Source organism: Kitasatospora sp. NPDC051853 (assembly GCF_044452665.1).
Lineage (GTDB): Bacteria > Actinomycetota > Actinomycetes > Streptomycetales > Streptomycetaceae > Kitasatospora.
This window is the reverse complement of the sequence record NZ_JBITBY010000009.1, coordinates 259236-314589: the sequence shown is the minus strand read 5'-3', so window position 1 is coordinate 314589 and position 55354 is coordinate 259236. Positions and strand designations below refer to the sequence as shown.

The 55354-nt window shown below is 73.8% G+C and carries 55 protein-coding genes and 1 pseudogene (1 of these 56 running past the window's edge); 34 read left to right on the top strand and 22 right to left on the bottom strand.

All coding sequences use genetic code 11. The features are described from left to right. Positions 1 to 1081 carry the 5' portion of a PQQ-binding-like beta-propeller repeat protein gene (locus tag ACIA8O_RS26185; RefSeq protein WP_396296413.1) on the bottom strand. The gene continues 146 nt to the left of window position 1, outside the view, so the window shows 1081 of its 1227 coding nt (coding positions 1-1081); the start codon lies at positions 1079 to 1081; its stop codon lies off the left edge, out of view. Positions 1082 to 1213: 132 nt separating this feature from the next. Between ACIA8O_RS26185 and ACIA8O_RS26180 the strand changes: the two genes are divergently transcribed. From ACIA8O_RS26180 to ACIA8O_RS26160, 5 genes are all read left to right on the top strand, one after another. After that, positions 1214 to 1759 (top strand): RBBP9/YdeN family alpha/beta hydrolase, encoded by a 546-nt coding sequence (locus ACIA8O_RS26180; RefSeq protein WP_396296412.1) that lies wholly within the window; start codon positions 1214 to 1216, stop codon positions 1757 to 1759. 335 nt (positions 1760 to 2094) lie between these two features. After that, a complete protein-coding gene (locus ACIA8O_RS26175) occupies positions 2095 to 3735 on the top strand; it encodes a sigma-70 family RNA polymerase sigma factor (protein ID WP_396296411.1) in 1641 nt (546 codons plus the stop codon). 123 nt (positions 3736 to 3858) lie between these two features. Continuing rightward, the gene (locus tag ACIA8O_RS26170) at positions 3859 to 4347 is read left to right on the top strand and encodes a glutathione peroxidase (RefSeq protein WP_396296410.1); all 489 of its coding nucleotides are present in this window, start codon (positions 3859 to 3861) and stop codon (positions 4345 to 4347) included. 78 nt (positions 4348 to 4425) lie between these two features. Beyond that, positions 4426 to 4896: an NUDIX hydrolase gene (locus ACIA8O_RS26165; RefSeq protein ID WP_396296409.1), complete on the top strand. Its 471-nt coding sequence runs from the start codon at positions 4426 to 4428 to the stop codon at positions 4894 to 4896. Positions 4897 to 4951: 55 nt separating this feature from the next. After that, positions 4952 to 5299, top strand: coding sequence for a hypothetical protein (locus tag ACIA8O_RS26160; protein WP_396296408.1), 348 nt, complete (start codon positions 4952 to 4954; stop codon positions 5297 to 5299). A 176-nt stretch (positions 5300 to 5475) separates the two neighbouring features. Here the strand turns inward: ACIA8O_RS26160 and ACIA8O_RS26155 are convergent, their stop codons facing one another. After that, the gene (locus tag ACIA8O_RS26155; protein ID WP_396296407.1) at positions 5476 to 5709 is read right to left on the bottom strand and encodes a hypothetical protein; all 234 of its coding nucleotides are present in this window, start codon (positions 5707 to 5709) and stop codon (positions 5476 to 5478) included. A 149-nt stretch (positions 5710 to 5858) separates the two neighbouring features. Between ACIA8O_RS26155 and ACIA8O_RS26150 the strand changes: the two genes are divergently transcribed. Both ACIA8O_RS26150 and ACIA8O_RS26145 read left to right on the top strand, forming a co-directional pair. Beyond that, on the top strand, positions 5859 to 6422 hold the full coding sequence (locus ACIA8O_RS26150) for a hypothetical protein (RefSeq protein ID WP_396296406.1): 564 nt from the start codon (positions 5859 to 5861) through the stop codon (positions 6420 to 6422). 212 nt (positions 6423 to 6634) lie between these two features. After that, positions 6635 to 7534 carry an aminoglycoside phosphotransferase family protein gene (locus tag ACIA8O_RS26145; protein ID WP_396296405.1) on the top strand — a complete coding sequence of 300 codons (900 nt, stop codon included), beginning with the start codon at positions 6635 to 6637 and terminating at the stop codon, positions 7532 to 7534. Positions 7535 to 7839: 305 nt separating this feature from the next. Here the strand turns inward: ACIA8O_RS26145 and ACIA8O_RS26140 are convergent, their stop codons facing one another. After that, positions 7840 to 8352 carry an NUDIX hydrolase gene (locus ACIA8O_RS26140; RefSeq protein WP_396296404.1) on the bottom strand — a complete coding sequence of 171 codons (513 nt, stop codon included), beginning with the start codon at positions 8350 to 8352 and terminating at the stop codon, positions 7840 to 7842. A 294-nt stretch (positions 8353 to 8646) separates the two neighbouring features. Between ACIA8O_RS26140 and ACIA8O_RS26135 the strand changes: the two are divergent. Continuing rightward, positions 8647 to 8925, top strand: a pseudogene (locus ACIA8O_RS26135) (cytosine deaminase); the annotation flags it as partial. Between the two features lie 68 nt (positions 8926 to 8993). Here the strand turns inward: ACIA8O_RS26135 and ACIA8O_RS26130 are convergent. Further along, positions 8994 to 9857: a barstar family protein gene (locus tag ACIA8O_RS26130; protein WP_396296403.1), complete on the bottom strand. Its 864-nt coding sequence runs from the start codon at positions 9855 to 9857 to the stop codon at positions 8994 to 8996. A 179-nt stretch (positions 9858 to 10036) separates the two neighbouring features. Beyond that, positions 10037 to 10507 carry a hypothetical protein gene (locus tag ACIA8O_RS26125; RefSeq protein WP_396296402.1) on the bottom strand — a complete coding sequence of 157 codons (471 nt, stop codon included), beginning with the start codon at positions 10505 to 10507 and terminating at the stop codon, positions 10037 to 10039. A 110-nt stretch (positions 10508 to 10617) separates the two neighbouring features. On the opposite strand from ACIA8O_RS26125, the gene ACIA8O_RS26120 reads away from it, so the two are divergent. Further along, the gene (locus ACIA8O_RS26120) at positions 10618 to 11823 is read left to right on the top strand and encodes an amidohydrolase (RefSeq protein WP_396296401.1); all 1206 of its coding nucleotides are present in this window, start codon (positions 10618 to 10620) and stop codon (positions 11821 to 11823) included. Between the two features lie 28 nt (positions 11824 to 11851). On the opposite strand, the gene ACIA8O_RS26115 is transcribed toward ACIA8O_RS26120, so the two are convergent. The 4 genes from ACIA8O_RS26115 to ACIA8O_RS26100 all read right to left on the bottom strand — a co-directional run bounded on the left by ACIA8O_RS26115 (position 11852) and on the right by ACIA8O_RS26100 (position 18996). Then, entirely contained in the window at positions 11852 to 14209 is a 2358-nt protein-coding gene (locus ACIA8O_RS26115; RefSeq protein ID WP_396296400.1) for a lamin tail domain-containing protein, read from the bottom strand. Between the two features lie 173 nt (positions 14210 to 14382). After that, positions 14383 to 16386: an acyltransferase family protein gene (locus tag ACIA8O_RS26110; RefSeq protein WP_396296399.1), complete on the bottom strand. Its 2004-nt coding sequence runs from the start codon at positions 16384 to 16386 to the stop codon at positions 14383 to 14385. Between the two features lie 181 nt (positions 16387 to 16567). Next, positions 16568 to 18262, bottom strand: coding sequence for a glycosyltransferase family 2 protein (locus tag ACIA8O_RS26105; RefSeq protein ID WP_396296398.1), 1695 nt, complete (start codon positions 18260 to 18262; stop codon positions 16568 to 16570). Positions 18263 to 18459: 197 nt separating this feature from the next. After that, positions 18460 to 18996: a GNAT family N-acetyltransferase gene (locus ACIA8O_RS26100; RefSeq protein WP_396296397.1), complete on the bottom strand. Its 537-nt coding sequence runs from the start codon at positions 18994 to 18996 to the stop codon at positions 18460 to 18462. 201 nt (positions 18997 to 19197) lie between these two features. On the opposite strand from ACIA8O_RS26100, the gene ACIA8O_RS26095 reads away from it, so the two are divergent. The 9 genes from ACIA8O_RS26095 (at position 19198) to ACIA8O_RS26055 (ending at position 24263) form a co-directional block, all read left to right on the top strand. After that, positions 19198 to 20049: a lysozyme gene (locus ACIA8O_RS26095; protein WP_396296396.1), complete on the top strand. Its 852-nt coding sequence runs from the start codon at positions 19198 to 19200 to the stop codon at positions 20047 to 20049. Between the two features lie 283 nt (positions 20050 to 20332). Further along, positions 20333 to 20623 (top strand): hypothetical protein, encoded by a 291-nt coding sequence (locus ACIA8O_RS26090; RefSeq protein WP_396296395.1) that lies wholly within the window; start codon positions 20333 to 20335, stop codon positions 20621 to 20623. Beyond that, a complete protein-coding gene (locus ACIA8O_RS26085) occupies positions 20604 to 21122 on the top strand; it encodes a DUF6879 family protein (RefSeq protein WP_396296394.1) in 519 nt (172 codons plus the stop codon). The genes ACIA8O_RS26090 and ACIA8O_RS26085 overlap by 20 nt, the downstream gene beginning before the upstream one ends. Positions 21123 to 21134: 12 nt before the next feature. After that, on the top strand, positions 21135 to 21983 hold the full coding sequence (locus ACIA8O_RS26080) for a helix-turn-helix domain-containing protein (protein ID WP_396296393.1): 849 nt from the start codon (positions 21135 to 21137) through the stop codon (positions 21981 to 21983). Between the two features lie 107 nt (positions 21984 to 22090). Next, the gene (locus ACIA8O_RS26075) at positions 22091 to 22306 is read left to right on the top strand and encodes a hypothetical protein (protein ID WP_396296392.1); all 216 of its coding nucleotides are present in this window, start codon (positions 22091 to 22093) and stop codon (positions 22304 to 22306) included. Then, positions 22303 to 22497, top strand: a complete 195-nt coding sequence (locus ACIA8O_RS26070) for a hypothetical protein (protein WP_396296391.1) — start codon at positions 22303 to 22305, stop codon at positions 22495 to 22497. The genes ACIA8O_RS26075 and ACIA8O_RS26070 overlap by 4 nt, the downstream gene beginning before the upstream one ends. Next, a complete protein-coding gene (locus ACIA8O_RS26065) occupies positions 22494 to 22682 on the top strand; it encodes a hypothetical protein (RefSeq protein ID WP_396296390.1) in 189 nt (62 codons plus the stop codon). The genes ACIA8O_RS26070 and ACIA8O_RS26065 overlap by 4 nt, the downstream gene beginning before the upstream one ends. A 254-nt stretch (positions 22683 to 22936) precedes the next feature. After that, positions 22937 to 23404, top strand: coding sequence for a hypothetical protein (locus ACIA8O_RS26060; RefSeq protein ID WP_396296389.1), 468 nt, complete (start codon positions 22937 to 22939; stop codon positions 23402 to 23404). Positions 23405 to 23471: 67 nt separating this feature from the next. After that, positions 23472 to 24263 (top strand): hypothetical protein, encoded by a 792-nt coding sequence (locus ACIA8O_RS26055; protein ID WP_396296388.1) that lies wholly within the window; start codon positions 23472 to 23474, stop codon positions 24261 to 24263. Between the two features lie 165 nt (positions 24264 to 24428). Here the strand turns inward: ACIA8O_RS26055 and ACIA8O_RS26050 are convergent, their stop codons facing one another. Beyond that, positions 24429 to 24893, bottom strand: coding sequence for an SRPBCC family protein (locus tag ACIA8O_RS26050; protein WP_396296387.1), 465 nt, complete (start codon positions 24891 to 24893; stop codon positions 24429 to 24431). Positions 24894 to 25029: 136 nt separating this feature from the next. Between ACIA8O_RS26050 and ACIA8O_RS26045 the strand changes: the two genes are divergently transcribed. Then, positions 25030 to 25521, top strand: coding sequence for a MarR family winged helix-turn-helix transcriptional regulator (locus tag ACIA8O_RS26045; protein WP_396296386.1), 492 nt, complete (start codon positions 25030 to 25032; stop codon positions 25519 to 25521). 28 nt (positions 25522 to 25549) lie between these two features. Here ACIA8O_RS26045 and ACIA8O_RS26040 read toward each other — a convergent pair whose 3' ends face one another. Beyond that, positions 25550 to 26134, bottom strand: a complete 585-nt coding sequence (locus tag ACIA8O_RS26040; protein ID WP_396296385.1) for a TetR/AcrR family transcriptional regulator — start codon at positions 26132 to 26134, stop codon at positions 25550 to 25552. Between the two features lie 74 nt (positions 26135 to 26208). On the opposite strand from ACIA8O_RS26040, the gene ACIA8O_RS26035 reads away from it, so the two are divergent. Next, positions 26209 to 27435 carry an FAD-dependent monooxygenase gene (locus ACIA8O_RS26035; RefSeq protein ID WP_396296384.1) on the top strand — a complete coding sequence of 409 codons (1227 nt, stop codon included), beginning with the start codon at positions 26209 to 26211 and terminating at the stop codon, positions 27433 to 27435. Between the two features lie 66 nt (positions 27436 to 27501). Here the strand turns inward: ACIA8O_RS26035 and ACIA8O_RS26030 are convergent, their stop codons facing one another. Genes ACIA8O_RS26030 through ACIA8O_RS26020 form a run of 3 tightly spaced genes read right to left on the bottom strand, consistent with a single transcriptional unit; the run spans position 27502 to position 29398 of the window. After that, positions 27502 to 27876: a hypothetical protein gene (locus tag ACIA8O_RS26030; RefSeq protein ID WP_396296383.1), complete on the bottom strand. Its 375-nt coding sequence runs from the start codon at positions 27874 to 27876 to the stop codon at positions 27502 to 27504. Continuing rightward, positions 27876 to 29144, bottom strand: coding sequence for an amidase domain-containing protein (locus ACIA8O_RS26025; protein ID WP_396296382.1), 1269 nt, complete (start codon positions 29142 to 29144; stop codon positions 27876 to 27878). The genes ACIA8O_RS26030 and ACIA8O_RS26025 overlap by 1 nt, the downstream gene beginning before the upstream one ends. Continuing rightward, complete coding sequence (locus tag ACIA8O_RS26020) at positions 29141 to 29398, bottom strand: hypothetical protein (protein WP_396296381.1); 258 nt, start codon at positions 29396 to 29398, stop codon at positions 29141 to 29143. The genes ACIA8O_RS26025 and ACIA8O_RS26020 overlap by 4 nt, the downstream gene beginning before the upstream one ends. Before the next feature lie 316 nt (positions 29399 to 29714). On the opposite strand from ACIA8O_RS26020, the gene ACIA8O_RS26015 reads away from it, so the two are divergent. The 5 genes from ACIA8O_RS26015 to ACIA8O_RS25995 all read left to right on the top strand — a co-directional run bounded on the left by ACIA8O_RS26015 (position 29715) and on the right by ACIA8O_RS25995 (position 36456). Then, complete coding sequence (locus tag ACIA8O_RS26015) at positions 29715 to 30563, top strand: ABC transporter ATP-binding protein (protein WP_396296380.1); 849 nt, start codon at positions 29715 to 29717, stop codon at positions 30561 to 30563. Positions 30564 to 30652: 89 nt separating this feature from the next. Further along, entirely contained in the window at positions 30653 to 30808 is a 156-nt protein-coding gene (locus ACIA8O_RS26010; RefSeq protein WP_396296379.1) for a DUF6131 family protein, read from the top strand. Then, the gene (locus ACIA8O_RS26005; protein ID WP_396296378.1) at positions 30805 to 31599 is read left to right on the top strand and encodes a YhjD/YihY/BrkB family envelope integrity protein; all 795 of its coding nucleotides are present in this window, start codon (positions 30805 to 30807) and stop codon (positions 31597 to 31599) included. The genes ACIA8O_RS26010 and ACIA8O_RS26005 overlap by 4 nt, the downstream gene beginning before the upstream one ends. Before the next feature lie 4 nt (positions 31600 to 31603). Continuing rightward, the gene (locus ACIA8O_RS26000; RefSeq protein ID WP_396296377.1) at positions 31604 to 32338 is read left to right on the top strand and encodes a 5'-methylthioadenosine/S-adenosylhomocysteine nucleosidase; all 735 of its coding nucleotides are present in this window, start codon (positions 31604 to 31606) and stop codon (positions 32336 to 32338) included. A gap of 74 nt (positions 32339 to 32412) precedes the next feature. Further along, the gene (locus tag ACIA8O_RS25995; RefSeq protein WP_396296376.1) at positions 32413 to 36456 is read left to right on the top strand and encodes a hypothetical protein; all 4044 of its coding nucleotides are present in this window, start codon (positions 32413 to 32415) and stop codon (positions 36454 to 36456) included. A gap of 7 nt (positions 36457 to 36463) precedes the next feature. Here the strand turns inward: ACIA8O_RS25995 and ACIA8O_RS25990 are convergent, their stop codons facing one another. The 3 genes from ACIA8O_RS25990 to ACIA8O_RS25980 form a co-directional block, all read right to left on the bottom strand. Further along, complete coding sequence (locus ACIA8O_RS25990; RefSeq protein WP_396296375.1) at positions 36464 to 37012, bottom strand: LURP-one-related/scramblase family protein; 549 nt, start codon at positions 37010 to 37012, stop codon at positions 36464 to 36466. Positions 37013 to 37154: 142 nt separating this feature from the next. Then, on the bottom strand, positions 37155 to 37505 hold the full coding sequence (locus tag ACIA8O_RS25985) for a hypothetical protein (protein ID WP_396296374.1): 351 nt from the start codon (positions 37503 to 37505) through the stop codon (positions 37155 to 37157). 163 nt (positions 37506 to 37668) lie between these two features. Beyond that, on the bottom strand, positions 37669 to 38469 hold the full coding sequence (locus ACIA8O_RS25980; protein WP_396296373.1) for a hypothetical protein: 801 nt from the start codon (positions 38467 to 38469) through the stop codon (positions 37669 to 37671). Between the two features lie 224 nt (positions 38470 to 38693). Between ACIA8O_RS25980 and ACIA8O_RS25975 the strand changes: the two genes are divergently transcribed. Then, complete coding sequence (locus ACIA8O_RS25975) at positions 38694 to 39473, top strand: class I SAM-dependent methyltransferase (RefSeq protein WP_396296372.1); 780 nt, start codon at positions 38694 to 38696, stop codon at positions 39471 to 39473. A 171-nt stretch (positions 39474 to 39644) separates the two neighbouring features. Here ACIA8O_RS25975 and ACIA8O_RS25970 read toward each other — a convergent pair whose 3' ends face one another. Next, positions 39645 to 40877 carry a cation:proton antiporter gene (locus ACIA8O_RS25970; protein WP_396296371.1) on the bottom strand — a complete coding sequence of 411 codons (1233 nt, stop codon included), beginning with the start codon at positions 40875 to 40877 and terminating at the stop codon, positions 39645 to 39647. A gap of 4 nt (positions 40878 to 40881) precedes the next feature. Then, positions 40882 to 41367, bottom strand: a complete 486-nt coding sequence (locus tag ACIA8O_RS25965; RefSeq protein WP_396296370.1) for a cation:proton antiporter regulatory subunit — start codon at positions 41365 to 41367, stop codon at positions 40882 to 40884. Between the two features lie 207 nt (positions 41368 to 41574). Here ACIA8O_RS25965 and ACIA8O_RS25960 point away from each other — a divergent pair, with 207 nt between their 5' ends. The 4 genes from ACIA8O_RS25960 to ACIA8O_RS25945 all read left to right on the top strand — a co-directional run bounded on the left by ACIA8O_RS25960 (position 41575) and on the right by ACIA8O_RS25945 (position 45713). Next, positions 41575 to 42366, top strand: a complete 792-nt coding sequence (locus tag ACIA8O_RS25960) for a DUF2785 domain-containing protein (RefSeq protein ID WP_396296369.1) — start codon at positions 41575 to 41577, stop codon at positions 42364 to 42366. 260 nt (positions 42367 to 42626) lie between these two features. Beyond that, positions 42627 to 43232, top strand: a complete 606-nt coding sequence (locus ACIA8O_RS25955) for a carbonic anhydrase (RefSeq protein WP_396296368.1) — start codon at positions 42627 to 42629, stop codon at positions 43230 to 43232. Between the two features lie 112 nt (positions 43233 to 43344). After that, entirely contained in the window at positions 43345 to 44847 is a 1503-nt protein-coding gene (locus ACIA8O_RS25950; RefSeq protein WP_396296367.1) for a SulP family inorganic anion transporter, read from the top strand. A 200-nt stretch (positions 44848 to 45047) separates the two neighbouring features. Continuing rightward, entirely contained in the window at positions 45048 to 45713 is a 666-nt protein-coding gene (locus ACIA8O_RS25945) for a hypothetical protein (RefSeq protein WP_396296366.1), read from the top strand. 94 nt (positions 45714 to 45807) lie between these two features. On the opposite strand, the gene ACIA8O_RS25940 is transcribed toward ACIA8O_RS25945, so the two are convergent. From ACIA8O_RS25940 to ACIA8O_RS25930, 3 genes are all read right to left on the bottom strand, one after another. Continuing rightward, positions 45808 to 46455 carry a DUF6461 domain-containing protein gene (locus tag ACIA8O_RS25940; protein WP_396296365.1) on the bottom strand — a complete coding sequence of 216 codons (648 nt, stop codon included), beginning with the start codon at positions 46453 to 46455 and terminating at the stop codon, positions 45808 to 45810. Between the two features lie 383 nt (positions 46456 to 46838). Beyond that, a complete protein-coding gene (locus ACIA8O_RS25935) occupies positions 46839 to 47336 on the bottom strand; it encodes an NADAR family protein (RefSeq protein ID WP_396296364.1) in 498 nt (165 codons plus the stop codon). A 71-nt stretch (positions 47337 to 47407) separates the two neighbouring features. Then, on the bottom strand, positions 47408 to 48790 hold the full coding sequence (locus ACIA8O_RS25930) for an erythromycin esterase family protein (RefSeq protein ID WP_396296363.1): 1383 nt from the start codon (positions 48788 to 48790) through the stop codon (positions 47408 to 47410). 211 nt (positions 48791 to 49001) lie between these two features. Here ACIA8O_RS25930 and ACIA8O_RS25925 point away from each other — a divergent pair, with 211 nt between their 5' ends. The 4 genes from ACIA8O_RS25925 (at position 49002) to ACIA8O_RS25910 (ending at position 55193) form a co-directional block, all read left to right on the top strand. Further along, entirely contained in the window at positions 49002 to 50030 is a 1029-nt protein-coding gene (locus ACIA8O_RS25925) for a hypothetical protein (RefSeq protein ID WP_396296362.1), read from the top strand. 203 nt (positions 50031 to 50233) lie between these two features. After that, positions 50234 to 52447, top strand: coding sequence for a hypothetical protein (locus ACIA8O_RS25920; RefSeq protein WP_396296361.1), 2214 nt, complete (start codon positions 50234 to 50236; stop codon positions 52445 to 52447). Positions 52448 to 52571: 124 nt separating this feature from the next. Continuing rightward, positions 52572 to 54590 (top strand): glycosyl hydrolase family 28-related protein, encoded by a 2019-nt coding sequence (locus ACIA8O_RS25915; protein ID WP_396296360.1) that lies wholly within the window; start codon positions 52572 to 52574, stop codon positions 54588 to 54590. 87 nt (positions 54591 to 54677) lie between these two features. After that, the gene (locus tag ACIA8O_RS25910) at positions 54678 to 55193 is read left to right on the top strand and encodes a GNAT family N-acetyltransferase (protein WP_396296359.1); all 516 of its coding nucleotides are present in this window, start codon (positions 54678 to 54680) and stop codon (positions 55191 to 55193) included. The last annotated feature ends 161 nt before the right edge of the window (positions 55194 to 55354 follow it).

The window sequence follows — 55354 nt, the reverse complement described above, 5'->3', positions numbered from 1 at the left end:
CCCCGCCGCTCACCGGCCCCGGCACGAAGAGCGAACCGGCCACCAGCACCGGCCGGCAGCGCGCGTCCAGGCGGAACGGCAGCTGCCGCGACCAGAGTTCGCCCCCGTCCCGCGCGTCGTTGCACGAGACCACGCCGTTGTCGCGCAGCAGGAAGAGAGTGTTGCCGAAGGCCAGCGGGCGCAGCGGGCGGGCCTCCTGCTCCTCGACGGTCCAGTTGGCGCTCCCGTCGCGGAGCGAGAGCGAGCGTATGCCGGTGGCCCGGGAGGCCACGTAGACGTCGTCGGCGCCGCACTCCCGCCAGCTCAGCCCCTGGTCCGCCGGGGCCGCCCAGATCCTCTCGCCGGTCTCCGGGTCCAGGCCCACCACCTCGTCCCGGGTGCTGTGTGCCACCAGCACCGCGCGGCCCCGGACGGTCTCCAGCGCCTTCAGGTAACCGCCGTCCCGGTCCACCACCGGCCGGGTCCAGAGCAGCGCGCCCGAGGCCATCGAGAGGGCGAACAGCTTCCCGTCCTTCAGCCCCCGGGTGGCCCCGTACAGGACGTCCCCGCCCACCGCGAGCAGCTCCCAACTCGGCGACAGGCCGGAGGGGTTGGCGACCTGCAGGGTCATCCCGTAGCCGTGCGCGAGGAACCGGCCGACCCGGGTCTGGTAGAGCAGGTCGCCGGCCGCCAGCAGGGTGTCGTCCGGGCCGCCGGGCATGGCCACCCGTTTGGCGACCGCGCCGGTCTCGGGGGTGAGCAGGAAGAGCTCGTCCTCGGTGGCCACCAGCGGCAGCACCGTCGGGCCGACCACCCGCTCCGGGGCCTGCGCCGCCGGGGCCCGGAAGGACCAGCTCGGCTGCGGCCCCGAGACCGCCACCGGCTGCGGCCGTCCGGCGTCGGGGTCCGGGGCGTCCCCGGGCCCGGCCGCCCACCACGCCGCCGCTCCGGCGCCGGCCAGTCCGGCCGCGCCGAGCAGCAGGTGACGCCGCGACAGCCGCGGCCCTCCCGGACCGGCCGTCAACTCCTCGGCGCCGGCGGCGGATCCACCCGCCTCCGGTTCGTCGAAGACGATCGACCCGACCTGCTCCCCACCGGTCACCGACGCCCCCTCGTCCTCCGCCACCAGGTCCAGACCTGGAGGATAACCGCCACCCGATAGGGTCGGACCGAGGGGGACGGCCGATGACGCTCGTCTCGCGTCCAGCACCGTCCCGCAGAGAGGCCCGTCGCCGTGAGCACCGCGAACGCCGCACCCACCCACCTCGTCCTGGCCGGCTTCCAGAACTCCGACCACGACCACTGGCAGAGCGTCTGGGAGCGCGCCGACCCGGCCCGCTTCCACCGCGTCCAGCAGGCCGACTGGGACGAGCCGAAGGTCGGCGACTGGGTGGCCGCCCTGGACCGCGCGGTGAACGAGGCGGAGGGCCCGGTGATCCTGGTCGCCCACAGCCTCGGCTGCACCACGGTGGCCCACTGGGCCGCCAACCCGGACGGCAAGGTGCTCGGCGCCCTGCTGGTCGCCCCGCCGGACATCGACACCGCCGAGGTCCCCGAGCTGGTCAACTTCCGCCCCGTCCCGCTGCGCCCGCTCCCCTTCCCGAGCGTCCTGGTCGCCAGCGGAGACGACCCCTGGTGCACCCCGGAGCGCGCCCGCCGGTACGCCGGGGCCTGGGGCTCCCGCCTGGTCGAGGCCGGCGACCACGGCCACCTCAACGCCGCCTCCGGCCTCGGCGACTGGCCCTTCGGCCGCGCCCTGCTGGACGGGCTCACGGCCTGACCGCCGCCGGGGGCCGCCGCGGGCGGCTCCCGGCGCACGTCTCCCCCTGTGAGGCCGGACACACCACCGGCCCCGCTCCACCCCTCGGCCACGCCGTGCCCACAACCGGCACCAGGTCCCCATCTTCCTTTCACAGCCTGGGTGTTCACCGCCACGGCCGTGAGCTGCGGGTTGGCCCGGACCCCCGTCCGGGCCCGTCCGGGCATCCACTACGCTCCCCGACAGCACAGGGGTCCCACAGGTCCCCGGCCGATTTCCGTTATCGGAGGGCGGCCCCCCGATCTCCCATCACGACAGGGCAGTACGGACGGGCACGGAGAAGGTGAACCAGGCGGATGGACAGGCAGCACGCCGAACAGACCGGTCAGACGGTGCTTCAGGCACAGGCGGGTGACCAGCGGGCCACGGACGAGCTCATCGGCACCCACCTGCCGCTGGTCTACAACATCGTCGGCCGCGCCCTCGGCGGCCACCCCGACACCGACGACGTGGTGCAGGAGACCATGCTCCGCGCCGTCGACCAGCTCCCCGCCCTCCGGGAGCCGACCAGTTTCCGGTCCTGGCTGGTGGCCATCGCCATGAACCAGATCCGCCGCCGCCACCAGGTGCTGCAGCAGGGCCAGCTCCCGATCGACCCCTCCTGGGACTCGGCCGACCCGGGTGCGGACTTCGTGGACCTCACCATCGTCCGGCTCGGCCTCTCCGGCCAGCGCCGCGAGGTGGCCGAGGCCACCCGCTGGCTGGACGAGGGCGACCGCGAGCTGCTCTCGCTCTGGTGGCTGGAGGCCGCCGGGGAGCTCAGCCGCACCGAACTGGCCGCCGCGATGGAGCTCCCGGCCGCGCACGCCGCCGTGCGGGTGCAGCGGATGAAGGGCCAGCTGGAGACCGCCCGGGTCGTGGTCCGCGCGCTGGCCGCCCAGCCGGGCTGCCCGACGCTGGCCGAGGTGACCGGCTCCTGGGACGGCGACCCGTCCGCGCTCTGGCGCAAGCGGATAGCCCGGCACGCCCGCGAGTGCGGGTACTGCTCCCGTCAGTGGGAGGGCCTCTTCCCGGCCGAGGGCCTGCTGGCCGGCCTCGCCCTGGTGCCCGTCCCGAACCCGGTCGACCCCTCCCTCCTGCTCGCCGCCCACTCCGTCCTGCCCCCTGACGGCGCGTCGGGCACCACCGTGCTGCCCCCCGCCCCGCGTCCGGGCCGGGCCGAACTCCGCCGCACCGCCGCCGGCCGGCCCGAGGGCCGGGGCCGCCGGGCCAAGCCCCGTACCCGCCGCCGCGTGATCACCACCGTGATCGGCACCGCCGTGGTGACGGTCGCCGCCGTCGGGGTGGTCGGCGCCGACCAGGAGCCGCCGGTCACCACCCAGGCCTCCTCCCCCCTCATCGACGCCACCTCCGGGCCCTTCCTCCCCGCCCCCGCCGTCTCCCCCGCCGAGACCCCCACCCCCTCGCCGAGCCCGGCCGCCCCCACCTCCGCGAGCCCCAGCCCGTCGCCGTCCCCCTCTCCTTCGCCCTCGCGCACGGCCAGTCCGACCGCGACCCCCTCTCCTTCGGCGACCCGCACCACGGCCGCCCCCTCGGCCACCACCCGCGCCACCTCCTCCGAGCAGCGGGTGCTCGACCTGGTCAACACCGAGCGCGCCAAGAACAACTGCGGCCCCCTCAAGGCCAACAGCAAGCTCCAGGCCGCCGCCCAGGGCCACTCCGACGACATGGCCGCGCGGAACTTCTTCAGCCACACCAACCCCGACGGCAAGGGCCCGCAGCCCCGGATCGAGGCGGCCGGCTACGAGTGGAGCACCTGGGGCGAGAACATCGCCAAGGGCCAGAAGGACGCCGACTCCGTGATGACCGCCTGGATGAACAGCTCCGGCCACCGCGCCAACATCCTCAACTGCGCCTTCACCGAGCTGGGCGTCGGCATCCACACCGGCTCCGGCGGCCCCTGGTGGACCCAGAACTTCGGCGCCCCGGCGAGCTAGCTGCCGCCCCCGACGGCCGCACCCCCGTCACCTCGGAATACCGTGTGCCGACGACCGGTTCACCGGCTGGGCCCGTTCCCGGCCACCACCCCCGCCGCCCCCCGACCCGAAGGACCGATCACCGTGAGCCTCTACGACATCCCGCTGCGCTCCCTCGACGGCACCCCCACCTCCCTCGCCGACCACAAGGGCAAGGCCCTGCTGCTGGTGAACGTCGCCTCCAAGTGCGGCCTCACCCCGCAGTACGCCGGCCTGGAGCGCCTCCAGCAGCGGTACGCCGACCGGGGCTTCACCGTCCTCGGCTTCCCCTGCAACCAGTTCCTCGGCCAGGAGCCCGGCACCGCCGAGGAGATCCAGACCTTCTGCTCCACCACCTACGGCGTCTCCTTCCCCCTCTTCGAGAAGATCGACGTCAACGGCGAGGACCAGCACCCCCTCTACGCCGAGCTCACCCGGGCCCCGGACGCCGAGGGCATCGCCGGCGAGATCCAGTGGAACTTCGAGAAGTTCGTGATCTCCCCCGACGGCGTCGTCACCGCCCGCCTCCGCCCCCGTACCGACCCCGAGTCCGCCGAGGTCACCACCGCTATCGAGGCCCAGCTCCCCGCCTGACCCGCCCTCACCCCTTCCGACGGCCTCCCGGCTCCCCTCCCGGGAGGCCGTCGGCGTACCGACGGAGGAACCCGGCCCGTGGCACGCACCGAGTACTACGACGACCCCGCCGCCCCCGAACCCAACAGCCTGGTGGTCGCGGCCTCGGCCGTCGTCACCGACGACGCCGGACGGATCCTGCTGCAGCGCCGGGCGGACAGCGGCCTGTGGGCCCTCCCCGGCGGCGGCATGGAGCCGGGCGACACCCTCCCCGGCACCGCCGTCCGGGAGGTCAAGGAGGAGACCGGCCTCGACGTGGAGATCACCGGCCTGGTCGGCACCTACACCGACCCCCGCCACGTCATCGCCTACCCCGACGGGGAGGTCCGCCGCCAGTTCAACATCTGCTTCCGCGCCCGCCTCCTCGGCGGCGAGCTCACCCTCTCCGACGAGTCCACCGACCTCCGCTGGGTCGCCCCGGCCGACCTCGACGCCCTCCCGATGCACCCCACCCAGCGCCTCCGCCTCCACCACTTCCGCGAGGCCCGCCCGACCCCCTACCTCGGCTGACCCCACCCCCGCTGCGAGACTTCCCCCTCCGCGCCGCCCCGGGTAGGTTCCTCCCATGCCGGACTCCGCCCAGCACGCCCACGAGCACGCCGACATCGTGGTCCTGATCCCGCACCCTTACCGCGACGTCGAGTGCCCGCTCGCCCAGTGGATCAGGACCGGCCCCGGGTCCCGTCCCTACGTGCGACCGTCCCGGGCCTGGTCGCGCACCACGGGGGAGGAACTGCCGCTGACCGTCATCCCGCTCCAGTACCGCAACACCCGGGCCTCCCGCCGTGCCGTTCGGGACGGTCTGGTCCCCAACCCCTGGCCGGACACCTGGCACCTGCCGAGCCAGCAGGAGGAGGACGCCTCGTCCCTCGGCCTCGGGCTCTACGACGACCCCTACGAGGACACGCTCTAGGCACGACGACTCCGCCCGGGCGCCGCAGCTCCGCCGATGTCGGGACCGGCGGCACACCGCTCAGCGGCCGCGGCGGGCGAAGCCGACCCAGCTGCCCGGCTCACCGCCGACGGAAGCCACTGTCGGCCCCCAGGAAGACGCCCCCTGGCCCACCCCGTACTCGTTCTCTCCCCGTCTCACGCCTCGCCGGGGTGCCAGGCCGGCCACTCCCACGGGCGGTCCGCCCAGTGCACCCGGATCGGATCGTGCGGGTCCAGGTCGGGGAAGAGCTGACGCGCCCTCGGCTCCAACTCCTCCGGGGCCAGCGGCTCCCAGCCGGTCCCCCGGAAGTGGACCAGGCGGTAGCGGCTGTCGGTGCGGAACTCCGCCACCTCGATCAGCACGGTGTCTGTTGCGTCGTCATGGGTCATACCGCCCAGCTTCGGCCGCTCCCGCCCGCCCCGCATCCCCGGCCACCGCCGTACGGCGGAGCGCACCGCCCGGCCCACTCCGTCGTTGAGCAGGGCGGCCGCCCCGTTTGGCGGACCGTCAGGGGAGGCGCAGCGGTGGAGGTGCAGCGGTGAACGAGCAGTGGCAGGCCCCGTGGCAGTACGAGTGGGAGCGCCAGCCCCCACCCCCTCCCACCCACCCCTGGAACCCCCCGCCCGTCCCCGTCCCCCCGCCGCCGCCTCCCGCACCCCCCGTCAACCGCACCCGCCGCCGCGCCGCCTGGGCTGCGGGCGCGCTCGGCGTGGTGGGCCTGCTGGCCCTCCTCCCCAGCGCCTGCGACTCCGACCAGGCCCCGGCCGCCGCCGTCCTCACCTCCCCCGAACCGAGCCCCGCGACCTCCCCCACCCCGGTCCCGATGCCGCCCCCGCCACCTCTCCCCTTCCTCTCCCCACCACCACCCCCCACCCCCAGCCCCTCCCCGACCCGCCCCACCTCCTCCCCGAAACCCCGTCAGACCCGCTCCCCCAAGCCCTCCCCACCCCCGAAGCAGCAGCCCACCACCGCCACCCCCAAACCCTCCACCAGCCCACCCCTCCTCGCCGCCCTCGGCATCTGCTCCCAGGCCGAACAGCTCGGCCAGTGGCCCCCGGGCTCCGAGGAGGCCCGCATCTGCCGCGCCCTGTACGGCGGCTGACCACGATGCGGCTCCGCAGGCCACCAGGCCTGCTCCGCCACCACCATGGATCCGCGGGTCCAGAGGTCACGCTGGGTCGGCTTCGAGAGCCGGCGCGCGGGAACCTGCAACGGATGGCGCCGGTGGGGAAAACCGGTCGACAGGAAGCCCGCGACGCAATGGGATGGCTCCAACAGCCTGCCGCACGGGCGGGCCGACTCCAGGAGCTGCTCTTGGCAACCGAGAGAACCGCGGACGTCCGCCCCGTGATCGATGCCGCACTGGTCGGACGCCTGGTCGGCACCCAGTTCCCGCAGTGGGCCGGTCTGCCCCTGGAGTTGCTCGACCCGGCCGGCTCGGACCATGTGATCTACCGGCTGGGCGAGGAACTGTCCGTCCGTCTGCCCCGCCATGCCGGCGCCATCGGGCAGGCGCGGAAGGAGTCCGAGTGGCTGCCGCGGCTTGCCCCGCACCTGCCCCTGGCCGTTCCCGTGCCGGTGGGAGTGGGGGAGCCCGACTTCGGCTATCCGTGGCCGTGGGCGGTCTCCCGCTGGCTGGACGGCGAGGTGGCAACCGTCGAGGCACTGGCGGATTCGTCCGAGGCCGCCGTCGAACTGGCCGGGTTCCTGACCGCTCTCCAACGGTTCGAGCCCGGGGACGTGTCGGCCCGGAGCACCCGCGAGGACCTCACCGCCCAGCCACTGGTCGCACGGGACCGGGCGACGCGGGCCGCCATCGCGGAGGTCGACGGCGCGTTCGACGCTGCGGCCATGACCGAGCTGTGGGAAGCGGCGATCAGCGCCCCCGGATGGGATGGTCCTGCGGTCTGGTTCCACGGCGACTTCCACACCGGCAACCTGCTGACCGTCGACGGCCGCCTCAGCGCGGTCATCGACTTCGGCGAGCTCGGCATCGGCGACCCGGCCTGCGACTTGGTGATCGCCTTCACCTTGATGTCGGCGGAGAGCCGGGCCGCTTTCCGCGCCGCACTCGCCGTAGACGACGCCACCTGGCTCCGGGGCCGCGGCTGGGCACTGGCCACAGCCCTCAGCGCCTACACCCACTACGCTGCCGTCAACCCCCGGGTCGCCGCCCAGACCACCCGTCAGATCACCGAGGCCCTCATCGGCTAGTGCCGCGCCCGGCAAGGACATACCGCTTCATGGGGTGCGCGGGTCGTGTTCAGCAGCCGGGGCGGCGACGGCGGTCGTGTGGCGAAGGCTCGTCTTGGCGCTGGCCGAGAAGACGTGTGCGAGCTGGAGAGGGTCCGCGCCGCCGGCGAGAGCATCCTCCAGGACGCGGTCCTGCCGCAGCCGGTCGAGGCCCCCGGACAGTGGCCTGACCAGCTTGTCCAGCCAGAACGTGCCGACTGGCGCCGTGGTGGTGGCCGCGTTCCGGCTGATCAGCAGGTGGGACGGCGTGCAGACCCACCGCCGCCTCAGAGCCACCGAAAGGTGTCGTCGGTCATCGGTGGCAGCTCCTCCGGACCGACGCCGGAACCCCGCTCGGCCAGGTGCAGCCCACTCCCGACGGCCGGGTAGAGGTGCAGTCCCGCTGCCCGGCCGATCTCCTCCCAGACCACCGGCGCCCGGTCGGGGACGCCCAACTCCACCGGGGCCAGCCCCTCCGCCGCACCGTCCGGCAGCCGCAGGACGAACACCCGGTGCTCCCGCCGGAACGGCACCGCCGCCCCCGGCCGACTACTGACCTGGTGCTGGACCCACCGCAGCACCGGTGCTCTCCCCATCTCAGCAACCTCCAGGCCGAGCTCCTCCCGCAGCTCCCGCAGGAGCGCAACCGCCGGCTCCTCCCCGGCCTCGACCACCCCACCCGGCAGCGAGTACTGCACCCCGTCCGGACGTTCCCGCCGGATCAGACAGACCCGGCCGCCCTCGAGCAGCACCGCACACACCCGAACCCGTACCACCGCACCGTCCTGAGCATCCGTCACACCACACTCCCTACCCACCCCCGCACTCCGCTGGCACTCGGACCTCCCGCGCCGCCGGAATGACGAGCACCTCGACGCCGCCACCCCGACTTCGAGTTGTACGGCTGATCCGCTGATCCGTCGCGGGATCCTGCCCCGTGATCTCCCGTCAGCTTCCGCCGAGCGGACGTCGCAACGATCCCTTGGCCGAAGGCCGGGCCGACGGGCCTTCGGTCCCGTGTTCCAGCCGGTCGACGGTGGTGTACGTGCGCCGTTGCCCCGCTCGATCCCGGTTCAGCCCGGCTCGACCTCGACCTGCCGGATCAGCTCGACGGGCTCGTCGCCCGGATCGCTCCGGGAGCCGTCCTCGTCCGGCGCGGCGTACGGCCCGAGTCCGCAGTCGTACCCGGCCAGCACGTGACGGTGGACGGAGGCGGGCGGATCGCGTTGCCCGGGCTGGTGGACGCGCACATCCATCCGGACAAGACGGCCTGGGGCGAGCCCTGGTACAGCCGGCGGCCCGCGTCCGGGCTGGCGGAGTACGTACGCCGGGACGTGGAACTGCACGACTGGCAGCGCACCTCCCTCGCCGAGCACGAGAAGTAGCCGCGCGAGCTCCAGCGGCTCGACGCCGTCAAAGCTCACCCGGACCGTGCGGCGGTCTACGTTCCGTAGGTGACCTGCACCCTCCGACCCATCGCCTGCTCCTGATACCTCGTCAGCTGACGGCGGAGCGCACCCGCCCCTTGCGGGACCCGCCGCTCCAACTCACCCCACCCCACGAACGCCAGCTCCTGCGGCATCACCACCAACCCCGTGACGGCATCCGAGAACGCGTCCCAGTTCATGCCATAGAAGGCCGGGAACCCCAACTCCCGCTTCAGCACCTCGTGGAGCTCCCGCTCGCTCCGTACGGACCCGACGTCGACCACCCGCCGCTCAGCCGTCGGTTCGGGGTCCTCCTCCGTGGCCAGCCACGCCGAGTACCAGTCGCGGAAGTCCGGACCTGGAGTGAAACCACCCCAGTCGGGGTCGTCGAGCCATACCTGGCCGGCGTTGCTCCCCGTGATGACCAGGCGGTGGAACATGCCGCAGCCCTCCTCGGCAATGACCAGGCTCCCTTCGACCGAGTAGCCGGCGTCGCCGCCCTTCCCCGGCCCGGGCCACTCGCCGGTGTGCGGGAACGGCGCGGACAGGAAGCCCGCACACCGGTCCTCTTCGCGCAGGTCGTACAGGGCCTCCTCCTGGTCCACTTCCTCCATCAGCCCCACGAGCCCGTGGGCCGGGCCCGCTCCTCCGTCCGCGATGTCCTTGAGGAAGCTCCGATAGGAATCGGGGAGCCGGACAGCGTGCTGCGATTCGAACGACCGGATCGTCTCCTCGGCCAGCGGGGGCCGAAGTCGATATCCGTGACCGGCAGCACCGAAGCGCTGAAGCTCAGGATCTTCCTGGGCCATGACGGCGACACGGGCACGGACCCGTGCACCGCTCCAGGGCTCGCTCTGATCGGCATTGTCACTGGTCATAGCGACACAGTACTGGCGTCCTCTCGCTTCACGGCAAGGCGGCGGTGGGCGGTGAGCCACGCCGTGATCACCCGTCAGCTTCCATCGAACAGAAGCCGCAGCGGTCCCTGGCCGGAGGCTGGTCCAGCCCAGGACGAAGTGGCGACCGACGGAGGCCTGCCGGACAGCCCCGGTTCGGCTCAGCGCAGATCCATCTCGACCTGCCGGATCAGCTCGACGGGATCGTCCCGGAAGCCGTCCTCGTCCGGCGCGGCGTACGGTCCCGCCAGCCGGGTGCCGGCGGTGCTGGCCAGGTACCACCGGCCGCCGACCAACGCCAGGCGGTAGTACGGGTCCTGGGGGTCGACATCGACGAAGGCGGGGTCGACGCCGCACAGGACGTCCACGCCGTGGCACTCCGCCAACCGCTCCGCGACGCGCAGGTCCGGATGGGGACCGAGTCCACAGTCGTCTGCTCCCAACACGTCCAGGGAGAGCGGCCATGCGGGGTCCGTGGTGACCACCAGGCCCACCCACAGGTCTCCGGTGAGGTCCGGCGGACCGCCGCCGTCGAGCTCGACCACCGTCCGGAGTCCCGGCCGGACCGACTCCTCGAAGGTGGCGCGCACGTCGGCGACGCCGAGTGCCCGTGACACGGTGATGCTGAACATGACCGCCACACAACCACACACCGCAACCCCCGCCGGAGTCCGCCCGGCCGCCTCGGGGAGAATGACGGTCGGGTACGACCCTTCGCCCGTCCGTCCGCACAGGAGGCCTCATGTCCACGTCCGCCACCGTGTTCCGCAACGTCCGGCCGTTCGGGCAGGGGGCGCCGGTCGACCTGGTGGCCGTCGGCGGGGTGCTGGTGGACACGGTGCCGGACGGGACGGCGGTGGAGACGGTGGACGGAGGCGGGCGGATCGCGTTGCCCGGGCTGGTGGACGCGCACATCCATCCGGACAAGACCGCCTGGGGCGAGCCCTGGTACAGCCGGCGGCCCGCGTCCGGGCTGGCGGAGTACGTACGCGGGGACGTGGAGCTGCACGACTGGCAGCGCACCTCGCTCGCCGACCGCGCCCACCGCCTGCTCGCCCACGCGGTGAGCCGCGGCACCCGCGCCGTCCGCGCCCACGTCGACGTCGCCCCGGCGTACGGGCTGGAGGCGGTGACCGGCCTGGCCGAGGCGCGCGAGCGGCTCCGCGGCTCCCTCGACGTGCAGATCGTGGCCTTCCCCCAGCACGGCGTGCGCCGCGAACCCGGCGCGGGGGCGCTCCTCGCCGAGGCAGCGGCGAGCGGCCTGGTCGACGCGGTCGGCGGCCTGGACCCGGACGGCTTCGACGGCGGTGACGGTGACGGTGAGGGCCCGGCCCAGCTGGACCAGGTGTTCGCCCTGGCCGAGCGGCACGGGCTGCCCGTCGACGTGCACCTGCACGACCGCGGCGCGCGCGGCCTCGGCCCGCTGCGCGACATCGCGGCACGCACCAAGGCGGCGGGGATGCAGGGGCGGGTCGTGGTGAGCCACGCGTTCTGCGTGCCGGAACTGACGGACCGTGTGCTGGAGGAGCTCGCCGGACTGCTCGGCGACGCCGGTGTCGGGCTGACCACCGTGGCCCCCTCCGCCCATCAGGTGCTGCCGTTCCGCCGGCTCCAGGCCGCCGGTGTCCGGGTGGGCCTCGGCTCCGACGGCGTGCGCGACTCCTGGAGCCCGTTCGGCAACGCCGACATGCTGCACCGCGCGCACCTGCTCGGCTGGACCACGGACGCCCGCACCGACCGTGACCTGGCCGAGTGCTTCGACCTCGCGGCCACCGGCGGTGCCGAGCTGCTCGGCCTGCCCGCCGCCACCCTGGCCCCCGGCTCCCCGGCCGACTTCTTCCTGGTCGAGGGCGAGTGCCTGCCCCAGGTGGTGGTGGACCTGCCCGCCCGTGACCTGGTGGTCAAGGGCGGGCAGGTGGTCGCCCGCGAGGGGCGTTTCACCGGCTGAGCCGAGCTGAGCTGAGCTGAGCAGGACGCTACGGCAGCGGCAGGCTGACCACCTGCGGGTCGTGGTCGCTCAGCTGGGTGGCGTACTCGCTGTTGAGGTGCACGATGTCGTACGTGTACGGGGTGGCCGCCAGGGCGCCGGAGACCAGGATGTGGTCGAGGACCTGGGAGTTGCCCTCGTACACGTACGTGTAGCGCTCGGCCGCCGGCAGGGTGCGCGGGAGGTCGGTCAGCGTGCCGCCCGCCGTGAGGATGTCGGCGGTGGTCGAGAACTCGAAGTCGTTCAGGTCGCCGAGCACGACCACCGAGGCGGCCGGGTCGACGGCGAGCAGCTGGTCGGTGAAGGCCTTGACCACGCCCGCCTGGGCGGTGCGCTGGGTCTCGGAGGAGCGGCTCGGCGGCTGGTAGCGGCCGAACAGGGGCTGGTCGCCGCCCTTGGAGTTGAAGTGGTTGGCGATCACGAAGACCGGCTTGCCGTGCCAGCTGAACTCCCCGGCCAGCGGCTTGCGGCTGGACGCGAAGGCGGAGTTGGCCGGGTCGATCCGGCCCGGGGAGTAAGTCAGCGCGGGCGTACCGGAGTTGTCCACCACCGCCACCGCGGTGGTGGCCCCGGCGCCGGGGCGGTCGGTGAAGCTCAGGCCGCGGTCGGTGCGGTAGAGGAAGACCTGGCGGATGTTGCCGCCGGGCTCGCCGCCGTCCTGGTCGTTCTGCGGGTTGATCTGGCGCCAGGTGTAACTCGGGCCGCCCGCGGCCGAGATGGCGGCGGTGAGCTTGGCCAGGGTCTGGTCGGCGGCGGTGACGCCGTTGTCGGTGGCGCCGTTGTTGTCCTGGATCTCCTCCAGGGCGAGCAGGTCGGGGGCGCGCAGGTTGGTGACGACGGCGGCGGCCAGGCCGTCGAAGGTGGCCTGCGGGTCGCCCGGGTCGAGGTTCTCCACGTTGAAGGTGGCCACGTTGAGGGTGCCGGGCGCCGGGGCGGGGGTGGTCTCCTTGGGAAGGGTGCCGGAGGAGACCGCCGGCGTGGCGGTGACCAGCAGCTTGAAGTTGCCGAAGGAGTGGTCGAGCACGCCGACGGTGGCCCCGGTCAGGGTGGCGCCGGTGTCGGCGGCCGGGGTGGGCGCCAACTGGTCGTCCAGCAGCACCCGTTCGGGGTTGAAGTCACCGGCCTGGACCACGATGCCACCGCGTGCCGTCCGGGTGGTGCTCCCGGCCGGGACGACGGGTATCTCGCCGAAGGAGCTGCGCGGGCCGACCACGGCCGCGTCGTTCAGCTGGAGCCGCATGCCCTCCAGCGACTCCCAGAAGTCGATGCCGTCGCTGGCGGGCTGGAACGAGCCGCCCGTCTCCACGTCGCCGTTGGCGTCGTCGTCGATCACCGCGGCGGGCGGCACCCGGCCGCCCGCGCCGACGACCACCGGAGCGGGCAGCGCGGCGCCGTGGGCGACCAGGCTGACGGTGGGTGAGGTCAGCTCGGTGGTGGTCAGGTTGGTGGTGCCGCCCGTGCCCCCGGGGCGGAACTCGGCAACGGTGCCGCCGACGGTGACCGAGTCGCCGACGGCCACGGTGGGCGTGGAGGCCGTGTAGACGAAGACGGCCTCGCTGGTGGCCGGGTCGGCGTCCGGCAGCGGGTCCTGGAGCCAGAAGCCGGTGGCGGCGACGGCGGTGACCACCCCGGGCAGGCCGCTGACGGACTGTCCGGTCTTCGGCGAGCGGTGCGCCGCGCCCTGCACGTCGCGGATGCGGGTGCCGCCGCTCCCCCCACCGGTGTACGAGGAGTTGCGCGGGATGGGTGAAGTCACCGCGAAGTCGGCCGAGTTGGCGTCGGTGTCGGTGGCGCCGCCACCGGCCCGCAGGGCGGCCGTGGTGTTGGAGAGGGTGCCGGTCGGCGATCCCTCGGCTGAACTGGCGGAGCTGCCGTAGCCGACGAAGTCCCGCACGCCGGGCTTGGTGGCGCAGCCGGTGGAGCAGGTCAGCGCGGTGGCGTTGGTGACCAGGGCGACCTTGCCGGAGCTCGCGCTCATCGCGAGGGTGCCGATGGTGTCGGGGGTGGGCAGCGCGGCGCCGGAGCCGCTGCCGGCGCCCTCGCGGACCAGGTGGTAGCGGCCGGGCGCGATGGTGCCGGTGAGGGCGGTGGTGGACCAGGACGATCCGCCGGCGGAGGCGTACTGGACGGTCCAGCCGGCCAGCGAGACCGTGCTGGTGCCGCGGTTGTGGAGCTCGATGAAGTCGTGGGTGTACGGGGCGCCGGAGTTGCCGCCGCCGCCGTAGACCTGGCTGATCACGATGTCCGGGGAGACGGCGTGGGCGCTCTGGCCGGGCAGCGAGAGCAGGGCGCCCAGCACGGTGGCGGCACTGGCCGCCGCCACCGTGCGCAGCCGCAGGGGCCGCAAGGGCCTCAGGGGCCGTGATGACCGGGTACGACTCGACATCGGGTGTCCTCCTGGGGAGCCGACGAGGGGACGGTACGGGACGGGTGGACGGTACGGTCTGCACCCTCCCCCCGCCGCCCCCTGCCGACACCGACGCCGAGGCGTACGCCGGACGAACAACCGGCGTGCTCAGTTCACGGCAGCAGTCCGGCCGTCCGCAGGTCGTGGTCGATCCGCGGGGCCAGGGTCGCGGCCAGCGTGGAGGTGATGTGGCCGGTGTCGCGGTAGAGCAGCACGCCCTCGCGGGCCGGCGGGCACTGCCCCTCGCCCGGGCAGAGCAGGGCGCGGTAGTCCAGCACGGTGACCGCGTACCTGGTGGCGAGGCCCTCGGTGAGCAACGGCTCGTCCAGCAGCGCCTGTTCGCGCGGGAAGGTGCAGCTCTCGCCGGAGGCCAGGCAGACCGGGATGTCCTTGCCCGGCATCGGGGTGTCGGCCAGGTAGGCGACCGGCGCGCCGACCGACTTCAGCCGCTCCAGGGTGGTGGCCCAGCCGGCCGAGCGCTGTTCGGCGCTGCCGAAGCGGTTCAGCCCGGCCACCACCACCAGCCGGGGCCGCGGGCCGGCGGCCAGCCGGTCGAGGGTGTTCTCCCGCCAGCGGTCGCACTCGGTGTACGCGCGGCCGAGCACCTCGTCCCGCACCGTCATGGTGGGCAGCGGGCAGCCGGGCTTCACCAGCACCTCGAGCGCCCAGCCGCGTTCGCGCACCAGCGGGAGCAGCCCGGCCATCCACTGACCGGCGTGCGAGTCGCCGAGCAGCACCACCCGGTCGCGGGCGCCCGGGGTGCCGAACAGGCAGGGCGGGCTCTGGTCGGCCGTCAGGGCGATCTGGCACTCCCCGGCCGGCGGATGGTCGGTCCGGGCCCGGGCCAGGGTCGGTGTCAGGCCTGCGAGTTGGACCCCGGGCGCGAGCAGCAGCGGGCCGCTCGCGGCCCCGGCCGGGACCACCACCACGGCGTCCGGGTCGCCGAGGGCGCGCACGGCCCCGCCGCCGAGGGTGAGCCCGGCGATCAGCGGGACGGTGAGGGCCACCGCGCCGACCGACAGGCCCTTGCGCGGGGCGTTGGAGCGGCCGCGCCGCAGCGGCTTCTCGACGTAGCGCAGGGTCAGCCAGGCGGGCAGCGCGGAGCCGAGCGCGAGGGCCGCGGTGACGGTCAACGGCAGTGCGCCGTACCGGGCCTGGGCGATCGTCAGGACCGGCCAGTGCCAGAGGTACCAGGCGTACGAGAGCCGCCCGGCGGCCCGCAGCGGCGGGCTGGCCAGCAGTCCGCCGGCCTGGTACCAGCGGCCGGTGCCGGGGCCGCTCAGCAGCAGGACGGCGGTGCCGAGGGCGGGCAGCAGGGCGGCGCTGCCGGGGAAGGGGGTGGAGCGGTCGTAGAGCAGGGCGGCGCTGACCACGGCGGCCAGGCCCAGCCAGCCGAGCGGGGTGGAGCCGAACAGCCGGCGCCGGTAGAGCAGCGCGGCGGCGCCGCCGAGGGCGAACTCCCAGAGCCGGGTGGCGGTGGAGAAGTAGCCGAGCGGGGCGGCGTCGGCGGTCCAGCGCAGGCAGAGCAGCAGCGAGAGCGCGCCGACCAGCAGGGTGACGGCCCAGACCGCCGGGCGGCGGCCCTTGGCCAGCAGCAGCACCAGGCCGCCCCAGAGCAGGTAGAACTGGTTCTCCACGCCGAGCGACCAGAAGTGCAGCACCGGGCTGGGGTCGCGGGTGGCGGCCAGGTAGTCGGTCTGCTGCCCGGCGAACCGCCAGTTGGCGAACTGCCCGGCGGCGGCCAGCAGATCGCGGGCCAGGTCGGCGCCGCGCAGCGGGTCCAGCAGCAGCCAGCCGCCCAGCGCGGTGGCGGTCAGCACCACGGCGGCGGCGGGCAGGATGCGGCGGGCGCGGCGGGCCAGGAAGTCCCGCAGGGCGAGCGGCCGGGGCCCGGCCAGCAGGCCGGTGATGAGGAAGCCGGAGAGGACGAAGAAGACGTCCACGCCCACGTAGCCGCCGCTGAGGGCGGGGACTCCGGCGTGGAAGGCGAGCACGGTCAGCACGGCGACGCCGCGCAGGCCCTCGATGTCGGGGCGGAAGGGGGCGGCGCCGGTGCGGGGTGCGGGCGGCGCCGGGGCCGTTCTGGTCGGCCGGGTCAGGGTGATCAGGTCGGACACGGTGGTGCTCCTTGCGACGGCTGCGGTGGGTGGTGCCGCCGGGCCCGTTGGGGGTGGGCTCCCGGCGGCCGTTCCCGCGCCGGTGGGGCGACGCGCACGGAGGTTCTGAGGGTGTGTCAGGGGTGTTGCTCGGTCGGACCGGTGGTCGGAACCGCGGTTGGACCGGTGGTCGGAACAGCGGTCAGAACAGCGGGTCGGCCCAGCCGCTCGCCAGCAGGGCGGTGAGCAGCAGCACGGCGGTGACCGCGAGCGCTTCGGGACGCTCGAAGCGCTCGGCCCCGGCCTCCGGGCCGGCCCGCTTCGGTCCGCGCACCTGGTCCTCGCCGCGCAGCAGCGCCCAGAGCGCGGTCAGCACGGGCACGGTGGTGTACGCGGTGAGCAGCAGCAGTCCGGCCAGCGCCCAGTACGGCTGCCAGCCGTGCAGCAGGACCGCCCGCACCAGGCCGACCGCCCCTGCCAGCAGGCAGAACGAGAGCCAGAGCACCCCGATCCGGCCGACGGTGCGGCCGAGCGCGGAGCGGCCGGCGATGGCGCCGGTGGGCACCCAGTCGGCGCTGCGGCTGCGCAGCGCGTGGGCCAGGGCGATCACGTGGCAGAAGCCGCTGAGGAGTTGGACCCGGGTGACCTCGAAGCGCCAGCGGGTGCGGGAGGCGGCCGGGAGCAGGGCGAGGGAGACCCAGAGCGGCGGCAGGAAGGGCAGCACCTGCCAGGGTTCGATCCGCTCGGGCGCGAAGAAGAGCAGCAGCAGGGCGGGCAGGGGCACGGCGAAGACGTTCACCGCGCTGCTGAGGTAGCCGAGGATGCCGTTCCAGAAGCAGGTCCGGGCGGAGCGGGAGAGCGGGCCGCGGTGGAAGTCCGGGTCGCGCAGCAGGGCGAGCGAGCCGAGGCACCAGCGGTACTGCTGGCTGATGAAGGCGGACAGGCCGGTGGGCGAGAGGCCCTTGGCCAGCAGGGTGGGCACGTAGCGGGTGCGGTAGCCGTGCCGGGCCAGCGCGAGGCCGGTGTAGAGGTCCTCGCTGTGGTCCGATTCGAAGAAGCCGCCCGCGAGTTCGAGCGCGCGGCGCCGGTAGAGGGCGTTGGTGCCGCAGCAGACGGTGCCGTCCTGGGCGTCGCGGGAGGGCTGGATCCAGCGGTAGAAGATCTCCTGGGTGGCGCCCGCGCCGCGCTCCAGCCAGCTCATCGAGGCGTCGGTGTCGAAGCACTGCGGGCTCTGCACGATGCCGGTCTCGGGCTGGTCGAAGTAGGGCACCAGGTGGTGCAGGAAGTCCTCGCGCGGGCAGAAGTCCGCGTCCAGCACCGCGACCAGGTCGGAACTCCCGGCGGCGAGGCCGAAGTTGAGGTTGCCGGCCTTCTTGAAGCGGCCCCGGTCGGGGCGGCTGTGGTAGCGGAAGCCGTACTTCTCGGCGAGGGCGCGGACGGCCGGGTCGTCGGCGTCGTCCAGCACCCGGACGGTCAACTCGCCGTCCCAGCGCACCCGGGAGACGTGCCGGTAGGCGTTCTCCAGGACGGTCAGGGGCTCGCCGCAGGTGGGCAGCAGCAGGTCGACGGCGGGGATCCGCTCGGGGCGCCAGGCGCGGAGCAGGAGTCGGTGGCTGTCGAGCGAGTGGCGGCGCTGGCGCTGGCCGTCACCGAGGCCGAGCAGCCAGGTGGCGCCGTTGAGCACCACCAGCACCAGGAAGGGCCAGAGCAGCGGGTGGCTCAGGGCGAACAGGCCGAGGGTGACGGTGGCCCCGGCGTAGGAGAGTGCGGAGCAGAGCAGCACCCAGCGGCGCTGCGGGCCGAAGTACCAGTAGAGCTCCCGGTCGTCGGGCGGTTCCGGCAGGGCCGGAGCGGGCGGAGCGGGCGGAGCGGGGTCGGTGATCAGGCGTGCGGGCATGCGGAAGAAAGCCCCCCCGGGCTCGGACGGACAGAACCGTACGGCCGCCAGTCTTCCACATTGGTCTGGACCAATCGTGAACGGGGCGTGAATCACGCCAGGCAGCAAGGCTCCTGACGCACCGTCAGCCCCGTCGGCCCCGCCCCGGCCCGCTCCCTCCTGCCCCCTCCTGCTCCCTCCCGCTCCCCCGCCCCGCCTCAGAGCTCCTTCGTCAGCCGCTCGAAGCGCAGATCGTCGCGGAGCGGGAGGCCGAACCGCTCGTCCCCGTAGGGGAACGGCGAGAACTCGCCGGTCCGGCGGTACCCGCGCCGCTCGTACCAGGCGATCAGGTCGGACCGCTGCTCGATCACCGTCATCTCCAGCTCGCGCACGCCCCACTCGGCCCCGGCCACCCGCTCGGCCTCGGCCAGCACCTGCCGCCCGACCCCGCCGCCCTGGAGCTCCGGACGGACCGAGAACATGCCGAAGTACGCGCGCTCGCCCCGGTGTTCGAGCTGGCAGCAGGCGAGCAGCTCGCCCTCCCGCTCCGCCACCAGCAGCCGGCTGCCCGGCGCCTCGATCACCGCGGCCACGCCCTCGGCGTCCGTCCGCTGGCCCTCCAGCAGGTCCGCCTCGGTGGTCCAGCCGGCCCGGCTGCTGTCGCCCCGGTAGGCGGACTCGACCAGCGCCACCAGCGCCGGGACGTCGGCGGGCCCGGCCGGACGGAAGGTCAGTTCGGAGGTCTCGGAAGTCATCGTCGGTACTCGCTTTCCACTTCCCGGGCCGACCACCGGCCCGCCCCTGCATCGTGCCACAGCGCCACGCCATGTCTGCTTCCCACACCTTCCCGGCCCGCGAGGTGTGGTCTACGCGCCATAGCGGTGGTGTCCGGTGCATGACTACCCTCGTCCGCGCCCGGCGAGCCCCCTCGCTCGCCCGTCACCGAGGAGTGCCCCATGCCCCACCGTGCACCCGTACTCCGCACCTCCGCCGGTCTCCTGCGCCGCACCGCCGTCGTGGCCGCCACCGGCGCCCTGCTGCTCGGCACCGCGGGCCTCGCCCCGGCCGCCCAGGCGGCTCCCACCCCCGCCGGCTTCCACCCCGAGCGGGACTTCGCCGGCTCCACCGTGGCCGCCCACGAGGGCAGATCGGCCGAGGCCCCGCTCACCTCGCTGGCCGTCACCCAGACCCTGGGCAACGACGTCTCCAGCTGGCAGGGGAACGTCAACTGGGCCGCCGCCAAGGCCAACGGCGCCCGCTTCTCCTACGTCAAGGCCACCGAGGGCACCAGCTACACCAACCCGTACTTCGCCCAGCAGTACAACGGCTCCTACAACGCCGGCCTGATCCGCGGCGCCTACCACTTCGCCCTGCCCAACACCTCCAGCGGCTCCACCCAGGCCACCTGGTTCGTCAACCACGGCGGCGGCTGGTCCGCCGACGGCAAGACCCTCCCGCCCGCCCTCGACATCGAGTACAACCCCTACGGCGCCACCTGCTACGGCCTCTCCCAGAGCGCCATGGTCAGCTGGATCCGCTCCTTCTCCGACACCGTCCGCTCCCGCACCGGCCGCTACCCCGCCATCTACACCACCACCAACTGGTGGCAGCAGTGCACCGGCAACAACGCCTCCTTCGCCGCCACCAACCCCCTCTGGCTCGCCCGCTACGCCTCCACCCCGGGCACCCTCCCGGCCGGCTGGACCTACCAGACCATCTGGCAGTTCGCCGACTCCGGCGTCCTCCCCGGCGACCAGAACTACTTCAACGGCGCCTACGACCGCCTCCAGGCCCTCGCCAAGGGCTGACCTCCCGTCACGGTCGAGGCGACGACCGTCCGCCCGCGCACTGCGCGACCAGGCCGCCGAGGCCTCGTCCCGGCCCTGGCCGTCCCCCTCGACAGGGGGGCAGCCAGGGCCCTTCGGCGTACCCGCTCGGAAACCCACTCCGGCGCACAGGCCCCACCGGCCCGGCTCCAGCACGTCAGATGGCGGGAACCGGCAGTTCGTCAGATTCGGATACGCCTGACAGCGGCGCGATCGCCCAGCATCCTTGGAACCACGTGGAATCGGCTAGGCACTGGAGACCGACGTGGATCTGGAGTTCCTGGGCATCATCCCGAACACCCCGACTGACGAGTCCCCCACGATCTGGCGGGACCGTGAGACGGGTGACCTGCTCATCCAGTCGTACAAGGCCAGTCCGGCCGAGATCGCGGCCGCACAGGCCATCGGCTCGATTCCCGGGCACTCGACCGACGTACCGGACCACGAGACCGTGATTCGGCTGCCCGAGGTCATGCTCCAGTTCCTCGCACCGCTCGTTGCCCAGTACCTCAACCGACTTCACGGAGTGTCACAAAGTGCAACCCCCGGCGCGTAACGCGCTCGCCACGGCCCAGCGATCGGCCGTCCACCTGGAGATGCGGGACGCCTACATGCTGGACGACCCGGAGTTCATCGCCTGGCAGGGCGGCAAGCGACTGGACCAGGCCGACCGCGCCGCCTGGTGGAACTCCTGGCACGACGTGGTGGCCGAAGCTGTCGGCCGGGGCGTCGTCGTCCGCCGAGCCCGGATCGTCTCGGAGCCGGTGAGCGACTACGTCCGGTACGAGTTCGACGGCACGTTCGCCAACGTCGCGGCCGGCGAACAGGTCCGGTGGCTGCCCCGGCGGAGCACGGTGGGTCTGGCCCTGCCGGGCACGGACTTCTGGCTGTTCGACGATGAGACGGTGCTGCTGCACCACTTCACCGGGGACGGGCAGTTGGACGAGGACGGCCGCGAGTACCTCACCGACCCGGCGCTGGCCAAGCTGTGCGGTGCCGCCTTCGAAGCGGTCTGGGACCGGGCCGTTCCGCACGAGGACTACCGACCCCGCTGACCTGCTCTCACCGTGGCTGCCACATCATCGTCAAGCGTCCAACAGGCCCGGCAAGCCCTCGCTGCCCAACTCCGGGAGCTACAGCGGGACGCCGGGCTCAACGGCCAGGCGCTGGCCGCCGCGTGCGGCTGGTACCCGTCCAAGGTCAGCCGTCTGCTCAACGCGCACACCCCACCGTCCGAAGAGGACATCCGGCAGTGGTGCCGGGCCTGTGGTGTGCCCGAGCGGGCGGCTGACCTGGTGGCCTCCCTCCGGGCCGTCACCGGCATGTTCATCGAGTGGCGGCGGATGGAGCGGGCTGGGCTGAAACAGGCTCAGCTGGCAGTCCTGCCCCTGTTCGACCGTACCCGGCGGTTCCGGGCCTACTCGTCGTGGCTGGTGCCCGGCCTGCTCCAGACGCGGGCCTACACGGCCTCGGTGCTGCGCGCCGTACAACGCCGCCGGGTGGCGGTGGACGACGTGGATGCCGCCGTGTCCGCACGGATGGAGCGGCAGCGCATCCTCTACGAGGGGGATCACCAATTCGCCTTCCTGGTGGAGGAGTCGGTGTTGCGGTCCTGCCTGGGAGACGCTGACGTTCTGCGTGGTCAGCTCGACCACCTGGCCACGGTCGCGGCCCTGCCGAACGTCAGCGTTGGAATCGTTCCGATGGCAGCCGGGCGGATGCGCATGCCGGTAGAAGGCTTCTGGATCTTCGACACCGCACAGGTCAACGTGGAGCTGGTCTCCGGCTACCTGACGATCACTCAGCCCTCCGAGGTCAGCGCCTACGCTGACACCTTCGCCGAGCTGGCCGAACAAGCCGTCTACGGGGCCACTGCGCGGGCTCTCCTGCGGGAGGCCGGGCAGAGCCTCGCCTGACCTGCGCCAACTCGCGTGGAATCCGGTGGAATCTCCTGGAGACGCACCCGGCCGACTCCCTACCTTCCTGCTACGGGATTTCGCGGGAGTGCACGGGAGGCGCGGACATGAGAACCGGAACCAAGCAAGCCGGCGGGCAGATCACGCGGCAGCCGACCCCCGACTGTCCGGGGTGCGAGTGGTTCCGGGACTCGATCAAGGCCGCCCAGGACCCCGAGTCGGACGGGTTCGACCCGTCGCGGGCGACGGACCTGCGGGTGCTGCTCTGTCGGCACCTCCAGGCGATCGAGTGCGTGGTGCCGACCGTGAAGGGCGCGGCGTGAACGTCCGGCAGTACCCCGTCCTCCCGCGCTGCAACGAGTGCGACGACCTGACGGCGCGGGCGAACGAAGCCCGTGCCCGAGGCGGCCACTACGCGCTTCGGAAGGCGCGGGAGGACAAGGCCGTGCACGCCAGGGCCGGGATGTGTCCGAAGGTGCCCGCGTTGCGGGCCCGGATGGCGGGTGCCGGGTGACCCTGGCCCCCGGCACCTGGTGCGCGGTGTACCTCCCGCCCCTGTGGGCCCCTGAGACGCCCGCCGGCGGGTTGGCGGAGGAAGACCTCCCCGAGGACGTTCGCGGCCGGGAGGAAGCCCTGCGGGTGGAGTTCCGCCGAGCGCTCGACTACCGGCGGTACCTGGACCGCCCCAGGAAGACCTGAGAGGACGACAGCACGGCACTCAAGTGGATCACGCCCGGGGGCGGCACCGAGGACGTCCCGGACCGCCCGATCCCGGCCCCGCCCATGCAGGAGGCTCCGTCCGAGGACTGACCCCAGCCGGCACCTCCCTGACGGCCCATCAAGCCGCGGGCCCCAATTCTCCCGTCCGCCCTCGGGGACGGCCGGGTCGCACAGCCCGACGGACACAGTGGTCCGCCGGGAGGCTGTACGACTTCCTGACGGAGGTAGGCACCATGAGCGACACCACGACCGTGGCCCTCACCACGGATCCGCGTGGCCTGATCAGCCCCGAGGTCACGGAACTGATCCTCACCACCTACCGGGCCAACCACCCGGACGTGCCCGAGGTCCGGGCCCTGGTGGGGGTCGGGCAGATGGCGGCGTTCCTCATGGCGTGCGCCACCAGCGACCGGCCGCTGAGCCCGTCGCCGGAGGTGGACGACCACTGGCACGCCTTCGTGCTCAACACCGAGGCGTACGCCGGGTGGTGCACGGCGCAGTTCGGCAAGATGGTCCACCACAAGCCCGGGTTCCTGGACCCGGCGGAGCACGGCGGCGGGAAGGTGCTCCGTCAGCGGGCCGTCGACGTGATCGCCGCGCTGGGCTTCCTGCTGGAGGACACCTTCTGGCCGGAGATCGAGTTGGCGAACTGCTCGCAGTGCCACGCCAACTGCTCCGACAGCCCGTTCACGGGCAAGTAGTTCCGCACGCCGGCCGGGGCTCCGCCGTGAGGCCCCGGCCCACCCCACTCACGAACGGATCTCAGCAGTGGCGCGAACCGAATGGGACCAGCTCCCCATCGAGGCACAGCGGGCCGTCGAAGCGCTGACCGGTACCGTCGTCAAGGCGCAGAGCGCGGAGACCGGGGTCAACTCTGCGTTCGCCAGCCTCTTGCGGACGGCCAGCGGCGCGGTGTTCGTCAAGGCCGTGCCGACGGACGCCCCGGGGGCGTGGGTGTACCGGCACGAGTCCGAGGTGTCCGCCGTCGCACCGCTCACCGCGTTCCCGAAGTGGCAGGCCGAAGGAGGCGGGTGGAGCCTCTACGGATACGAGTTCTGGCCCGGCCGGCACCCGAGCTTCGCGCCCGACTCGATCGACCTGCCGTTCGTGGCGGCCTCGCTGGCCGTGCTCTCGTCCTACCCGTGGCCCGCGACGATCCGCAAGAAGCCGCTGAGCGAACGCCTGGCCCGGTTCGTCCCGCCCGACGGCATCGGAGCTCTGGACGGCTACTCGCTGGCCCATACCGACATGGGCGAGTTCAACCTGGTCGTCCACGGGGCCCAGGTCCGGGTCATCGACTGGGCCCTGTCCTGCCCCGGACCGGAGTGGACGGACGCCGCCCTGTGGGTTCCCCGGCTGATCGCCGCCGGACACACCTTCGCGGCAGCCGACCTGGCCGCGCGGACCATCGCCGCGTACCGCGACGCGGACCCCGACCGACTGGCCGTCTTCGCTCGAACCATCCGGGCCGCGTGGACGAGCCGGACGGACGAGGACCCTCTGCCACAGCGCGTGAAGCTGACCAACGCAGCGGAGGCGTGGGCCGCCGCGTACGAGTGACCTCTGGGATGCCGGCCGGGCCCTTCACCTGCCGAGGCGCAGTCGAGCCGATCGTGTAGCTGGGCAGCTGGCAGTTCGCCGACTCCGGCGTCCTCCCCCGCGACCAGAACTACTTCAACGGCGCCTACGACCGCCTCCAGGCCCTCGCCAAGGGCTGACCTCCCGTCAGGCCCGGGCGGCGCCCCGCGCCGCCCGGGCGCGCTCCAGCGTGGTGCGCAGCGCCAGCGCGTAGCCGGCCCGCATCCGCTCGGCCGCCCCGTCCTGCTCCTCGGCGCCGCCGAGGTCGAGCTCGCCGGTGAAGGAGAGCAGCAGCTCGCCGTCGGCGTCCTCCTCGATGTCGTTGTGGATGACCCAGCGGGCGGTCTCGTCGTCGCGGTGGAAACTCACCCGGTGCTGCGGGTGGAAGACCACTTCCTCACGCACCCGCTCGCCTCCGTTCAGCACCACCTCCCGGACCAGGCCGCCCTCGGTGCGCTCCAGCACCGTGCACTCCGTCATCCCCGCGACGAAGGGCAGGGCGTTCTCGGCCTTGCTCAGCAACGTCGCCCAGACCTCGGCCCGGGTCAGCGCGGCCGCGCCACCCTCCCCGGCCGGGTCGTTGACGCGCACGCTCTGACTGATGACCCGCATGACTCTCCCCCTGGATCGGAACATTACTTGTCCGGCCAAACATTCTGCTTGCACGGCCAAGTAAACGCCTCCACCAGGCCAGTTGCAAGACAGGCCGGAGCCCGAAGCCCCCATCACTTGCCCCTACAATCATCGGGTGAACAGACAGCGGAACCAGCCCCCCGCCGACACCGACGACGTCAGCCGGTCCATCGCCCGCGTGGCCCGTCTGCACCGGGCGGTGGCCGAACGGCTCCTGAGCCGGCACGGCCTGCACGCGGGTCAGGAACTGCTGATGATGCGCCTCTGGGACCACGGGCCGCAGTCGCAGTCCGCCCTGGTCGAGCACCTCGGCCTGGACGCGTCCACCGTCACGCGCATGGTGCAGCGCCTGGAGCAGTCCGGCTTCGTGCGCCGTCGGCGGAGCGAGAGCGACCGCCGCGCCGTCACGGTCGAGGCGACGGCGGCGGCCCGCGCGCTGCGCGACCGGATCGCCGAGGCCTGGGGGGAGTTGGAGGACATCACCCTGGCCGGCCTCGACCGGTCCGAGCGGGCCACCCTGCTCCACCTGCTGGGCCGCCTGACCGACAACCTCGACCGACCGGCCGCCCCCGCCCCCGCCCCCGCCCCCGCCGTCGAGCAGGACTGACCGGACGCCCCGGCGGCCCGGATCGCGGTCAGGCCAGCACGGCCCGCAGCATCTTCCGTACCACCGAGGCGAGTTCGGCGCGGTCCGGGGCCGGGCGGGTGCGGGCGGTGGCGCCGGCGAGGCGGTCGTAGAGGAGGCCGTCGGTCCAGGAGACCATCAGGTCGGCCGCCGACTCGGGGTGCTCGGCACCCAGGGCGCGGAGCAGCACGACCGCCCGGGCCCGGGCCGCGCTGCCCGCCTGCTCCAACTCGGCCCGCAGTTCCGGCCGCCGGGCCGCCTCCAGGCTGAGCTCGAAGCGGACCAGCTGCCGCTCGCGGGCGTCCGTGAGCCAGTGGTGCAGCAGCGCCGCCAGTCCTTCGGCCACCGTGTCCACCTCCGGTGTGCCGCCCGACTCCGCCGCACCGCCGTCGAGTTCGGCCAGGTCCAGCTCGGCGAGACGCCGGTAGCAGGCGCCGATCAGCGCCTCCCGGGTGCGGAAGTAGTACGACGTGCTGCCCGCCGACAGCCCGGCGGCCGCGTCCACCGCACGGTGGGTCAGCCCGCGCAGGCCGAGGGTGGCGACGGTGGCGATGGCCGCGTCGGCGATCAGGGTCCGGCGATCAGGGGTGGACATGGGAGCACTCTACAGCTGTAGAGTGCTGACCCAGAAGCCTCTACACCTGTAGAGGCCAGGAGGAGGCAGCCGAGATGACGGACCGTCACGCCCTGATCGCCGGAGCGGGCATCGGAGGACTGACCGCGGCGGTGGCGCTGCACCGACGCGGCTGGCGGGTCACGGTCTGCGAGCGCGCCGAGGCGGTCTCGGCCGTCGGCGCCGGGATCGTGCTCGCCCCGAACGCGCTGCGCGCCCTCGGCACCGTCGGCCTCGGCCCCGCCATGGCCACCGGACAGCCCCTCTCCGGCACCGCCGGGCTCCGCCGCCCGGACGGCCGCTGGCTCACCCGTTCCGACACCGCCGCCCTCACCGAGCGGTACGGGCTGCCCGCCCGCGCCGTCCACCGCGGCTTCCTGGTCGAGACCCTGGCCGCGGCCCTCCCCGCCGATGCCCTCCGCACCGCCACCACGGTCACCGGCGCAAGCACCGGCACCGGCACCGGCCAGGACGGGGACACCGCCGTGCTGCACACCACCACCGGCGACCTGCACGCCGACGTGGTGATCGCGGCCGACGGCATCCGCAGCGCCCTCCGCCGGCAGCTCTTCCCCGGCCACCCGGGCCCCCGCCACGCGGGCGAGGCGGGCTGGCGCGCCGTCGTCCCCGGCGACGGGCTCGACGTCCGCCAGGCGTCCGAGACCTGGGGCCGCGGCGAACGCTTCGGCATCGTCCCGCTCGCCGACGGCCGGATCTACCTCTACGCCACCGCCAGGAGCCGGCCCGGCACGCACACCACCGACCACGTCACCGGCCACGTCACCGACCACGCCACCGGCCGCGCCGCCGACCACCGTGCCGAGCTGCTCCGCCGCTTCGGCGGCTGGCACGCCCCGATCCCGGCCCTGCTCGACCGCCTCGACCGGATCGACCCGGCCGCCGTCCTCCACCACGACTTCGACGAACTCGCCGTCCCGCTCCCGCGGTTGCACCACGGGCGGGTGGCCCTGCTCGGCGACGCCGCCCACGCCATGACGCCCAACCTGGGCCAGGGCGGCTGCCAGGCGATCGAGGACGCGGTCGTCCTCGCCCACCTGCTCGACACCACCCCCGACACCCCGAGCGCCCTGGCCGCCTACTCCGCCGCCCGGCTCGCCCGCACCACCGCCGTCAGCCGCCGCTCCCGCCGGGCCGGGCAACTCGTCGGGCTCACCAACCCGTTGGCCGCCACCCTGCGCGACCTCGCCGTCCGCGCCGCTCCCCCGTCGCTCTCGCTCCGGGCGATGGACGAGCTCTACGCCTGGCAGCCTCCGGGGGCCTGACCCCACCGAGCAGGGCCGGGCCGCCCGGGGATCCCTCATCCCACCCGGACGGCCCGGCCCCCCGTTTCACCGCAGCAGCGCGGCGGCACCCGAGCACAGCCGGCGGCCGGTCCCGAGGTCGAGCGTGTCGGACACCATGACGGCCCCCGTCCCGACCAGGACCACCCCCGCGACCACGGCGATCACCGCGAGGACACCGAGCCGGGCCCGCCCGGCCAGCCGCAGCCCGAGCGGCACCAGCACCGCCAGCAGCCCGAACCCGACCACCGCCCAAGCCCCCACCCGCATACCGGAGTTGGCCGGCAGGTCGAGGCAGCTCGCCAGCACCGCCCGGTGACGCTCCTCGTACGCCACGCTGAACCACCACGCGGAGAGCGCACCGAGCACCGCTGCCACCACACCGAACACACCGGCCCCCACCGGGGCCTGACGGGCCGCCATCAGTACCAGCTCGGGGAGACTCGGACCACCCGCACGCGCTGTTCGCCCTCGGCCTTCTCGGTGGCGTGCAGGCGGCCGTCCAGGCTGACGTTCTGCCGGGAGCTGGTGTGCTGGGTGTACTTCACGTCGCCGTCGGGGGTGACGGCGGTGACCACCGCGGCGTGGTGGGTGTTGCCCTTCTCGATGTGCTCGTTGTCGCCGGCCTGCTCGTAGAAGATCAGGTCACCGGGCATGGCCTCCGAGACCGGGACCTCGTGACCGCCGTTCTGCAGCATGAAGTTCTGCAGGTTCTCGGCGGCGCCCCAGCTCTTGGAGTAGTCCGTGCGCTCGTCCCACCAGCCGGAGTCCGCGTCGTCGTCCCGCCCCCAGCTGTCGTCCGACCAGCCCGGGCCCCAGCCGCTGTCCGGCTTCTCCCGCACGCCGCCCTGCTTCAGCGACTCGGAGGCGAAGTTGGTGCAGTTGTTGTCGAGCTTGTCGATCGAGGTGTCGTCCCAGTGGTCGAGTGCCCACTGCACCTGCTTCACCCGGTCGTACTTGCCGTCCCGGCCCCGCAGGTCGAGCTTGACGCTCTCCGGGATCCCGTCCAGGTTGGCGATCCGCACCGGCTCGGCCCGCATCAGCTCGCGCTGCTCCTTGGCCGACAGCCCCGCCCACCAGTCCCGGACCACCTGCGGGTCGCTGCCGTCGGGGATGGCGGCCGAGAGGATGTTCATCTGGGTGTGCGAGGCCGCGGTCTGCGCCTCGTCCAGCGCCTTGGACGGGTCGGACTCGTAGGTCTTGCCCATCAGCGTGCGCAGCTCCGGCTCGGCGAGCGCGTCGGCCTCGCGGGCCTGGCGCAGCGCCTCCTTGATGAGGTCGGAGACGTCGTTGAGGTGGGTGAGCTTCTCGCTGGTGACGCCCTCGCCCCGGGTGGAGGTGTTGCCGTTCTCGTCCACGTCGATGTCGTACGCCTCCGCGAGGTCGAGGGCGTGCCGCAGCGTGCGCTGGGCGTACTCCATCGACGAGGCGAGCCCGTCCAGCACCATCGTGATGCCGCGCATGACGTCGCCGCCGGCCTCCAGCCGGTCGGCCACGTCCTTGAGATCGGCGGCCGCCTCCCGGCCGACGGCGTCGGTCCAGTTCTCCTGCAGCGGGCGGCTGCCGTTGGCCCGGATGTCCTCGGCGGCCTGCAGCGCGTGCTTGGAGAGCGAGAGCCAGTCCTCGGCGGCGGCCTGCCACTGCGCCGGGTGGGCGTTCTTGAGGTCGGAGAAGGTGACCACGCCGCTCACGCCCTTCCGAGGTCGGTCATCGCGGCCCGCATCCGGGCCTCCGCCTCGGCGTCGGCCGCGTCGTAGCCGTCGGCCGAGGTGTGCAGCTGCTCGGAGAGCCGCTGCAACCGGTCGGCCAGCAGCACCATGTGACGCTCCCAGTCCCCCGCGCACTCCCGCAGGGTGGCGGCGGACCGCCAGCCCGCGTCCGCGGCCCCCGCGGTCTCGCTGGAGTCCAGCGCGCCGGAGAGCCGGCTCTTGGTCTGCCCGCTCAACTCCCCCATGCTCTCGCCCGCCCTGCGCACCCCGTCAGTGGAAATGCCTATGTCCTGCATCCGGACCCCCGTCCGTTCCCCGTTCGACCACCGGCCGTACGGGGAGCCACCCTAGCCCGGCCGTCCGACGGGCCGTCCGACGGGCCGTCAGGAACCCCCGTACGCCCTCCCCCACCGCGGCCTCGAAGCCCCGGAGGCGGCACCGGGCACCGTGGGCGGTGATGCCCGGCCGGGACCGCCTCCGCCCTCACGTCCCGCCGTCTCGCTCCGCAGACGCACCACCGCCTGACGGACCGTCCGCGACTATCGTGCCGGAATGACCACCGCGCCCCCGCCGCCGTCCCCGCCGTCCCCGCAGCAGCCCGCCGTCCTCTCCCTCGCCGGGGTCTCGCTGCACCGCCCGACCTCCGGCCAGGAGGTCGTCCTGGACCGGGTCGACTGGACCGTGCGGACCGGCCAGCACTGGGCGTTGCTCGGTGCCAACGGGGCCGGCAAGACCACCCTGCTGAAGATCGTCGGCGCGGTCACCTTCCCCACCTCCGGCTCGGTCGAGGTGCTGGGCGAACGCTTCGGCCGGGTCGACCTGCGCCAACTGCGCGCCAGGATCGGCCTGGTGTCCGCCGCCCAGGCCGTCCCGGCGGACGCCACCGCGCACACCGTGGTACTGACCGGGGCCACCGGCACGGTGCAGCCCGTCTGGCGGGCCTACGACGACGACACCCGGGAGCGGGCCCACCGGCTGCTGGCCGAGCTGGGCCTGGACGAACTGGCCGGGCGCCGCTTCGGCGACTGCTCCAGCGGACAGCGCGCCCGCGTCCTGATCAGCCGGGCCCTGATGGCCGACCCGTCCCTCCTGCTCCTGGACGAGCCGTTCAACGCCCTCGACCTGCCCTCCCGCGAGGACCTGATCGACGCGCTGCACCTCCTGGCGGACCGTCAGCCCGGCCTCACCACCATCACCGTCACCCACCACCTGGAGGAGCTCCCCCCGAACACCACCCACGCGCTGCTGCTGCGCGACGGCCGCGTGCTGGCCTCCGGCCCGGTGGCGGTCACCCTCACCGCCGGGAACCTGAGCGCCTGCTTCGGCCGCCCGGTCCAGGTCACCCACGACGAGGGCCGCTGGTACGCACGCTCCGGCCACTCGGCCGACTCCGGCCGCTGACGGGACGAACCCGGCTGCTCCGAGCAGGTGACAGGCCGTGTCAGACCCTCCGGACCGGGTACACGCGGTGAGGCAGAACGGAGGCAGCCATGATCGTCCTTGGAGTCATCCTCCTCGTCATCGGCTTCGTCACCGGCATCGGCGTCCTGTGGTCGATCGGCATCGCACTGATCCTGATCGGCCTGATCCTCTGGATCGCCGGTTCCGTCGGACACGCGGTCGGCGGCCGCAACCACTACTGGTGAGGCGGGGTCTGCGGCGGGCCGTGGCCGAGTTGTGGACGCGCGGTCGTGAGATCGAACTGCTCCACCGGGCCATGGCCTTCGCCGCGCTCTGCTTCGTCACCCTCGTCCCCCTCCTGATCGTGATCGCCGCCGCCTCCCCCACCCAGGGCAGCGGCATCGCCGACTGGCTGATCGACGGCCTCGGCCTCTCCGGCCGCTCGGCAGACCGGGTGAGCGAACTCTTCGCCTCGCCCCGCCAGGTGCTCAGCACCACCACCGCCCTCGGCCTCACCGCCCTGGCCGTCTTCGGCATCGCCCTGATGGGAGCCGTGCAGAACGCCTACGAGCGGATCTGGGGCCTGCCGGCCGGGGCCTGGCACACCGTCTGGCGCCAGACCGTGGCGCTGGCCGGCCTGATCGGCTACATCCTGGCCTCCGCCTGGAGCGGTGTGCCCTGGCAGGACACCGCCGCCCGGACCGCACTCCGCTGGTTCACCACCGTCGTGGCGGGAGTCCTCCTCTTCTGGTGGCTGCAGCACTTCCTGCTCGACTCCCGGGTCCCCTGGCGCACCCTGTTCCCGGGCGCGCTCTGCACCGTGGTCGCCATGATCGGCCTGCGCGTCTTCTCCCGCCTGGTCTTCGCCCCGCTGGTGGTCGACAGCGCCGTCTCCTACGGCGCGGTCGGCACCGTCCTGGTCGTCCAGTCCTGGCTGATCGGCGTCGGCTACACCGTCTACGCCGGCGCCCTGGCCGGCTGGACCCTCCACCGGGTCCGCGGGGCCCCCACCACGACGGCCGATACGGCAGGATGACCCCATGAGCGGAACGGTGGTGGTCCTGACGGCCCTCGGTCTCGAATTCGAGGCCGTACAAGCTTATTTGACGGACAGTCAGCACGAACTCCATCCGACCGGAACGGTGTTCGAAGTCGGCCGGCTCCAGGGCACCGAACGGCGGGTCGCCCTGGCCGAGACCGGGCCCGGGAACCAGTCGGCCGCGCTGGTCGCCGAGCACGCCCGGCAGCTCTTCTCCCCCGTCGCGATGCTGTTCGTCGGGGTGGCCGGCGCGGTCAAGGACGACCTGCACCTCGGGGACGTGGTGGTCGCCACCAAGGTGCAGGCGTACCAGGGCGGCAAGGAGACCCGCCAGGGCTTCCTGGCCCGCCCCGAGGGCTGGCAGGCCTCCCACGCGCTGCTCCAGCTCGCCAAGCACGTCCTGCGCCCTAACCAGCCCTGGACGGACGGCGATCCGGCCTCGCGGCCGACGGTGCACTTCAAGCCGGTCGGGGCGGGGGACGTACTGCTCAACTCCGCCAAGTCCCCGCTGCGCACCCAGCTCCACCAGCACTACAACGACGTGGTGGCCGTGGAGATGGAGAGCGCCGGCCTGGCCCACGCCGCGCACATCGCGGGCGTGGACGCACTGACCGTCCGGGGCATCAGCGACCGGGCCGACGGCCGGAAGTACGCCGCCGCGGACGAGGAGCACCAGCCGCGCGCCGCCGCGAACGCCGCTGCCGCGGCGATGGCGATCGTCCGCCGGCTCCCGTGACGGAGCACCCTCCGGCTCCCCCGGCCGACCGGCCACCCGCACCCACGCCCGCACCCGTGCCCGTACCCGTGCCCGTGACGGACCGTCCGGTCGTCCTGGTGCCGCTCTCGGCCGGGGTCGAGTACCAGGCGGTGCGGGCACACCTCCGCGGCCTCACCCTCCTCACCCACCCCACCGGCACGGTCTTCGAGTCCGGTGAACTGCCCGGCACCGGATGGCGGGTGGTGCTGGTCGAGTCCGGGCCGGGCAGCGGCACGGCGGCGGTCGTCACCGAGCAGGCCCAGCAGTGGTTCGGGCCGTACGCGGTGGTCTCCGTCGGGGTGGCCGACGCGATCGACGAGGAACTCCTGCCCGGGGACGTGCTGGTGGCCCGCCGGGTCCACGCGTACCAGGGCGGCCGGGAGACGGACGAGGGCCTGCTGGCCCGCCCCGCCGGCTGGGAGGCCTCGCACCGGCTGCTCCAGACCGCCGGGTCCGTTCTGCGCGGCGGCGGTTGGCAGCCGCCGCCGGAGGACGGGGCGGAGAGCACCGGCTGCCGGGCGCACTTCGCGCACCTCGCCTCCGGCGACGTCGAACTCGGCCCGCCCGGCTCGCCCGTGCGGCGGTACCTGCGGCAGCACTACGACCACGTGGTGGCCGTCGAGCAGGACGGCACCGGCGCGGCCCAGGCCGCCCACGTGGCCGGGACGCAGTTCCTGGCCGTCCGGGGGATCCGCGGCCCCGCTGACGAGCAACTGCCGCCCGCCGCACGGCAGGAGCGCCACCGGCGGGCCGCCGCCGCGGCGGCCGCGGCGACGGTGGCGGTCCTGCGACGGCTCGACCTCCCGCGGCAACCGGCCCGGCCGGACCCCGCCCCACCGGACCCCGCACCGCCGAAGCCCGCGCCGCCGGAGCCCGCCCTGCCCCGGGTGCTGGCCCCCGACCGGGCCGGCCTGGAGGCGTCCGGGTTCCCGTCCGTCGCCCGCAACGACCTCCTGGACAAGGCGCTGCGCAGGCGCGACCAACTGGCGGCGAGCGCCGGCCATGCCGTGGGCCTGGTGCTGACCGGGGAGGGCGGGATCGGCAAGAGCGTGATGCTCGGTCAGCTGCTCCAACGGCTCCAGGACGCGGGCGAGGCGGTCCTGCTGGTGTCCTGCGCGCAGCTGCCGCCGGAGTCCCTCACCGGCGGGCGGGCGGCGGCCGACCTGGCGATGGGCGCGAGCGTCTCGCCCCGGGGCGACACGGGCCTGCTGGCGCTGCTCGCCGCCCTCCGTGACCGGTACGGGAAGGTCACGCTGCTGGTCGACACCCTGGACCTGGTCCTCGGCCGGAGCACCCTGGCCGGCCTGTCGGCGGTGGTCGCGGAGGCGCTCTCGCTCGGCGAGGTGGTGATGACCTGCCGCGACCACGAGTACCGGACGTACCTGGAGCGCGCCCCGCAGAGCGCGCCCCGCCTCGCCGGACGGCTCGTCACCTACGAGCTCCCGCTGCTCTCGCCGGACCAGATCGTCGGCTGGGCGACCGGGTACCTCACCGCCCGCCGCCCCGAGCCGACGCCCTCCGACGCGCAGTTCCTCGGGGTCCTCACGGGCAAGGTCACCGTGGCGGGCCCGCTGCGCGAGGTCTGCGCGCTGCCGGTCCGGCTGACCATGGCGTGCAGCGTCTACGCCGCCGAGGGCCACATCCCGGAGGACCTGACGACCACTCGGCTCTACTCGGACTACTGGGACCTCCGGGTCCGCACCGTGGGCGGCATCGTCGAGACGGCGAAGGAGCAGGCCGCGCTGGCCCTGGCGGCGCGGCTGCTGACCGGCGGCGGCACGCTGACCGTCCGGGTGCCGAAGGGCGCGCTGCCGCCGGACCTCGCCGGGCAGCTCGGACTGCTCGTCAGCGAGGGCGTGGTGCGGGAGTTCCCGGACCGGTGGGAGTTCTTCCACCAGAGCTTCGGCGAGTACGCGCACGGACGGCACCTGCTGAACCACGGCCTGGAGGGCCCCGGCATCACCGAGCTGGCCACCGCGCTGGCGGACGGCAACACCAACCTGTGGCCGCTGGCGAAGTCCCTGCTGTCCCAGGTGCGGGACGAGGCCGACTACACCGCCCTCGCCCTGCTGCTGCCCGTCGACACCCCCGATGCCGCGCAGGCCCAGTCGGTGGCCGCGCTCGGCCGGCCGGACGCCGCCGCCCTGGCCCGGACGCTGGAGCGGGTCGGCACCGGCGAGGGCCTGCTGGAGGTGGTCGTCCCGCTGCTCGGCAACGCGCCCGAACGGCACTTCGGCCCCGCCCAGGAGGCCCTGGTCCGCGCGGTGGCCGGGCACCCCGTCCGGCTGGCCGGGCCGGCGGTCGCCGCCCTCGCCGCGCTGCTGCCCCGGGTGTACGCGGCGGGCGGGCCCGCCCGGCTGCTCGACGCGCTCGACGCCGTCCGCGCGGTGCGTCCGCTGCTGCCCGCCGACGTGTGGAAGAACCTGCCCACGGTGCTGCTGGGCGCCCTGACCGGCCGTCAGCTGCCCGCGGCCGACCTGGAGGGCCTGCGGGAGCGGTACCGCGACCTCGGCGGACTGGGCTGCCGCGACGTCATCCTCCTCCACCTCGGGTCTCCCGTCACGCCCGACCGGACGGTGGAGCTGGCGCGCTGCGTGCTCTCCCGTCCCTGCCCGTCGGCGCTGACCGACCCCGACGCGGTCGCGCTGATGGAGCTGTTCTGGAACAGCCGGAAGGTGCGCGACGAATACCGCTGGAGCACCTGGCGGGAGGTGCTGACCCACCGGTTTCCGCAACGCTGGGCCAACGCCCAACAGAGGCTCGTGACCGGGTTGGTGCCGACCGACCACGGAATCATCACCGGCGTCCTGGACGACGTGCTCGAAGGCGGGCAGGACCTGACCCGCCACGTCCAGGTGCTCTCCGTCCTCGTCCGGCAGCACGGCGGACGGCTGGCCTCGGACGTGCTGACCCGGCCCGCACCCGACCGGGCCGGCGCGGGCAGCCTGGCAGCCGTCATCGGGCACATCGACGTACCGGCCGAGACCCGGCTGCGGCTGCTGGACTGGCTCGTGCCGGCCAGAGCGGCCGCGCCTCGGAACGTGTGGCCCGCGCAGATCGCGCTCGCGGGTGACGACCCGCAGGCGCACGAGCGGCTTCTGGCCGATGCCCTCGCGGCCGAAGTGCCGCCCCCCGTGATGGACAGCATGGTGCGGACCTGGGTGCGTTCCGCGCCCCCGGTCCTGGCGGCGCTCGCCGACCGGCTGCGCTCGTTGCTCCCCGACACCGGCGGCACCGGTGCCCAGACCCGCGCCACACTGGAGGGCCGGCTCGCGGTCACCGACCCGGCCGCCCGCGCCTGGACCACCCGGGCGATGCTCGACGGGAGCAGCGCGCCGGTCGCGGGTACCGCGGTCAAGGCGTTCCAGGAGGAACGGTCAGGACCGCTGACGGACTCTCAGGCCGCCTGGCTGGTCCCGCTCCTGGCCAGTCGGCACACGGACGCTGTGGGGTTCCTGGCCGGGCTGCTGGCCGATCCGGCCGGGCTGCCCGACGAGCTCCTGGCGCTCCGGGCGGACGAGGTCGTCGACCAGGCCGCCGCGCGCATCCGGGCGTCGGCCGAGCGCCGCGAGGACCCCGGGCTGGCTCAGGAGCTCACCGCGCTGGCCATCCGCACCGACCGGCTGGCGCCGCTCTCGGCCGAGGCCGTCTCCCGGGTGTACGCGGCGGTCCGCCACGGGCTGGCGACCGGCCTGCGGGACGGGGACGCCGGCCGGTGCTCGGCCTGCGTCCGCGACGTCTCGCGGCTGTCCGGCACGCTGCTCCTCGGCCGGCTCGACCGGTCGGCGATCCGGGCCCTGCTGGCGGACGTGCTGCGGGCGGTCTCGTCCCTCCCCGGCCCGGGCCCGACCTTGCTGGCCTCGCTGGCCCACCTGCTGAGCGGCGCCCGCCGGTTCGACCCGCACGCGCTGGACTGGCTGGAGGAGCTCTTCGCCGACCCGGAGCTCGGCCCGGCCGTCAAGCTCGCCGTCGCCCCGGCCGTCCTGACCCTCGACGGCGCCCGCCGCGACGGCCGCGCCTGGCGGCTGCGGGAGGTCCCCGGCTGCCCGCCGGAGGTGGCCACCGCCATCCTCAACGCCACCGGGGACGCCGGCTGACCCGCTCTCACTTCGCCGGGTGCGCCATGGAGTCGATCGCGATGGCGGCGGCCAGGATGGTGGCCCGGTCCACGGTGTCGGAGACGTCCAGGCCGTAGGTGTCCCGCATCCGGAACCACTTCTTCGAGACCTCGGCCACCTTGATGCCGTCCTGCTCGATCGTGTACTCGTGGTCCACGATGTTGCCCTGCACGCAGAGTTCGGCGCCGCTCTCCTGCTTGATCGTCCAACGCTCCCTCAGCGGGCTGATCAGCGCCTTCTTCACCAGCGCGATCCGCTTCCCCTCGGCGTCCTCGATCTCCATCGAGTCCTTGATCCGCAGCGGCCTGCTCTGCACCTTCGCCACCCGCCGCCCGTCCGGGTCCTCGATCGCGTAGGTCCGGCGCATCCGCAGCGCCTTCCCGTTCACCTTGAAGGCGTGCTCCCCGTTCTCGTCGTCGATCCAGTAGTCGTCCCCGAACGAGAACATCTTCTGCTGCATCCGGTACCGGGTGACCCCGTCCCCCTCGTCGAACGCGTGGTTGGCCTGCCGACGGGCCCTACGGTCCTCGAACATCCCGCACATCCTCTCCTCGGCGATCCGCTCCCTTCCTACCGCCGCCGCGGACCCCCCGCCCGCCCTGCGGGCATTCGAAGGACGCGGGCGGGGCGGGCCGGAGGCCGCGTGCGGAGGCGGTGACCCGCCCGGCCCGTCCGGGTCAGTGCCCCTCGTGGACCCCGAAGGCGCCGCTGCGCCAGTACACGGACGGCTCCTTGGCGCCGCTCGGCCAGTCGCTCTGCAGATGGCGGCGGCCGTTCCCCAGGGCCCCCACCTGGTGCGGGCTCAACCGCCCCGCCACCAGGTCGTCCGCCTCGGCGTCCGTGATCGGCAGCACGGTGCGGTACTGCGCATCCTGCGAGGAGGCCCAGTCGACGAACTCGGTGAACACGCTCACGAAGGCCTGCGAGCACAGGCCGCACCGCTTGACGGAGACGATGAAGTGCGAGTCGTCCCGGATCATCGTCTCGAGCCGGACCCCGTCGCGGCTGCGGTGGTGCGCCTCCGCCACCGCAGCGTCCTCGGCGCAGCACGCCACGCACCCGAAAACCGCACGGTCACTGCTGTCCTGCGAACCCATGGATCCCCCCATGTCTCAGCTGTCCCTGACCTGCCCCACCCTAACAACCCACGGTGAGGCCCGGCCGCTGAACCGACGAGCAGTTGACGGTCCGTCAGCAGTGGCCGCGGACCTTGACCAGCAGGACGTCGTCGGGGAGCCCGTACAGGTAGGCGCCGAGGTCGTGCTGGTACTGCCGGCCCTCGGCCGTGTGGGGGCAGCTCTCCTCGTCCTCGCAGGAGGCGTGGACGGGGTGGAGGCCGTCCTCGATCCACCAGCCGTCGAGGGTGAGGACGTCGGGCTGCCGCACCCCGTCGAGCATCTGCCGCGCGTACGCGGCCCGAGGGCCGTCGAACCACTGGGTGAGCATCGCGTCGTCCCCCGCCCACTCCACCGTCCGGCCCCCGGGGACCTGGGCGAGCGGGTGCCCGGCGAAGGCCGACAGGAGCGGCTGCGCCCGGAAGTCGGCGAGCGCCCGGTCCAGCGGGTAGCCCTGCGGGTCCCGGCGGAACCGCTCCCCGAAGGTGTGGAAGGGCAGCATCGGCGGGTGCTCGGGAGCGAGGGCGTGCCAGAGGTCCCACTGACCGCCCGCACCGGCCCGGACGGCCGCCCGCTCGGCCGACAGCGCCCGGAACCCGTCGAGGTCGAGCATCCCCCGGGGACCCCCGCTGCACGTCCCGGGCACGCTGGGCAGCGGCGTGCCGTCGGTCCGCACGTCGTGGACCAGCCGCGGGCTGCCCTCGTGGCCGGGCCGCAGCACGAAACCGGTGCCGTCGCAGCCCCCGCCGACGTTCCAGGAGTCCCACAGCGAGCGCCACTCGGGGTTGGCGAACATCTCGAACGGCGCCAGGGCCCGCCCGAGCGCGCCGCGCACGTCCTGCGCGGCAGCCGCCGGCAAGCACACCAAGACACTCATCCCGGCCATGTCCTCACCTGCCCCACCCGTTCGACACCCGCACGACGTTCCGGCCCCGGACCCTAACCGGCCGCTCCGCACCGGGGCCACCGGGATACCGCGAGGGGCCACCACGTCACTGGCTGACGGTCCGTCGGACGGGCACTGCCGCCCCCTCCCGACCGCTGCGGAGATCGTCCTCAGGTCTGAGGACGATCCCCACGGGGCCCGGTTAGCGTGAGCGCATGGACCGTGTCGAACAGTCGGCGCACGCCTCGTCCTTCGGGGCGGCCGCCGTCGCCTACGCCGAGCACCGCCCGGACTACGCGCGGGCCGCCGTCCGCTGGGCGCTGGCGGCCGCCCCCGGCTCCCGCGTGCTCGATCTCGGCGCGGGCACCGGCAAGTTGACGGCGGTCCTGCTCGCGGCGGGCGTCGAGGTGGTGGCCGTCGAGCCGGATCCGGCGATGCTGGCCGAGCTGCGCCGCGGGCTGCCGCAGGTACGGGCCCTGGCCGGCAGCGCGGAGGCGATCCCCCTTCCGGACGGCTCCGTCGACGCCGTGCTGGCCGGGAACGCGATGCACTGGTTCGACATGGCGGTCGCCGGGCCGGAGATCGCCCGGGTGCTGACGCCCGGCGGTGTGCTGGCGGGGCTGTGGAACCTGATGGACGACCAGGTCCCGTGGGTGGCCGGCCTCGCCGAGGTCAGCGGCAGCGCGGCGATCGGCCCGCGCGACACCCCCGCCGCCTGGTACGCCGCGACCACCGGCGTGCACCTCCCGGAGGACGGGAGCGCCGCCCGCTTCGGCGGGCCGGCGCAGCAGACCTTCGAGCACGGCCAACTCCGCACCGCCGACTCCCTGGTGGCCACCCTGGCCACCCGCGCGGGCATGATCGTCATGCCGGAGCCGGAGCGGCGGGCTGCGCTCTCCCGCATCCGCGAGTACCTCGCCGCCACCCCGGAGACCGCGGAGGGCGAGTTCACCCTCCCCCTCCGCACCGGCGTGCTCCGCACGCACCGCCTCTGATCCGCACACACCCACCCCGAGGAGCGATCATGAAGTTCACCGAGACGGCCACCGACACCGCGGCCGTGGCCGACTGGCGCACGATCTTCGGCCCCTGGCTCGGCGGCACCGGCCGCTGACCGCCGGCCGGCAGCCGGGACGGGCCCTGTGCCCGTCCCGGCTGCCGGTCCGTCAGGCGACGACCTCCGGCTCCTCCCGGAGCGGCTCGTTCCTGGTCCCGCTCTCGACCTCGACCACGTCCGCCCTGCGGCGCCGCGCACCGATCGCCGAGGCGATCGGCTCGGTCCACCGCGCCGCCAGCGGCCCGATGACGACGAGCAGGAGCACGTACGCGGTGGCCAGCGGCCCGAGCGCGGGCTCGATCCCGGCCGCGACCGCCAACCCGGCGATGACGATGGAGAATTCGCCGCGCGCGACCAGCGCCCCGCCGGCCCGCCAGCGGGCCCGGGAGGCGAGGCCGGCCCGCCGGGCGGCCCACCAGCCGGTGGCGATCTTCGTCAGCGCGGTGACCACGGCCAGCGCCAGCGCCGGGAGCAGCACCGGCGGGATGCTGGCCGGATCGGTGTTCAGGCCGAAGAAGACGAAGAAGACGGCCGCGAACAGGTCGCGCAGCGGGCTGAGCAGGGTGTGCGCCCCCTCCGCCGCCTCCCCGGAGAGCGCGATGCCGACCAGGAACGCCCCGACCGCGGCCGAGACCTGGAGCTGCTGGGCCACCCCGGCCACCAGCAGGGTCAGGCCGAGCACCACCAGCAGCAGCTTCTCCGGGTCGTCGTGCGAGACGAACCGCGAGATCAGCCGCCCGTACCGCAGCGCGACGAAGAGCACCGCCCCCGCGGTGGCCAGCGCGATGGCGAGCGTGATGCCGCCCGCGACCAGTCCGGCCCCGGCCAGCAGGGCCGTGAGGATGGGGAGGTAGACCGCCATCGCCAGGTCCTCCAGCACCAGGATGCTGAGGATGACGGGGGTCTCCCGGTTGCCGAGCCGGCCGAGGTCGCCGAGCACCTTGGCGATCACGCCGGAGGAGGAGATCCAGGTGACGCCGGCCAGCACAGTGGCGGCGACCGGGCCCCAGCCCAGCAGCAGCGCCATCGCCGCGCCGGGCAGCGCGTTGAACACGAAGTCCACGATCCCGGCGGGGTACTGGCTCTTGAGGTTGGTGACCAGGTCGGAGGCGGTGTACTCCAGGCCGAGCATCAGCAGCAGCAGGATGACGCCGATCTCGGCGCCGGTGGCGACGAAGTCCTCGCTGCTGCTGAGCGGCAGCAACCCGCCGTGGCCGAAGGCCAGTCCGCCGAGCAGGTAGAGCGGGATCGGCGAGAGGCCGTACCGGCCGGCTATTCGGCCGAGCACCCCGAGGGTCAGGATGATCGCGCCGAGCTCGATGAAGATGGTGGCGGTGTGCAAGCGTTCACTCCCGTCCGAGGATCACTGCGGCGGCGTCGACACCCTCCCGGGTGCCGATCACGATGAGGGTGTCGCCTCCGGCGAGGCGGAAGTCCGGCGTGGGCGAGGGCACGGCGCCGGTGCGGCGCAGCACGGCGACGATGGAGACGCCGGTCTCGGTGCGCATCCGGGTGTCGCCCAGCTCGCGCCCGTTCCAGTGCGAGCCGCCGGAGAGCTCGATCCGTTCGGCGACCAGGCCCAGGCCCAGGGTGTGCAGCACGTTGGGGCTGTGGTGAGCGGGCGTCAGGGCGTCGACCAGGGCGGCGGACTCACCCTCCGTCAGGTGGACGGAGAGCGAGCAGGCGTCCGGGTCGTCCCGGCGGTAGGTGTTGAGGGTGCGGGTGCCGTCCCGGTGCGCGATCACCGAGAGGTGCTGATGTTCTCGGGTGGTCAGGTCGTACTGCACGCCGATTCCGGGCAGCGGGGTCGATTGCAGACGGGGCACGGGCACGGGACATCCCTCCGGCAGGGCGCTGATGCGCAGGTCAAGGGGCGGTCCCACAGTCTTTCAGGGGAGCGGCGGCCTCCGGAAGGGTCAACGAAAAGTAAAGAGCGGTTCAAGGCGTGACCTTCGGCACCTTGACCCTCCGTCACCGTCCCGGCCTCCGTGCCGTAATGCGCGCGCCGGGAGCACGGCCGTCCGCCTACCCTCCTCCGCGTGATCGACTGGAACCTGATCGAGGCGGCCGACTTCGCCGTCCCCGGGGGCCGCACGGCGGACGAGCTGACGCCCCTGCTCTCGGCCGCGCTGGCCGACCCCGACCCCGCCGTCCGCGACGGCGCGCCGTACGCCGTCCTGGCGGCCTGGATCGAGCGCGGCACCATCTCCGCGCCGCGCCGCCTGGCCCTCGGCGCGGAGATGGCCACCCGCTTCGAGGACCCCCGGGTGGAGGCCCGCGCCTTCGCGCCGCTGGTGCTCGACATGCTGGTGGGCGCCGGTGACTTCACCCCCGACTGGGTGCCGGCCTTCGAGCGCTGGTACCCGGCCGAGCGGGACCTGCGCGGCCACGACGCCGGACTCGGCTGGCTGCACGCCGTCGCGCACGGCGCGGACCTGCTGGCGAGCCTCGGCCTGCACCCCGAGGTGGCGCCGGAGCGGATGCTCGCCCTGGCGGCCGCCCGCCTGGCCGCGCCCACCACCCACGTCTGGGACCAGTTGGAGGACGACCGCCTCGCCCGCGCCGTCGGCCGGGTGCTCACCCGCCCCGATCTGACGGAGTCCCGGTCGATCGCCTGGCTGGCCCCGCTGGCCGAGCACTTCGGGTCGGACCGGCTCGTCATGCCCGTCCCGGCGGAGTTCGGCAACTGCCTGCGCACCCTGCGCCTGCTGTACGTCCTGGCGGACAGGGGCGTGCGCGCCCGGAGCGAGGCGCCGCAGCGTGCTCTCACCCACGCCGGGGCCGTGAAGGCGGCCCTGGCCGACACGCTGGACCGGATGGTCCGGCGCTGACCCACCGCCCCCGGGGCCGCTCCTGACGGATCGTCAACTCTCCGTCAGGGGTGGCCCCTTCGTCATCTCATGACCCTTCCGCAACGGATGGAAACAAGATGTTAACCACACGACCACGTCTCCCCCTCTTCTCCGGACTTTGACGGATACATACTCGTGCTTTACTGAGTCTTGACGCGACGTCAGGTCACCACGGTCCCACCGAGGGTGACTGCTGGCGTTCCTCGGCGTGTCCGAACCAGCCGAAGGAGGCATTCCTCTTGGAACCGCTCATCGACCGCGCCCGTGCCTTTCCCCAGCGAGCCGGGGACGCCGGCCGTGAACTCACCAACCTGGCCGCCGGCCAGGCCCCGCAGGCCCTCTTCATCACCTGCTCCGACTCCCGCGTGGTGCCCAGCCTGATCACCGGCGCCGACCCCGGCGACCTGTTCGAGCTCCGCACCGCGGGCAACATCGTCCCGGCCCACCACCCCGACACCACCTCCGGGGAGACCGCCACCATCGAGTACGCCGTCGAGGTGCTCGGCGTGCGCGACATCGTGGTCTGCGGCCACTCCCACTGCGGCGCGGTCGGGGCCGTCGTCCGCGGCGACGACCTCAGCGTCGTGCCCGCCGTGGACGCCTGGCTGCGCACCGCCGACCACCAGGTGCTGCGCTCCGGCGACGAGGCCGAGGTCTTCGACCCGACCGTGGCCGGCCCCGTCCAGCGCCACGTGCTGGCCCAACTGGCCCGCCTGCGCGCGTACCCGGGCATCACCCGCCGCCTGACCGAGGGCCGGATCAGACTGCACGGCTGGTTCTACGAGATCCACACCGGCCTGGTGCTCTCGCACCGCCCGGAGAGCGGCCTCTTCCTGCCGCTCTAGGCCTGCCGCCCTCCCTGCCCGTCCGTCCATCCGCCCGAGCCCGGCCTTCCCGGCTCCCCGCTCCAGGCCCTCCCGCCCCGTCCGTACACCCTCACGAGGACCCGAGGACCCGATGCCCCGTCAATCCGTCTCCGCGACCGCCGTGCGCGCCTCCCGACTCTCCTCCCTCAAGGCCGACTTACCCGCCTCCCTGGTGGTCTTCCTGGTCGCGCTGCCGCTCTGCGTCGGCGTGGCCGTGGCCTCCGGCGTCCCGGCCGAACTCGGCCTGGTCACCGGCATCGTGGGCGGTCTGCTGACCGGCCTGCTGCCCGGCAGCAGCCTCCAGGTCTCCGGCCCCGCGGCCGGCCTCACCGTGCTGGTGTACGGCGCGGTGCAGGAACACGGCCTCGGCACCCTCGGGGTGATCACCGCCGCCGCCGGACTGCTCCAGCTCGCCATGGGCACCGCCCGGCTCGGCCGGCTCTTCCGCGCCATCTCGGTCTCCGTTGTCCAGGGCATGCTGGCCGGAATCGGCCTGGTCCTGATCGCCGGTCAGCTCTACGCGATGGCCGACCTCAAGGCCCCCTCCGACGGCCTCTCCAAGCTGGCCGGCCTGCCGGGGCTGGCCGTCGACGCGCTCTCCTCCCGCGCCTCGCTCACCGCCGCCGCGGTCGGCGTCGGCACGGTGGCCGTGCTGGTCCTGTGGCCCAAGCTGCCCGGGGCGTTCCGCACCCTGCCCGCCCCGCTCGCCGCCGTCGCCGGAGCCACCGCCGTCACGGCGCTGTTCTCGCTCCCGGTCGCCAAGGTGGACGTCGCCGGGCTGGCCGGGGTGATCAGCCTGCCGGACTCCTCCGACTTCGCCGCCCTCGGCAGCGTCGCCGTGCTCGGCACGGTGCTGGCCTTCGCGCTGATCGCCTCCGCCGAGAGCCTGTTCAGCGCCGCCGCCGTGGACCGCCTGCACGACGGACCCCGCACCCAGTACGACAAGGAACTCCTCGCCCAGGGCGCCGGCAACACCGTCTGCGGCCTGCTCGGCGCCCTCCCGATGACCGCCGTCATCGTCCGCAGCGCCGCCAACGTCCAAGCCGGCGCCCGCACCAAGGCCTCCCGCGTCCTGCACGGCCTCTGGCTGCTGCTCTTCGCCGCCCTGCTCCCCGCCGCCCTCACCGTCATCCCGCTGGCCGCCCTGGCCGGGGTCCTGGTGCACGCCGGAGCCAAGCTCATCCCGGTCAAGTCCCTCGTCCCGCTGTGGCGTTCACACCGTCACGAGGCGCTGATCCTGGTCGTCACCGCCGTCGCCATCGTGGCCACCAACCTCTTCGAGGGCGTCCTGCTCGGCCTGCTGCTCTCCGTCCTCAAGTCCGCCTGGGACACCTCCCACCTCCACGTCGAGGTCGCGGACCAGGGAGCCGACGGCCCGATACACGTCACCCTCTCCGGCAACGCCACCTTCCTCCGGCTCCCCCGCCTGCTGGAGACCCTCGAACACCTCCCCACCGACCGCCCCGTCCACCTCGACCTCACCGCCCTGCGCCACCTCGACCACGCCTGCCGCACCGCCCTGGAAACCTGGGAGGAGCGCCACAACCGCACCGAGGGCGCCACGGCCGTCGTCCGCATCCCGGCCTCCGTCTGACCCGCCCTCACCTCCGGGCCCCCGGCCCGGAGGTGGGGTCCGCGGGCCTGCGGGCCCGCAACGGTGGCTGTGTCACGGTCCGGTCCGGACGGTGTCCTGGATCGGCGAAGAGCTTCCCCGGTGCGGCCCGGCGCCCGTAGCCTCTGCGCACCGGGTCAGCAGCCCGGACGCACCCACCACACCGGGGAGTTCACCGCACCATGTTCCGCCGAACCGCCCTCCTCCTCGCCACCGCCGCACTCGGCCTGACCGCCTGCGTCCCCGAGGACGCCACCACCACCGGCGGCGCCACCACGGCCACGCCGCCACCCGCCGCTTCGACCCCTGCCCCGGCCCCGTCCCCCACCCCCTCCCCGGCCGCCTCGGCCCCGACCGCCGCCAAGGCCTCACCGGGCGCGCGCCACAGGGTGGTCGAGGCCCCGACCGCCGGCGGGCTGACGCTGGCCGTCGGCGCGGGCACGCTGACGGACGTCCCGGTCGACCCCGGGGAGATGGTCGACGGCATGCAGTTCGTCCAGGCCGAGTACGACCGGCCCGGCAAGCCCTCCGCCCGCCGGGTCCTGGTCCTCGCCGTGGACAACGTCCCCGAGGACCCGAACAAGCGCCGCGAGCACCTGTGGCGCGGCCTGATCGACTACGCCCTGCAGAACGGCTCCACCGGCGACCCGACCACCGCCGAACCGTACGCCCCCGGCCCGCTCGGCGGCTCCCTCGAATGCCTGAGCCTGCCCGCCCGCACCGGCCCCACCGACGTCCTCTGCGGCTGGGCCGACACCCGCACCGCCGGCGTCGCCCTCCTGCCCGCCACCACCCCGCAGGAGGCGGCCCGCCTGTTCGCCGCGATCCGCGCCGACGTCGAGCAGTAGGGTTCCCGCTCTCCGAAGCGTCGGATCCGGAGCCCCACCGGGCAATGGTGACGGTCCCCTCCCCCGCCCCGGGGGAGGGGACCGGACCGCACGGTCAGGCCTCCTCCAGCAGGACGGCCGGGAGCGGGGCATCCAGGGCCAGGGCACGCGGCAGCGAGAGGCCGAAGTGCCCCTCCAGCACCTCCAGGACGGCGCGGTGCACCTCCCGGCGCGGCCGCTCCGGATCGGGCAGCCCGGCGGCGGCCAGCAACTCCCCCACCCGCCGCACGACCTCCGGGTCACCGGCGAGATGCCCGTCACCCCAGGATTCGTCCAGGTGCAGGTTGAACCGGCACATCGTGCGCCCGTCCCGGAAGTACCCGAACTGCGGCGGCACCGGCTTGCCGTTCTCCTCCTCGTACTCGAGGTGGAAGACCTCGGCACCGTCCTCGGACAGCGCCGGATCGAGCCCGAACCTCCCCGGCCAGGCACCGTGCTTGACGACGAACGACCAGTCCCCGTGCTCACCGATCCGCAGCCCGACGTCCCCCTCGTCCACCCCCTCCGCCAGCTCCTTCTGCAACTCCTCCGCGGTCAACTCCCCCAGGGCCGCCAGCAGCAGCCCCCCGTGCTCCGCCGAATCGACCACCCGCGCCGCCAGCTCGGCGAGTTCCACCCCCCGGCCCAGCGTCACGCTGTACCCCTCGAAGGCGATGCTCCGCGGCTCCGCGAGCCAGGCGATTCCGTCCCTACCGTTCGTCATGACGCGCCATCATGCCGCACCGGGCAGACGCCACCTCCCGTGTCCCGTGGCGATTCCGCGCCCACACGGTGAACTGACCGCGCCACTGCGCATGCCCGGTGACGGCGTTGTCGTGTGGGTCAGGAGCCGGGCGGCGTCCGGCGGCCGGTGTGGCTGCAGGAGAGCTGCTGCGGACATGTGCTGTGGGCCTACAACGTTCGCCACCTCGATCTGTTGGAGGCCTATGTGGCCGCCAAGCTGCGTGAACGTGGAGAGGTCGTGCCGTGGGCTCCGACGAGTCTGGTCGAACGGCTTCCCACGTGGTTGAAGGTCGCCAAGAACCGGACCGAGGTCTTGCGGACGATCCGGCGCCTGCGTTCGACGTTGCCCGCCGAGGGCTCTGGCTAGGCGTGCCCCCGCTCCGGGGTGCGCCACGGTCCCTGCTCGTATCCGCTGCCGCCCGGTTCGGCGCGGAGCCGGCTCCGGGTGCGCATCAGGATCCGGCCGAGCACGTTCTTGCCGGTGCCCGTCCTGCCGCGGCCCCAGTAGTGGTCGGTGCCGGTGTCCTCGACGATCTCCTGGTCGGCGGTGGAGAGCAGGACGGCCCGGATGTCCGCGTGCGTGCGGAACTTGGCCTCGACGGCGCGGCGCATCACGTCGTCCTTGACGCGTTCCCAGTCCCGCCGCAGCGGCCGGCCCGGGTCGCGGCCCAACTCGGCCGCGCGCAGCGGGGTCCGGGCCCGGCGGACCAGGTCGGCGTGGCGGGTGCCGGCGAACTTCTGGGCCTGGAAGTAGTGTTCGGAGGTCGGCCACAGCTGCCCGTCGAGTTCCAGGGCGTGGGCGGAGAAGTTGGAGAAGCAGCCGTACGGGACGTCGTCCACGCCGTAGAAGTAGATGGTCATCCGAACCTCGTCGCAGTTGTGGGGGCCCCGCACGGTCCCAGCCACCGGGCCCTGCCCGCAAGCGAATTCGCTCAGCCCGCCCGCTCGGGGAGGCGGTCGGCGGCGCGGACGTGGTGGAGGTGGACCAGGAGGTCGTACGCCCGGCCGGGGGCGAGGGTCGGGAGCGGGTCCGCGCGGAAGACGGAGCCGGCCTCGTAGGTGGGGCGGGCGGTCTCCAGCCAACGGCGGGCCGGGGCGGGCACGGTGCGGAGGTCGAGGTAGAAGTCGCGGTGGCGGACCCGGTCGAGGAGGTGTTCGTTGCTGCCGGGGGCGGCCGGCGGGACGGTGACGGTCTTCCAGTCCTGGCTGCCGAGGGAGGAGCCCTTGGTGAGGAAGGAACCGCCGGCGAAGGTGGTGCCGATCGCCAGGTAGTCACGGCCGAGGGTGTCGCGGAGGAAGGCGCCCTGGGTCTTCGGGTACAGGGCGGTGTCGGTGGCCAGGTATCCGACGTGGCCGTTGTGCGCGGAGACCAGGACCTTGCCGCCGACGTGCCGCTGCCACCAGGCGGTGTTCTCCGCCATGGTGCGGTCGCGGAGCAGCTCGGCGGCGGTGACGGTGGCCGGGTCGGTGACGTCCAGGGTGAGGAACTCGAAGGTCCGGGCGATCACCCGGGCGTGCTGCTCGGCCCAGGCACCGGCCTCACCGGCAGCAGCACCGCCTCCGGCCACCAGCTCCAGCGCCTCCGCGGCCCGGGCCGCGTGCGCCCGCCGCTCGGCCACCGGCCGCCCGAGGTAGGAGAAGACGTCGTCCAGCGGGCGCAGCGGCGCGTACAGCGCCTCCAGCCGCGGCGCCGCCGACGGCGCGGCGGTGCGGACGTGCCCGACGACCCGGCGGAAGACGTCGTCGCCCAGCCGGGGGGCGCCGATGTCGTCGCCCGTGAAGCGGAGCGGGCGGCCGGGCCGGCGGCGGTTGTACTCCCGCATCCAGCCGATCAGGCTCGCGAACTCCGCCCGCTCCCACGGCGATCCGCCGAACTCCTCGCGGACCAGCCGCACCGCGTCGCCGCCCGTCTCGCCCCGGACGTAGGAGTCGATCCGCAGTCCGGAGGTCCAGCTCATCTCCAGGGCGAAGGTGGTGAAGCCCTTCTCCTCCACCAGGTGGCGGAAGAGCCGTTCCTTCAGGGCGAAGAACTCGTGCGAGCCGTGGGTCGCCTCGCCGAGGCCGACCACCTTCGCGCCGCCGATCATCCCTGCCAGCGCCCACAGGTCGCCGGACCGGCCGCCGGGCTCGGCCGTGGCGAGCGGCCGGGCGCCGTGCTCCAAGGCACGGACCAGCCGGTCCTCACCTCCGTCCGCCGGAGCGGCGGCCGCCGGGGGCGTCCCCACCGCCGGCACCGCCACCCCGGTGCCGACCGCCACCGCACCGGCCGCCACCAGCAACCGCCGCCGACCGAACCGCATCCCACGCTCCGTCATTCCGTTCACCCTCCCGGCACGGGCCCCGCCGCTCGGGGCCGCCGGAACGATCTTGTCCCGGGCCCGCGGCCCACCGCCCTCCCGCTGCCCGCCCTCTTCCTCCTGGGGCGTTCCCCACCCTCGTCTGCCCTTCCGGACAGACCTCCCCGACCCCGTTTGTTCGATCACGTCTCACGGGTAGTCAGGGACCGAACCGGAGGAGGAAGTCACCGTGCACCCCACCACCCCCAGGCACCCGCACCCGCCCGGCCTGGACACCCTGCGCCGGACGCCGCAGCGCGGCCTCGCCGCCGTCCCCGACCCGGGCCACCGCGCGATGATCGCGAGCGTGCTGGAGTCCGGGCTGATCGAGCAGGAGATCGCCCGCACCGACGCGTTCGTCTTCACCCCTCCCCCGGACCTCGGCCAGGCGGCCGACGACGCGGCGACGCTCACCGCCGAACTGGAGGCGTTCGGGGTCGAACTCCCTGCCGCCACGGTCCGTCACATCACCCAGATGCGCGCCCTGATGGTGCCCCTGCGGGACGACGCCCTGGCCCTCGCGGTGGACCGCGTCTGGGTGTTCACCACCAACACCGACGACGTCTGCTGCCGTGACCCGGCCCGGGCCGCCGAGCTCCTCCGGGCGGGGCTGCTGCCGACCGAGCCCCCGGCCACCCCCGAGGCACGCTACGTCCGGCACATGTTCGAGCAGCTGGCGCCGCACTGCGACCCAACCGTCCTCGCCGTCCTCAAGAGCTTCTTCCACAACGCGCTCACCGGCCTCCTCATGGAGGCGGAGTTCCGTCCGGACGCCACCGACGGGCTGGACAGCGACTTCGTCCGGGCCTACAACGGCTTCTCCCAGTTCTGGTTCGCCATGCTGCAGTTCACCGATCCCTGCCTGAGCGCCCACCGGCACCGCGCCTTCTGGGCGGCGGCGCTGAGCTCCGGGGTGACGTTCCTGAACGACGTCAACGACGTGCTCTCCTGCTACAAGGAGGCGGTGGACGGAGCCGACTTCCTGGCCGGCCGCCTCCACCGCCAGGCCCTGTGCGAGGGGGTCCCGTACCTCACGGTCCTGCGCCGCACCCACGCGAGCGGCCAGGCCGCCCACCAGCGGATCACCGCACTCGCCTCGGATGCCCAACGCCCGCACCTGGAACGGTACTTGACGGGATTCGCATACTGGCACCTGCACTCCGCCCGCTACCGCTGGCAGGACTTCTTCCCCCATCTGACCCCCACCGGAGGTGCGTAGCGGATCGGCCGACGGCCTGCGCCCGATCCCGGCCCGTACGCTGACCGCCCGTCAGGGTCACCCCCGCGGCAGCGGGTTCGCCGCGCCGCCACGCAAAATGTCCGTTTGGTGCGATATAGGTCACGTGTAATGGTTTTGGCCGTTTACGGCTCCCGCTGCCATGATCAGCGGCGGACAGAACCCCCCATACACGGAGGAACCACGTGCAGCGCCAACGTGCCCGCACCCGCATCCTGGCCGTCGCGGCGGCAGTGGCGGCCATCGCCACCGTCGCCGCCGGGCCGTCCCCGCAGCCGGGCCAGGCCCAGACCCGGGGCGCCGGGACCCAGCGGCCGATCGGCCCGGACCCCGCGGTCACCCTGCTGGCGCACGGCAACCTGACGATGGCCTCCAACTCGGTGCTCGCCTGTGACGACAGCCAGGGCGACACCTGCAACGACGACAGCTACAACAACGGCCGGACCAAGTGGGTGAAGTCCGACCCCGCCGCCCCCGGGAACACCGCCTCCGCCGCGACCCTGACGATCCCTCCGGGCTCCAAGGTGCTCTCGGCCCGGCTGTACTGGCAGCTCAACCCGGACGGCACCAGCGTCACCTCCACCTCCGGCGACGCGAGCAAGGCCGACCAGGTGGAGCTCAAGGTCCCCGGGGCGGCCGGGTACCAGCGGCTGACCGCCGACACCTACGACTGGTTCGACCAGCAGACCGGCGGCAACCCGCCCAAGCCGGTCACCGCGCACGCCGGGGTCAAGGACGTCACCGCCCTGGTGAGCGCGGCCGGTTCGGGCTCGTACACGGTGGCCGACATCCAGGCCTGCCAGGGCCGCTCCTCCACCGCCGACTTCGGCGGCCAGAACGTCGGCTGCTGGGGCGGCTGGTCCCTGGTGGTGGCGTACGAGAACCCGGCCGAGCCGCTGCGCTACCTCCAGGTCTGGGACGGCTACCAGCTGGTGCGCCCGCCCAACTCGTCGGCCACGCTGACCCTCTCGGGCATCCGCACCTCGCCCGGCAAGGCCCCCGCCGCCACCATGGGCGTGACCGTCGGCGACGGCGACACCCCGATCGCGGGCGACTCGCTGGAGGTCGGGCCGGACACCTCCTCCCTCACCAGGCTGAAGATGCCGACCCCGAGCGGCCAGGTGGTGGAGGACAACGCCTTCACCGGCCGGATCGACCGGGTGGCCGCCGACGGCACCGGCACCAACCTCACCGACCGCACCCCCAACCCGGTGAACAACCTCGGCTACGACGCCCGGATGATCGACATCACCGGCAAGCTCCCGGCCGGCGCGCAGCAGGCGGTGCTGCGGATCAACGGCGAGGGCGACGCGCTCCACCCGCAGGCGGTCTGGCTGGCCCTGGAGGCGGTCGAGCCGGACCTCCAGCTCACCAAGGCCAACGACCCGGCCGGCACCACCGACGACAACCCGCCCGGCCTGGTCGAGGCCGGCGGCCAGGTGACCTACTCCTTCACCGTGGCCAACCGGCACGCCGACGGCACCAGCGCGGACCTGGACACCGCGACCGGCATCGAGCTGACCGACGTGCTCCCGGCCGGGGCGAGCTTCGTCGCCGGGTCCAACCCGGACTGCTCGGCCGCCGGACGGACCGTCACCTGCCGGGTGGCCGACCTGGCACCGGGCGCCACCACCAAGGTCTCCTTCAAGGCCGCCGTGGACCGGGGCACCGCCGCCGGAACCAAGCTGGACAACACCAGCTCGCTCTCCTTCACCGGCGCCCAGACCGGCCGCACCCAGCAGCGCGACAGCAACACGGTGCGCAACACCGTGACCGCCGCCCCGCAGTACGCCGTCACCAAGACCGCCGACCAGGCCGGGGCCGCGCCCGGCGACAAGGTGACCTACACGGTGACGGTCGAGAACACCGGCACCGTCGCCATCCCCGGACTCGGCCTCACGGACGACCTGACCGGGGTGCTGGACGACGCCGAGTACAACGGCGACGCCACCGCCACCACCGGCCGGGTCTCCTACCGGGCCCCGGTGCTGAGCTGGACCGGCGACCTCGCCCCGGCGGCGAAGAGCACCGTCACCTACAGCGTGACCGTCCGTCAGCCAGCCGCCGGTGACGGCTCCCTGGCCAACACCGCGGTGGCCGACCGCTCCGGCGGCAACTGCCCGGCCGGCTCCACCGACCCGGCCTGCACGGCCACGGTCGTGGTGGACCGCCCGTCGCCCAGCCCCTCCCCGAGTGCGAGCCCCACCCCGGACCCGAGCGGCAGCCCGACCGCGAGCCCGACCCGGACGCCCGACGCCTCCCCCAGTCCGGCCCCGGACCAGGGCGGCCTGCTCCCGCACACCGGCGCCGGCGTCACGCTCGCCGCACTGACGGCCGTCGCCACCCTGGCCGCCGGGTTCGTCCTGTTCCGCCTCTCCCGTCGGGGCCGCCGCAGCTGACCCGGAACGCAAGATTGTGACAGTCACAGCGCACAACTGAAACAATCCTGCGCAAGAATCTTGTGGGCGCACCTGCGGAGGCCCTACTGTCACGTGCCAATCCCCCTCCAGAGACAGGCACCTGATGGCACGGAACCTCCGCAGGGCGCTCACCCCGCTCTCCGCGACCCTCCTCCTGCTCAGCCCGCTGCTCGGCGGCACCGCCGAGGCGGCCTCCGCCCCGGCCCCCGTGACCACCCGGGCCGCCCTCGCCCCGGCCCTCACCGAAGGGCGCGGGGCGCGGGTCGCCTTCGCCGAGCAGGAGGCCGAGTCGGCCGTCACCACCGGCAGCGTGATCGGCCCCGACCGCACCGCGTACACGCTCCCCGCCGAGGCCAGCGGCCGGAAGGCGGTCAGGCTGACCCCGGGTCAGTACGTGGAGTTCACCCTCCCCGCGGCGGCCGACGCGATCACCGTCCGGTACAGCGTTCCGGACGCGCCCGGAGGCGGCGGGATCACCAGCCCGCTGGACGTCACCGTCAACGGCAAGAACCGCCGCACCATGACGCTGACCTCCGAGTACTCCTGGCTCTACAACCAGTACCCGTTCTCCAACGACCCGCAGGCCGAACTGCTCCACCCCGACTGGTGGATCACCGAGTGCGGCTGCGTGCCGAGCGCCACCAGCCCGGCCCCGGTCATCGACAAGCCCTTCCGCCCCAGCCACTTCTACGACGAGCAGCGGCTGCTGCTCGGGCACCGGTACAGGGCCGGCGACGTCGTCCGCCTCACCGTGCCCCGCACCTCCGCCGCCGCCGCGTGGACCGTGATCGACCTGCTGGACTCCGAACTGGCCGGCGCCCTGCACGTCGAGCCCTTCGCCGCCAACGTGCTGGCCTTCGGCGCCGACCCGACCGGCCGCCGCGACTCCGCCCCCGCGATCGAGCGCGCCATCGCCTTCGCCCAGCGCAGCCGCCTCAAGGTCTACCTGCCGCCGGGCACCTACCAGGTGAACCGGCACATCACCGTGGACGACGTCACCATCGTCGGCGCGGGCAGCTGGCACACCGTGCTGAAGGGCCGTCAGACCACCCTGCCCACGCCCGCCCCGGACGGCTCGGTGCACACCGGCGTCGGCCTGTACGGCAGGAGCGCCGCCGAGGGCGGCAGCCGCAACGTCCACCTCTCCGGCTTCGCGATCGAGGGCGACGTCCGCGAGCGGATCGACACCGACCAGGTCAACGCGATCGGCGGCGCGCTCAGCGACTCCACCGTCTCCGGCCTCTACCTGCACCACACCAAGGTCGGCCTCTGGCTGGACGGCCCGATGAGCCGGCTGACGGTGACCGGGAACGTCATCACCGACCAGATCGCCGACGGCCTCAACTTCCACACCGCCGTGACGGACTCCCTGGTCGCCGACAACTTCGTCCGCAACACCGGCGACGACGGCCTGGCCATGTGGTCCGAGAAGACCGCGAACGCGCGCAACGTCTTCGACCACAACACGGTGCAGTCCCCCGTCCTCGCCAACGGCATCGCGGTCTACGGCGGCACCGACACCACCCTCTCGAACAACCTGGTCGCCGACCCGGTCCGGGAGGGCAGCGCCATCCACGCGGGCTCGCGGTTCGGCGCGGAGCCGTTCGCCGGGCAGCTGCTGATCACCGACAACACCACGGTGCGGGCCGGGACGTACGAGCTGAACTGGAAGATCGGGCTGGGCGCGATCTGGTTCTACGCGTTGGACCGCTCGATCGACGCCGACGTCCGGGTGACCGGCGACCACCTGCTGGACTCCACCTACAACGCGCTGATGCTGGTCTCCGACTGGCCGGTGAAGGACCAGGTGGCCATCGACGGGCTGACCTTCAAGGACCTGCGGATCGACGGCACCGGCACCTCCGTGCTCAGCGCCCGCGCCGCCGGCTCCGCCACCTTCGAGAACGTGGACGCCCGCAACGTCGGCGCCGTCGGCGTCAACAACTGCGGCACCTTCCACTTCACCCCGGCCGGCTCCGAGTTCGCCCTCACCGACCTCGGCGGCAACGACGGCGGCGGCACCACCGGCCCCTGGCTCGCCCCCTGGGAACTCCCCAACACGATCACCTGCGACGACCGCCCGCCGGTGGTCACCCCGCCGGCTCCGTCCCCCTGGAACTGAGCCCGCACGCCGGCGCCGCGCCCGGGACCCCCACCCCGGGCGCGGCGCTCCGTCCGTTCCGGGCCCGGTCGGTTAGGTTCGGACACCATGAGCACCACCATCTGGACCACCCGCCCCGAGACCGCGGCCGACGCCGACGCCGTCCGCGCGATCAACCTGGCCGCCTTCGACACCCCGGGCGAGGCCGACCTGGTCGACGCCCTGCGCGCCGACCCCACCGCCTGGATCGACGGCCTCTCCCTGGTCACCGTCGACGAGGCGGACCGCCCGGTCGGGCACGCCCTGCTGACCCGCTGTCACATCGACGGGACCCCGGCCCTCTGCCTGGCCCCCTGCGCGGTGCTGCCCTCCCACCAGCGCACCGGCGCCGGAGCGGCTGCGATCCGCGCGGCCCTCCGAGCCGCCGCGGCCGAGGGCGAGCGCTACGTGGTGGTCCTCGGCCACCCGACGTACTACCCGCGCTTCGGCTTCGAGCGCGCCTCCGAGCACGGCATCAAGCTCTCCGTCGAGGTCCCGGACGAGGCCCTGATGGCCCTCGCCCTGACCCCCGGTGACCCGCTGCCCTCCGGCCTGGTCCGCTACGCGGCGGCCTTCGGCATCTGAGCGGCCGGGGGGGGGGCCCGGGGGGGGGCCCGGGGGGCCCCCCCCCCCCCCCCCCCCCCCCCCGCGCGGCGCCCCCCGCCCCCCCCCCCCCCCCCCGCGGGGCCCCCCGCCCCCCCCCCCGGGGCCCCCCCCCCCCCCCCCCCCCCCCCCCCCCCCCCACC

Bases quoted from the DNA above. Each gene is read 5' to 3' on its own strand.
- ACIA8O_RS26050 (WP_396296387.1), bottom strand. From the start codon at position 24,893: ATGCGGGTCATCAGTCAGAGCGTGCGCGTCAACGACCCGGCCGGGGAG.
- ACIA8O_RS25910 (WP_396296359.1), top strand. From the start codon at position 54,678: ATGAGCACCACCATCTGGACCACCCGCCCCGAGACCGCGGCCGACGCC.
- ACIA8O_RS25935 (WP_396296364.1), bottom strand. From the start codon at position 47,336: ATGACCATCTACTTCTACGGCGTGGACGACGTCCCGTACGGCTGCTTC.
- ACIA8O_RS26120 (WP_396296401.1), top strand. From the start codon at position 10,618: ATGTCCACGTCCGCCACCGTGTTCCGCAACGTCCGGCCGTTCGGGCAG.
- ACIA8O_RS26100 (WP_396296397.1), bottom strand. From the start codon at position 18,996: ATGACTTCCGAGACCTCCGAACTGACCTTCCGTCCGGCCGGGCCCGCC.
- ACIA8O_RS26130 (WP_396296403.1), bottom strand. From the start codon at position 9,857: ATGACCAGTGACAATGCCGATCAGAGCGAGCCCTGGAGCGGTGCACGG.
- ACIA8O_RS25980 (WP_396296373.1), bottom strand. From the start codon at position 38,469: ATGAGTGTCTTGGTGTGCTTGCCGGCGGCTGCCGCGCAGGACGTGCGC.
- ACIA8O_RS26075 (WP_396296392.1), top strand. From the start codon at position 22,091: ATGAGAACCGGAACCAAGCAAGCCGGCGGGCAGATCACGCGGCAGCCG.
- ACIA8O_RS25990 (WP_396296375.1), bottom strand. From the start codon at position 37,012: ATGTTCGAGGACCGTAGGGCCCGTCGGCAGGCCAACCACGCGTTCGAC.
- ACIA8O_RS25930 (WP_396296363.1), bottom strand. From the start codon at position 48,790: ATGACGGAGCGTGGGATGCGGTTCGGTCGGCGGCGGTTGCTGGTGGCG.
- ACIA8O_RS26155 (WP_396296407.1), bottom strand. From the start codon at position 5,709: ATGACCCATGACGACGCAACAGACACCGTGCTGATCGAGGTGGCGGAG.
- ACIA8O_RS26060 (WP_396296389.1), top strand. From the start codon at position 22,937: ATGAGCGACACCACGACCGTGGCCCTCACCACGGATCCGCGTGGCCTG.
- ACIA8O_RS26040 (WP_396296385.1), bottom strand. From the start codon at position 26,134: ATGTCCACCCCTGATCGCCGGACCCTGATCGCCGACGCGGCCATCGCC.
- ACIA8O_RS25940 (WP_396296365.1), bottom strand. From the start codon at position 46,455: ATGACGAACGGTAGGGACGGAATCGCCTGGCTCGCGGAGCCGCGGAGC.
- ACIA8O_RS26015 (WP_396296380.1), top strand. From the start codon at position 29,715: ATGACCACCGCGCCCCCGCCGCCGTCCCCGCCGTCCCCGCAGCAGCCC.
- ACIA8O_RS25915 (WP_396296360.1), top strand. From the start codon at position 52,572: ATGGCACGGAACCTCCGCAGGGCGCTCACCCCGCTCTCCGCGACCCTC.
- ACIA8O_RS25945 (WP_396296366.1), top strand. From the start codon at position 45,048: ATGTTCCGCCGAACCGCCCTCCTCCTCGCCACCGCCGCACTCGGCCTG.
- ACIA8O_RS26095 (WP_396296396.1), top strand. From the start codon at position 19,198: ATGCCCCACCGTGCACCCGTACTCCGCACCTCCGCCGGTCTCCTGCGC.
- ACIA8O_RS26030 (WP_396296383.1), bottom strand. From the start codon at position 27,876: ATGGCGGCCCGTCAGGCCCCGGTGGGGGCCGGTGTGTTCGGTGTGGTG.
- ACIA8O_RS26175 (WP_396296411.1), top strand. From the start codon at position 2,095: ATGGACAGGCAGCACGCCGAACAGACCGGTCAGACGGTGCTTCAGGCA.
- ACIA8O_RS26000 (WP_396296377.1), top strand. From the start codon at position 31,604: ATGAGCGGAACGGTGGTGGTCCTGACGGCCCTCGGTCTCGAATTCGAG.
- ACIA8O_RS25950 (WP_396296367.1), top strand. From the start codon at position 43,345: ATGCCCCGTCAATCCGTCTCCGCGACCGCCGTGCGCGCCTCCCGACTC.
- ACIA8O_RS26010 (WP_396296379.1), top strand. From the start codon at position 30,653: ATGATCGTCCTTGGAGTCATCCTCCTCGTCATCGGCTTCGTCACCGGC.
- ACIA8O_RS26035 (WP_396296384.1), top strand. From the start codon at position 26,209: ATGACGGACCGTCACGCCCTGATCGCCGGAGCGGGCATCGGAGGACTG.
- ACIA8O_RS26160 (WP_396296408.1), top strand. From the start codon at position 4,952: ATGCCGGACTCCGCCCAGCACGCCCACGAGCACGCCGACATCGTGGTC.
- ACIA8O_RS25975 (WP_396296372.1), top strand. From the start codon at position 38,694: ATGGACCGTGTCGAACAGTCGGCGCACGCCTCGTCCTTCGGGGCGGCC.
- ACIA8O_RS26125 (WP_396296402.1), bottom strand. From the start codon at position 10,507: ATGTTCAGCATCACCGTGTCACGGGCACTCGGCGTCGCCGACGTGCGC.
- ACIA8O_RS26105 (WP_396296398.1), bottom strand. From the start codon at position 18,262: ATGCCCGCACGCCTGATCACCGACCCCGCTCCGCCCGCTCCGCCCGCT.